The 56,578-nt window shown below is 77.1% G+C and carries 44 protein-coding genes (2 of these 44 only partly in view); 14 read left to right on the top strand and 30 right to left on the bottom strand.

The genetic code is table 11. The features are described from left to right. The 3 genes from ANAEK_RS19455 to dacB form a co-directional block, all read right to left on the bottom strand. Window positions 1-121, bottom strand: the 5' end (the start) of a protein-coding gene (locus tag ANAEK_RS19455) for a DUF4253 domain-containing protein (RefSeq protein WP_041454118.1). The gene continues 659 nt to the left of window position 1, outside the view; only the first 121 of its 780 coding nucleotides appear in the window; the start codon lies at window positions 119-121; its stop codon lies beyond the left edge, outside the window. 149 nt (window positions 122-270) lie between these two features. Then, entirely contained in the window at window positions 271-756 is a 486-nt protein-coding gene (locus ANAEK_RS19450) for a single-stranded DNA-binding protein (protein ID WP_012527836.1), read from the bottom strand. Between the two features lie 105 nt (window positions 757-861). After that, window positions 862-3,117, bottom strand: coding sequence for a D-alanyl-D-alanine carboxypeptidase/D-alanyl-D-alanine-endopeptidase (gene dacB / locus ANAEK_RS19445; RefSeq protein WP_232288283.1), 2,256 nt, complete (start codon window positions 3,115-3,117; stop codon window positions 862-864). 157 nt (window positions 3,118-3,274) lie between these two features. Here dacB and ANAEK_RS19440 point away from each other — a divergent pair, with 157 nt between their 5' ends. Further along, on the top strand, window positions 3,275-3,733 hold the full coding sequence (locus ANAEK_RS19440) for a Fur family transcriptional regulator (RefSeq protein ID WP_041454270.1): 459 nt from the start codon (window positions 3,275-3,277) through the stop codon (window positions 3,731-3,733). Between the two features lie 69 nt (window positions 3,734-3,802). On the opposite strand, the gene ANAEK_RS19435 is transcribed toward ANAEK_RS19440, so the two are convergent. Next, window positions 3,803-4,927: a Gfo/Idh/MocA family protein gene (locus ANAEK_RS19435; protein ID WP_012527833.1), complete on the bottom strand. Its 1,125-nt coding sequence runs from the start codon at window positions 4,925-4,927 to the stop codon at window positions 3,803-3,805. A 251-nt stretch (window positions 4,928-5,178) separates the two neighbouring features. Between ANAEK_RS19435 and ANAEK_RS19430 the strand changes: the two genes are divergently transcribed. After that, entirely contained in the window at window positions 5,179-5,799 is a 621-nt protein-coding gene (locus ANAEK_RS19430) for a sensor histidine kinase KdpD (protein ID WP_012527832.1), read from the top strand. On the opposite strand, the gene ANAEK_RS19425 is transcribed toward ANAEK_RS19430, so the two are convergent. Next, window positions 5,796-7,682: an N-6 DNA methylase gene (locus tag ANAEK_RS19425; protein WP_012527831.1), complete on the bottom strand. Its 1,887-nt coding sequence runs from the start codon at window positions 7,680-7,682 to the stop codon at window positions 5,796-5,798. The genes ANAEK_RS19430 and ANAEK_RS19425 overlap by 4 nt on opposite strands. 99 nt (window positions 7,683-7,781) lie before the next feature. Then, window positions 7,782-8,129 (bottom strand): hypothetical protein, encoded by a 348-nt coding sequence (locus ANAEK_RS19420; protein ID WP_012527830.1) that lies wholly within the window; start codon window positions 8,127-8,129, stop codon window positions 7,782-7,784. A 223-nt stretch (window positions 8,130-8,352) separates the two neighbouring features. On the opposite strand from ANAEK_RS19420, the gene ANAEK_RS19415 reads away from it, so the two are divergent. Beyond that, complete coding sequence (locus tag ANAEK_RS19415) at window positions 8,353-8,616, top strand: hypothetical protein (RefSeq protein ID WP_232287345.1); 264 nt, start codon at window positions 8,353-8,355, stop codon at window positions 8,614-8,616. A gap of 117 nt (window positions 8,617-8,733) precedes the next feature. Here ANAEK_RS19415 and ANAEK_RS19410 read toward each other — a convergent pair whose 3' ends face one another. From ANAEK_RS19410 to ANAEK_RS19385, 6 genes are all read right to left on the bottom strand, one after another. Next, window positions 8,734-9,015: a polyhydroxyalkanoic acid system family protein gene (locus ANAEK_RS19410; protein WP_012527828.1), complete on the bottom strand. Its 282-nt coding sequence runs from the start codon at window positions 9,013-9,015 to the stop codon at window positions 8,734-8,736. Window positions 9,016-9,048: 33 nt separating this feature from the next. Beyond that, window positions 9,049-9,753: a 7-cyano-7-deazaguanine synthase QueC gene (queC, locus tag ANAEK_RS19405; protein WP_012527827.1), complete on the bottom strand. Its 705-nt coding sequence runs from the start codon at window positions 9,751-9,753 to the stop codon at window positions 9,049-9,051. A 9-nt stretch (window positions 9,754-9,762) separates the two neighbouring features. Beyond that, window positions 9,763-10,344, bottom strand: a complete 582-nt coding sequence (locus tag ANAEK_RS19400; protein WP_012527826.1) for a hypothetical protein — start codon at window positions 10,342-10,344, stop codon at window positions 9,763-9,765. 8 nt (window positions 10,345-10,352) lie between these two features. Next, window positions 10,353-20,168, bottom strand: coding sequence for a hypothetical protein (locus ANAEK_RS19395; RefSeq protein WP_012527825.1), 9,816 nt, complete (start codon window positions 20,166-20,168; stop codon window positions 10,353-10,355). Between the two features lie 165 nt (window positions 20,169-20,333). Next, window positions 20,334-23,555 (bottom strand): MXAN_5808 family serine peptidase, encoded by a 3,222-nt coding sequence (locus ANAEK_RS19390; protein WP_012527824.1) that lies wholly within the window; start codon window positions 23,553-23,555, stop codon window positions 20,334-20,336. A 166-nt stretch (window positions 23,556-23,721) separates the two neighbouring features. Then, complete coding sequence (locus ANAEK_RS19385) at window positions 23,722-24,258, bottom strand: hypothetical protein (protein WP_012527823.1); 537 nt, start codon at window positions 24,256-24,258, stop codon at window positions 23,722-23,724. Window positions 24,259-24,339: 81 nt separating this feature from the next. Between ANAEK_RS19385 and ANAEK_RS19380 the strand changes: the two genes are divergently transcribed. Further along, window positions 24,340-24,960, top strand: a complete 621-nt coding sequence (locus ANAEK_RS19380) for a LuxR family transcriptional regulator (RefSeq protein ID WP_012527822.1) — start codon at window positions 24,340-24,342, stop codon at window positions 24,958-24,960. A 34-nt stretch (window positions 24,961-24,994) separates the two neighbouring features. After that, window positions 24,995-26,356 carry a glutamate--cysteine ligase gene (locus ANAEK_RS19375; RefSeq protein WP_012527821.1) on the top strand — a complete coding sequence of 454 codons (1,362 nt, stop codon included), beginning with the start codon at window positions 24,995-24,997 and terminating at the stop codon, window positions 26,354-26,356. A gap of 14 nt (window positions 26,357-26,370) precedes the next feature. Here the strand turns inward: ANAEK_RS19375 and ANAEK_RS19370 are convergent, their stop codons facing one another. From ANAEK_RS19370 to dusB, 3 genes are read right to left on the bottom strand one after another with little or no spacing between them, the layout of a single operon-like run. After that, complete coding sequence (locus ANAEK_RS19370) at window positions 26,371-27,246, bottom strand: ZIP family metal transporter (RefSeq protein ID WP_012527820.1); 876 nt, start codon at window positions 27,244-27,246, stop codon at window positions 26,371-26,373. Further along, entirely contained in the window at window positions 27,243-27,629 is a 387-nt protein-coding gene (locus ANAEK_RS19365) for a helix-turn-helix domain-containing protein (protein ID WP_012527819.1), read from the bottom strand. Before ANAEK_RS19365 ends, ANAEK_RS19370 begins: the two co-directional genes overlap by 4 nt. Window positions 27,630-27,669: 40 nt before the next feature. Beyond that, complete coding sequence (gene dusB, locus ANAEK_RS19360; protein ID WP_012527818.1) at window positions 27,670-28,716, bottom strand: tRNA dihydrouridine synthase DusB; 1,047 nt, start codon at window positions 28,714-28,716, stop codon at window positions 27,670-27,672. A 402-nt stretch (window positions 28,717-29,118) separates the two neighbouring features. Between dusB and ANAEK_RS19355 the strand changes: the two genes are divergently transcribed. Next, on the top strand, window positions 29,119-30,840 hold the full coding sequence (locus ANAEK_RS19355) for a lytic transglycosylase domain-containing protein (RefSeq protein ID WP_012527817.1): 1,722 nt from the start codon (window positions 29,119-29,121) through the stop codon (window positions 30,838-30,840). 30 nt (window positions 30,841-30,870) lie between these two features. Here the strand turns inward: ANAEK_RS19355 and ANAEK_RS19350 are convergent, their stop codons facing one another. Genes ANAEK_RS19350 through ANAEK_RS19340 form a run of 3 tightly spaced genes read right to left on the bottom strand, consistent with a single transcriptional unit; the run spans window position 30,871 to window position 34,438 of the window. Continuing rightward, complete coding sequence (locus tag ANAEK_RS19350; protein WP_012527816.1) at window positions 30,871-32,160, bottom strand: FtsX-like permease family protein; 1,290 nt, start codon at window positions 32,158-32,160, stop codon at window positions 30,871-30,873. Further along, the gene (locus ANAEK_RS19345; RefSeq protein ID WP_012527815.1) at window positions 32,157-32,825 is read right to left on the bottom strand and encodes an ABC transporter ATP-binding protein; all 669 of its coding nucleotides are present in this window, start codon (window positions 32,823-32,825) and stop codon (window positions 32,157-32,159) included. Before ANAEK_RS19345 ends, ANAEK_RS19350 begins: the two co-directional genes overlap by 4 nt. Next, entirely contained in the window at window positions 32,822-34,438 is a 1,617-nt protein-coding gene (locus tag ANAEK_RS19340; protein WP_012527814.1) for a hypothetical protein, read from the bottom strand. Before ANAEK_RS19340 ends, ANAEK_RS19345 begins: the two co-directional genes overlap by 4 nt. A 34-nt stretch (window positions 34,439-34,472) precedes the next feature. Here ANAEK_RS19340 and trmB point away from each other — a divergent pair, with 34 nt between their 5' ends. Continuing rightward, window positions 34,473-35,078 (top strand): tRNA (guanosine(46)-N7)-methyltransferase TrmB, encoded by a 606-nt coding sequence (trmB, locus tag ANAEK_RS19335; protein WP_012527813.1) that lies wholly within the window; start codon window positions 34,473-34,475, stop codon window positions 35,076-35,078. A gap of 70 nt (window positions 35,079-35,148) precedes the next feature. Here trmB and ANAEK_RS19330 read toward each other — a convergent pair whose 3' ends face one another. Next, on the bottom strand, window positions 35,149-35,742 hold the full coding sequence (locus ANAEK_RS19330) for a hypothetical protein (protein WP_012527812.1): 594 nt from the start codon (window positions 35,740-35,742) through the stop codon (window positions 35,149-35,151). Between the two features lie 142 nt (window positions 35,743-35,884). Here ANAEK_RS19330 and ANAEK_RS19325 point away from each other — a divergent pair, with 142 nt between their 5' ends. From ANAEK_RS19325 to ANAEK_RS19300, 6 genes are all read left to right on the top strand, one after another. After that, the gene (locus ANAEK_RS19325) at window positions 35,885-36,313 is read left to right on the top strand and encodes a hypothetical protein (RefSeq protein WP_012527811.1); all 429 of its coding nucleotides are present in this window, start codon (window positions 35,885-35,887) and stop codon (window positions 36,311-36,313) included. 74 nt (window positions 36,314-36,387) lie between these two features. Next, window positions 36,388-39,105, top strand: coding sequence for an alanine--tRNA ligase (gene alaS, locus ANAEK_RS19320; RefSeq protein WP_012527810.1), 2,718 nt, complete (start codon window positions 36,388-36,390; stop codon window positions 39,103-39,105). A 111-nt stretch (window positions 39,106-39,216) separates the two neighbouring features. After that, the gene (locus ANAEK_RS19315) at window positions 39,217-39,597 is read left to right on the top strand and encodes a hypothetical protein (protein ID WP_012527809.1); all 381 of its coding nucleotides are present in this window, start codon (window positions 39,217-39,219) and stop codon (window positions 39,595-39,597) included. Between the two features lie 158 nt (window positions 39,598-39,755). Beyond that, a complete protein-coding gene (locus ANAEK_RS19310; RefSeq protein WP_012527808.1) occupies window positions 39,756-40,403 on the top strand; it encodes an autotransporter domain-containing protein in 648 nt (215 codons plus the stop codon). 120 nt (window positions 40,404-40,523) lie between these two features. Next, on the top strand, window positions 40,524-41,522 hold the full coding sequence (locus tag ANAEK_RS19305; RefSeq protein WP_012527807.1) for an esterase family protein: 999 nt from the start codon (window positions 40,524-40,526) through the stop codon (window positions 41,520-41,522). 26 nt (window positions 41,523-41,548) lie between these two features. After that, window positions 41,549-42,199 carry an HD domain-containing protein gene (locus tag ANAEK_RS19300; RefSeq protein WP_012527806.1) on the top strand — a complete coding sequence of 217 codons (651 nt, stop codon included), beginning with the start codon at window positions 41,549-41,551 and terminating at the stop codon, window positions 42,197-42,199. A gap of 72 nt (window positions 42,200-42,271) precedes the next feature. On the opposite strand, the gene ftsZ is transcribed toward ANAEK_RS19300, so the two are convergent. The 3 genes from ftsZ to ANAEK_RS19285 all read right to left on the bottom strand — a co-directional run bounded on the left by ftsZ (window position 42,272) and on the right by ANAEK_RS19285 (window position 45,690). Next, complete coding sequence (gene ftsZ / locus ANAEK_RS19295) at window positions 42,272-43,489, bottom strand: cell division protein FtsZ (protein WP_012527805.1); 1,218 nt, start codon at window positions 43,487-43,489, stop codon at window positions 42,272-42,274. Between the two features lie 19 nt (window positions 43,490-43,508). Beyond that, window positions 43,509-44,741 (bottom strand): cell division protein FtsA, encoded by a 1,233-nt coding sequence (ftsA, locus tag ANAEK_RS19290; protein WP_012527804.1) that lies wholly within the window; start codon window positions 44,739-44,741, stop codon window positions 43,509-43,511. 64 nt (window positions 44,742-44,805) lie between these two features. Further along, entirely contained in the window at window positions 44,806-45,690 is an 885-nt protein-coding gene (locus ANAEK_RS19285; RefSeq protein WP_012527803.1) for a cell division protein FtsQ/DivIB, read from the bottom strand. 256 nt (window positions 45,691-45,946) lie between these two features. Here ANAEK_RS19285 and ANAEK_RS19280 point away from each other — a divergent pair, with 256 nt between their 5' ends. Continuing rightward, window positions 45,947-47,023: a cytochrome c3 family protein gene (locus ANAEK_RS19280; RefSeq protein WP_012527802.1), complete on the top strand. Its 1,077-nt coding sequence runs from the start codon at window positions 45,947-45,949 to the stop codon at window positions 47,021-47,023. 20 nt (window positions 47,024-47,043) lie between these two features. Here ANAEK_RS19280 and ANAEK_RS19275 read toward each other — a convergent pair whose 3' ends face one another. The 8 genes in view from ANAEK_RS19275 to murF are tightly spaced (at most 52 nt apart) and all read right to left on the bottom strand, a layout consistent with a single transcriptional unit that may run on beyond the window. Next, entirely contained in the window at window positions 47,044-47,970 is a 927-nt protein-coding gene (locus ANAEK_RS19275) for a D-alanine--D-alanine ligase (RefSeq protein WP_012527801.1), read from the bottom strand. Then, window positions 47,967-48,956 carry a UDP-N-acetylmuramate dehydrogenase gene (gene murB, locus ANAEK_RS19270; RefSeq protein ID WP_012527800.1) on the bottom strand — a complete coding sequence of 330 codons (990 nt, stop codon included), beginning with the start codon at window positions 48,954-48,956 and terminating at the stop codon, window positions 47,967-47,969. The genes ANAEK_RS19275 and murB overlap by 4 nt, the downstream gene beginning before the upstream one ends. 52 nt (window positions 48,957-49,008) lie before the next feature. Then, a complete protein-coding gene (gene murC / locus ANAEK_RS19265; RefSeq protein ID WP_012527799.1) occupies window positions 49,009-50,385 on the bottom strand; it encodes a UDP-N-acetylmuramate--L-alanine ligase in 1,377 nt (458 codons plus the stop codon). 22 nt (window positions 50,386-50,407) lie between these two features. Next, window positions 50,408-51,559 (bottom strand): undecaprenyldiphospho-muramoylpentapeptide beta-N-acetylglucosaminyltransferase, encoded by a 1,152-nt coding sequence (gene murG, locus ANAEK_RS19260; RefSeq protein WP_012527798.1) that lies wholly within the window; start codon window positions 51,557-51,559, stop codon window positions 50,408-50,410. Beyond that, window positions 51,556-52,785, bottom strand: coding sequence for a putative lipid II flippase FtsW (ftsW, locus tag ANAEK_RS19255; RefSeq protein ID WP_012527797.1), 1,230 nt, complete (start codon window positions 52,783-52,785; stop codon window positions 51,556-51,558). Before ftsW ends, murG begins: the two co-directional genes overlap by 4 nt. Then, a complete protein-coding gene (gene murD, locus ANAEK_RS19250) occupies window positions 52,782-54,170 on the bottom strand; it encodes a UDP-N-acetylmuramoyl-L-alanine--D-glutamate ligase (RefSeq protein WP_012527796.1) in 1,389 nt (462 codons plus the stop codon). Before murD ends, ftsW begins: the two co-directional genes overlap by 4 nt. A 2-nt stretch (window positions 54,171-54,172) precedes the next feature. After that, complete coding sequence (mraY, locus tag ANAEK_RS19245; RefSeq protein ID WP_011422816.1) at window positions 54,173-55,315, bottom strand: phospho-N-acetylmuramoyl-pentapeptide-transferase; 1,143 nt, start codon at window positions 55,313-55,315, stop codon at window positions 54,173-54,175. Continuing rightward, window positions 55,316-56,578, bottom strand: the 3' portion of a protein-coding gene (gene murF / locus ANAEK_RS19240; RefSeq protein WP_012527795.1) for a UDP-N-acetylmuramoyl-tripeptide--D-alanyl-D-alanine ligase. Its footprint extends 144 nt past the window's final position; the window shows 1,263 of its 1,407 coding nt (coding positions 145-1,407); the start codon falls outside the window, past its right edge; the stop codon is at window positions 55,316-55,318.

Here is a 56,578-nt window from a genome sequence, read left to right as displayed (position 1 = left end):
CGACGCGGCCCGGAACCGCGACCAGCGGGAAGGGGAACTCCGGCATCTCCGCCGCCGGCGCCTCGCCGGCAGGCTCCACCTCGGACGCGCCTCGGCCCAGCCATCGCCTCCAGAAGGACATGCCGCCTTATCGCACGGAGAGCGAACACCGGAAATGCGCGCCGCGCCGACAGGCGCGCACCTCCGGGCCCGCGGGGCGCCATGGCCTCGAACGGAAGACGGCGGAGGCCAGTGGCCCCCGCCGTCGGTGCTGCCCGCGATGCGCGCCGGCTAGAACGGGATGTCGTCCGGCCCACCGCCGCCGCCGCCCCCACCACCGCCGAAGCCGGGACCAGGCCCGGAATCCGGCTCCTCGAAGCCGCCCGGAGGACCGTCGTCGGGGCCGTGCTGGCGGCCGGGGCCGCCGGCGCCGCGGCCGGCGCCGCCGCCACCGCCCAGGAACCGGACGGTCTCGGCGACCACCTTCACCTTCGAGCGCTCCTGGCCGGACTGCTTGTCCTGCCACTTGTCGGTCTTGAGCCGGCCCTCGACGTAGACCTGGCGGCCCTTCGCGAGGTACTCACCGCACTGCTCGGCCTGCTTCCCCCAGACCTCGACGTCGTGCCACTCCGTCTCCTCCTTGCGCTGCCCGGACTGCTTGTCGGTCCAGGAGCGGGAGGTGGCGATGCGGAGGTTCGCGACCGCCTGGCCGCCGGACGTGTACCGGACCTCCGGATCCTTCCCGAGGTTCCCGACGAGGATGACCCTGTTCACCATGGCGTCGCTCTCCTTGCGTGGCCTGCGCTGGCCGCAGGCGTCGTGAGTGAAGGCTGGAGCCTAGCCCAGCCCTCTGACACCCGGGTCGACCGGCCCGGCGGGCGGCTACCGGCCGGAGGCCGGCACCACCGCACCGCCCACGGGCACCAGCGCCGGCGCGGTGCGGACCGCCTCGGCGGCGTGGCGGGCCTCCTCGAGCCGCGGGCCGAGCGTGCGGGCGTACGCGCCGAGCTCGTCCTGCCGGGCCGCGAGCGCGGCCAGCGCGGGCGGGAAGGGGTGCTCGCGCTCGTCGCTCCGCGCCAGCCCGGCGGCGAGCGCGCCGACCGCGGCGTCCGCGTCGGAGGCGCGCGCGGCCCGGAGCGCCTGGACCAGCTCGTCGGGCGCGGACGCAGCCACGCCGGCGAGCGCCTCGGCGAGGTGCCCCGCGAGCGCGCCGTCGAGCGCGGCGGCGGGCGCGAGCTCGACCAGCTTCGCGAGCGCCTCGGGCACGCCCTCGCCGGCGAGCTCGGCGAGGGAGGGGATCACCGGCGGCGGCTCCTCGGTGCCCATGGCCGACCAGAGCCGGCCGAGGACGCGCGCGTCGGGGGTGACCTGGTCGAGGAAGCTCCGCCGCGCCGCCTCGCCCTCGGGGTCGGACAGGTAGACCGCCTCGCCGATGGCGAGCCGGAGCGCGGGGTCGCTCTCGGCCCGCAGCGCGCCGCGCAGGAACGGCTCGTTGCGCGGGTCGCCGGTGCGGGCGAGCGCGTAGTACGGCTGCGCCGAGCGCGCGAGGTCCAGCGTCGCGGCGACCGGCACGACCGCCGCCGGCCCGGGCTCCTTGCCCTGCGCCACCGCCGCCGCGAGGCCCGCCGGCGGCCCGCCGCTCGCGGCCAGCGCAGCGCCGAGCGCGTCCACCGCGCGGCGCACGCCGGCGGAGCGGCCCGGGTAGTCGTTCACCAGCACCGCGAACGCGAGCGTCCGGTGCGCGCCGTCCTCCACGTAGCCGGACAGGCTGGTGACGTTCTCGAGCGTGCCGGTCTTGGCCCGGAGCCGGCCGGCGGCCTCGGTGCCCTCCATCCGCCAGCGGATGGTGCCGTCGCGGCCGGCCACCGGCAGCGAGGCCAGGTACTCGGGCTGGAGCGGGAACCGGCCGTACATGGCGCGGAGCAGCGTCACGAGCTGCCGGGCGCTGAAGCGGTTCGTGTCGTTCAGGCCGGAGCCGTTCTTCATCACGTACGTGCCGCGCGGCACGCCCGCCTCGGCCAGGAACTCCTCGACGACCTGCACGCCCTTCGGCCAGGTCCCCGGCGCGCCCTTCACCTCGGCGCCGAGCGTCTTCAGGAGCTGCTCCGCCACGAAGTTGTTCGACGTCTTGTTGAGCCGGCGCACGATCTCGCCGAGCGGATCCGACTGCGCCACCAGCACCAGCCGCGCGCCCTCGGGCGTGGCCCCGGCGCGCACCTTCCCGACCTTCACCCCGCGCAGCTCGAGCAGCCGCGCCAGCGTGTGGCCGAGGTAGAGCGCCGGGTCCTCGATGCGGCGCCACTGCGGCTGCACCCGGCTGCCGAGCGGCACGCGCCCCTTCACCACGATCCGCTGCTTGCCGCCGCGCGCGACCGACTCGATGATCACGCGCCGCGGCGAGCCCGCGCGCACCGTGGTGGTGCGGTTCTCGATCTCGAGGTAGTCGCTCGCCGGCTCGAGCTCCACCCGGCCGCGCGCGCCGCGCCGGTCGCCCGGCCCGACGTGCACCGCCACCGCGTTGAAGTTGAGCGACAGCGCGCCGGCGGGCGCGAGGTACGCGCGATCGCCCTCCTCCTGGTCGTAGCCGGGGCCGGTGCGCTCGCCGTCGAAGAAGCCCTCGTCCACCACCAGCTCGCCGACGCGCTTCACGCCGAGGTGCTGGAGGTCGCCCGCCATCGCCCAGAGCCGCTCGGTCACGATCGACGGATCGCCCTTGCCCCGCACGTAGAGCGCCCGCGCCGCGCCGGCCTTCGGCTCGACCAGGATCTCGGTCGCGAAGCGGTACTCGGGCCCGAGCCGCGCCAGCGCGGCGGCGCTCGTCACCAGCTTCACGTTGGAGGCCGGGTTGAGCAGGACGTCGGGGTCGCGCGCGTAGACCACCTCGCCCGTGTCGATCGCCGAGACCAGGATCCCGACCCGCGCGCCGGCGAGCGGCGAGCCGTCCACGATCGCGGCGAGCGCGCGGGCCGCCTCGCGGGAGGGCGCGTCGCGGGAGGGCGCGTCGGCGGCGGGCACGGCGCGCGGGGGCGTGGCGAGCGCGGCGGGTGGGTCCGCGGCGAGCGCGGCGGCGGGGAAGACGGCGGCGAGGGCCGCGGCGAGCAGGGCGGGCGGGAAGAGGGGACGGGAGGAGGAGGGCACGGTGGGCTGCATTATCGGATGGGCGGGCGGTGGACGCGCAGGCGAGCGCGCGCCCAGGTGAACGCCCGGGCGGGCGGGGGGTATTTCGGGGCCGCGTTGACGGGAGGGTCCCCCGCTCGCTAGGTATGGCGATGTGAGCGAGGGACGCGCGGAAGGCGTGGACGGTCGCACGCGCGAGGCGCTGGAGCGCTTCGAGCGGTTCCTGCACCAGCGGGACCTCCGCCTCACCGAGGCCCGCGCCGCCATCGTCGAGGCCGCCCTGGCGCGCCAGGGGCACTACCCCATCGACGAGCTCATCGCCGACCTGAAGCAGCGCGGGATCCGCGGGTCCAAGGCGACCGTGTACCGGACCCTGCCGCTGCTCGCCGAGGCGGGCATCCTCGAGCCGGCCATCGTGGCCGGCGACGCCCGCAGCTACGAGACCACCTTCGGGCGGCACCACCACGACCACCTGGTCTGCTCCCGCTGCGGGAGGGTGGTCGAGTTCGAGTTCGAGGCGTTCGAGATCCTGCAGCGCGAGGTGGCCTCGAGGTACGGGTTCCGGCTGGAGGCGCACCACCACGAGCTGGTGGGGACCTGCCCGGACTGCCAGGCGCGCGAGACGCCGCGCGGCTGAGGCGCTGGACGCCGCTCGCCCGCGAGCTGCCGGGCGGGTGGCCGCGTCGATCGCGCCCCGGCGACGCCCTCACTGCGACGGCGCCTGCGCGTGCACGACGTCGGGCTTCGCCACCGGCGGCCGGTGCATGGCCTGCTTCGCCCGCGGCCGGCGGCGGCGCTCGATCGGCTCGAGCCGCACCGGCTGGCGCTCCCGCGCGGAGCGAAGCGCGGCCTCGATGATCCGCACGTCGGCGAGCCCCTCCCAGCCGTCCGGCTCGGGCTCGCGGTCCTCGAGGACGCAGCGCGAGAAATGGACCAGCTCCGGCGCGAACTGGTCGGACGGCGGGTACTTCTTCGTCCTGGTGCGCTCGTCGAGGGTGAGGTGGCGGACGAGGCTCCCGACGTACTCGAACGCCGGCTCGAGGCGCACGTCGCCCTTCGTGCCGACCAGGCGGCAGGCGTCCACGGGGGCGGCGCCGAAGCTGCACGTCAGCGTCGCCAGCCGTTCGTCGGGGAAGCGCAGGATGACCGACCAGGCCTCGGGCACGCCGTGGAAGCGCCGGTCGCGCGCCAGCGCCTCCATCGCGAAGACCTCGATCGGCTCCGCGCCGAACAGGTAGCGCGCGGCGTTCACGCAGTACGGGCCGAGGTCCCAGATCGCGCCTCCGCCCAGGCGCGCGTCGGTGCGGATGTTGCCCGGCTCCACCTGGTAGGAGAAGTCGGACGAGAAGAAGCGCGGCTCGCCGAGCTTCCCGGACCGCACCAGCTCGACCGTCTCCAGCGTGGCCGGATCGAAGTGGAGGCGGTACGCCACCATCAGCTTCACGCCGCCCTCCTCGGCGGCGGCGATCATCGCGCGGCAGTCGTCCTCGGAGGTCGCCATCGGCTTCTCGGTGAGGACGTGCACGCCCGCGCGCGCCGCCCGGACCGCGCAGGCGGCGTGCTCGGTGTTCGGCAGCGCGATGTAGACGGCGTCCACGTCCTCGCGGGCGAACACGTCGTCGAGGTCCTCGTACCCGAACGTCGGCACGCCGTGGCGCTTGCCGATCGCCTTGCGCTTGGTGGCGTCGCCGGAGACGAGCGCCGCGAGGCGCGAGGTGCCCCGCGCGTGCTCGAAGGCCGGCAGCACCGCCGCCTGCGCGATGTGCCCGAGGCCGACCACCGCGTACCCGACCGTGCGCCGCCCGCGCTGCCTTCGCCGCTCGCGCGCCATGTGCGCTCCCTTCGCGCGCGAAAGATGGGCGCGCGGGGCGGATGGTGCAGGCAGCCGCCGGCGGGCGTGGGAGCGAGCGCCGCCTCGGAAGCCGTCCGCGCGCCGTGCTCGCGATCGCGCCCGAGTGGCCGCGGCGCGTGTGCTCGACGCTGCCCACCATCCGAAGGGGCGGCCGGAATTTCCTCACGTCGCCCGGCCTTTCCCTACACGAACGAGGTCCGCGGTGCGGGCCCCCAGCTCCGGAGCACGACATGACGATCGAGACCAGCGCGATGGACCGGGGGAGCGAGCTGCTCCTCGGCCGCCAGGCCCCGGCCGCCGACCGGAACCCGAACCGTGGGACCGAGCACGAGGAGTTCCCGCTCGACCTCCAGCCGACCACGCTCTCCGAGCTCTGCCGCAGCGCGATCGACGACGTCGCGGCGAGGTACCCGGACCGCGCGGTCGAGTACGCGCCGGACGCCGAGCGCGAGGGGGCGGGGGAGTGGGATCCGCGCCGGATCGCGTACGCGGTGACGATCCTGCTCGAGGACGCGCTGAAGCGGACCCGGGCGGAGGAGCGGGTCTCGCTGCGCTGGCGGGAGCACGAAGACATCGTGGTGGTGCGCGTCCAGTTCGCGCGCCCGCTCGACCGGGGCGACACGCTCGTGACCTTCTTCGAGCGCGGCGTGCGACCGGACGGCGCCGACGACGAGGTCGGCACGCTGCGGGTCGCGGCCGCGCGCAAGATCATGCTGCAGCATCGCGGGGAGCTCGCGCGCATCCGGACGCGCGCCGGCACGACCTACGTCGCGACCCTGCCGCGGCGCGCCGCGGACGTCCTGCCGGATCTCGACGCCTTCGATCCGGCGCGCGAGCCGCCTCGAGACTAGCCGGCCCGCAGCAGGAGGCGCCGCACCTCGGCCGCGTGCGCGAGGCGCGCCGCCACCCGCTCCGCGAGCGCGTCGCGCTGCCGCTCCACCCCCGCCGCCGTCTCGCCGAGCAGGCGACCGGCCAGCCGGTCGAGCGCCCGCTGGGCCGGCCGGTCCAGCGTGGCGCGCAGGTCGGTGGTGACCGGATCGCGGGCCAGCGCGGCGCGGAGCGTGGCGAGCTCCCCGGCCGCGGCGCGGATCGCGTCCGCCGGCGGGAACGGCGCGGCGGCGAGCACGCGGCAGTCCACGTCGGCGATGGCCTGCGCGCCGGTGAGCTGGCGCGCGCCCTCGTCCACCGCCAGCCGGATGGGCGTCGCGGCGAGCAGGAGCGCGAGCTGCCAGGCGGGCGGCGCCCCGGCGCGCGGGAACAGCGCGTGCCACTTCTTGTCCTCCCACAGCCCCGCCTCGTTCAGGAACGCGAACGCCCGCGCGCCCACCTTGGCCGGGTAGAGGAGCGGCGCCGGACCACGGCCCGGCGCGAGCCGCCACCAGGGCGCGCGGCCCGCGCAGCTCGGGCGGCGGTGCACCCCGGCCGCCTCGCCGAGCGCGAGGTAGCGGCGCGCCGCGGCGCCGGGCGCGGCCGGCGGGCGGAACAGGACGCCCTGTGGCTCGGCCAGCTCCGGCGCGCGCGCCTCCTTCAGCGAGGCGAGCAGCGGCACGACGTCGGCGGGCGCGAGCCGGACCTCGCCGGCGAGCGGCGACGCGTAGCGGCCGCCGCCGAGCGGGGCGAGGTGGAAGAACGCGTTGCACCCGCTCTTCGTGCCGAAGCGCACCTCGCAGAGCGCGCCCAGGGTCGTGGCGCCACGCGGGGCCGCCGCCCGCGGGCGGCGCAGCCGGACGCGCCGGCCGCCCGCGCCCCGGGCCAGCGCCGAGAGCTCCGCGTCGGAGAGCGCGGCGAGCGGCACCGAGGCCTCGGCGGCCGGTGCATCGGCGGCGCCCTCCGCCCACACCACCAGCGCGGTGTCCACCGACGCGGCGAAGCTGCCCGCCGCGCGCGAGCGCAGGCGCACCGCGAACCCGCCGCGCGCCCGCGCGTCGGCGAGCAGCGGCTCCGAGGAGCGCGACACGTCGAGCGCCCGCGGCCACACCAGCGCCGCGACGGGCGCGTGCCGCAGCGCCACCGCCGCGAAGTGCGCGGAGAGGTCGGCCTGCCGCCCCAGCCCGCTCGCCGCGGCGGCGCGGGCCTTCGCGGCGGCCGCGAGCCGCTCGTGGCGCAGGAACGGCGGGTTCGCGAGCACCAGGTCGGCGGAGGGCCACGGGGCGGCGAGCGCGTCGCCGCGGCGGATCGCGGCACGGGCCCCGAGGAGCGCGAGCCGCGCCTCCGCGGCCCGGGCGGCCAGCGGCGCGAGGTCGATCCCGGCGAGCCGCAGCCGCGCGCCCACGCCGCGCGCCAGGCGCTCGGCCGCGGCGAGCAGCGCGCCGCCGCCGCAGGCCGGGTCGAGCACCGCCAGGCCGTCGAGCGCGCGCGCCAGCGCCGGCAGCGGGCGCCCCGCGAGCAGCGCCGCCGCCGCGTCCGCCGGCGCCGGCCCGCCGCGCCGCGCGGCCGCGTGGGCGAGCCCCAGCGCCGCGAGCGCGCGCGCCTCGGCCGGCGGGGTGAACACCGCGCCGTCCGCGCCGGCCAGCGCGCGCGCGCAGAGCGCGTCCAGCAGGGTGCCGTCGAGCCGCTCCGGCGAGGGGTCGAGCTCGGAGCCGGCGCGGAGCCCGAGCGCGGCGAGGACGGCCTGCGGGGCGCCGCCCAGGTGCGCCGCGGCCACCGCGAGCTGATCCGCGGGCGGCAGCGGCGCGAGCGCGTCGATCGCGGTTCGCGTGGGATCGGCGGGAGCGCGAGTGCGCGGCGGGCTCACCGCGCGGGCGCTCCGGCGTGGGCGATCGCGACGGGGGCGGCGGCGGGCACGGGCGGATTGTACGCGATGCGGGATCCGGAGCGGGGGCGGAGCGCCGCGTCAGGCGCGGGCGTGATCCGGCCGATCTTCCCGCCCGACGCGCCCGAGCCGCGGGACCGCGCGGGCGCCGGGCACGAACGCGAGCACCAGCAGCGCCGCGCCGGCGGTCATCTCGGCCACGCCGGCGGCGGGCTCGGTGGCGCCGCGGCCGGTCCAGACCAGCCACGCGGCCGGCGCCGCGAGCGCGTACCGCGCCGGCGCCCACTCGATCGCCGCGACCGTGCCGATGCAGACGAGCAGCCCCACCGCCACGTCGTGCAGGATGGGCCCGACCTCGCCGTAGCCCAGCACGAGCGGCGCGAGCAGGAGCGCCAGCCCCACGGCGAAGCTCGTCCAGCGCGCGATCATGCACCCTGAACGTAGCCGTGCCGCGCGGGGGCGAGAAGCCGCCGGGGTGCCGGGCGGGCGGGGCCTGTTGGGGCCTGGCCGATCCGGCCGCACCCGACCGGCGGGGCCGGAAACTGGCGCTGTCAGGCACCCCCGCTAGGATGCGCAGCCGAACGCCGGATTCCGGGAGGATGGGGCCATGCCTCGCGGCCGGACCCGGCGGGATCGCACCACGGAACGCTCGATGACCTACGCCGACGAACGCGTCGCCGCAGAGATGGGACGTGTCCTGCTCGCGCTCTACCGCGCCGGCATGCAGGTCCGGGTCTGGCCGGACGCGCTGCACGGGCGCGCCGGCGCCCGCATCGTGGCCGGCCCGTCCGCGAAGCGGCGCCGGACCGCGCTCAAGTCCGCGAGCGGGTCCGGCGACTCGCCGCTGCAGGCGATCTACGCCGCGGTGGAGCGCATGAACGAGCGCGCCGGGGCGATCGTGGTGCCGCTGGACTAGCCCTTCGACTCCGCCCGCTCATCCCGACCCTTCGACTCCGGCGAGCCCCCGGCTCGCCCACGCTCAGGGCGAGCGCCATGTCCTGGCGGGAAGCGCGGAGTCGAGGGAGCGGGGGCGCTACCCGAACAGCCCGTCCAGCTTCCGCTCGATGTCGTCCTGGACCTTCTGGCGCATCGAGCCGGGGACCAGCATCGGGAACTTGAGGTCGATGACGACCTCCTCGTCCTTCACCGCGTAGGCGCCGCTGACGCCCATCTTCGAGACCTTGCCGGTCTTCGCGCCGCCGTCCTTCTGGTAGTCGAGTGACAGCTTCTGGGCGAGGCGGTCCATCACCTCGTCCACCTTCTCGTAGATCTCACCGGCCTTCTTGCCGGGGTACTTCCTCGTGATCTGCGGCATCCTTGCGGGTCTCCTCCGCCGGCCCTGGGCCGGTCACTTCGCGTATTGAGTTGGGTCCTGCACCCCCGCCTCGGCAAATCCCTTTCGGCGCAGGCGGCAGGCATCGCACCGGCCGCAGGCGCGGCCGCGGATCGGGTCGTAGCACGAGAGGGTCATGCGGTAGGGGACGCCGAGCTTCGTGCCCAGCCGGACGATCCCCGCCTTGGAGAGCCTGAGCAGGGGCGCGCGGATCCGGAGCGGCCGCCCCTCCACCCCGGCCCGGGTCGCGACCTTCGCCAGGCGCTCGAACGCCCGCAGGAAGGCCGGCCGGCAGTCCGGGTAGCCGGAGTAGTCGATGGCGTTCACGCCCACGAAGATCTGCTCCGCGCCGATCACCTCGGCGTGGGCGAGCGCGAGCGAGAGCATGACGGTGTTGCGGGCCGGCACGTAGGTGACCGGGATGTCCCGCGCCATCCGCGCCTCGCTGCGCCCCTTCGGCACCGCGATGGCCGCGTCGGTGAGCGCCGAGCCGCCGAACGCGGAGAGGTCCACCTTGACCACGCGGTGGCCGGCGGCGCCGAGCGCCCGCGCGATGCGCCGCGCCCGCGCCAGCTCGCCCTTGTGCCGCTGCCCGTAGTCCACCGAGAGGCAGTGCGCCTCCAGCCCCTCGGCGCGCGCCACCGCCAGGCAGGTGCTCGAGTCGAGCCCTCCCGACAGGAGCACCACCGCGCGCCGCGCCTCGCTCGTCGCCTTCGCCATTCCAGGATCCTAGCGGGCCACCGCGGTGAACGCGTAGCTCGCGGTGCAGGGGAGCGCGCAGGGCGCGCACGCGCCGCCGGTCGCCCCGTAGGTCTCCACCAGCGTCCCCGCCAGCGTGGGCGGCCCGCCCGCCGGGAACGCGAGGTCGCCCTCGATCGCGACGGTGAGCGCCGCGGTGCAGGTGGCGGCGCACGCGCTCAGCACGGCCTCGCCGGCCGCCGCCGCGGCCTGGACGTGGTCGCCGCTCCGGACCCCGCGCAGCACCGCCTCGTGGTCGCGGCCGGTGCAGAGCGCCACCGCCCCGGTGCGCGGGTCCTGCGCCAGCGTCACCGGGAACACGGCCGCCGGATCGCCGGCGAGCTCGGCCGGGATCGTCTCCGGCACCGTCGCGGCCCAGCCGCCCGCCGGCTCGACCGTGCAGGCGGTCGAGGCGTCCACGCGGCGCGCCTGCAGGCCGAACACGCCCACGACCTCGCCCGGGCAGTCCTCGGCGCCGTCGCTGCGGCACGCGGTGGGGCCGAGCGCGCCGAGCAGGACGGCTCCGGCGAGGGAGAGCGCGCGCGGCGCGCGGTGGGACGGAGGGCGAGGCACGGGGCCGGCTAGCCTAGCACCGCGACCCGGAGCTCGACGAACGGATCCGACAGGGCCAGGAGCGCCAGGTCGCGGAGGTCGGGGAGGGCGAGCGCCTCGACCGGATCGAGCGGCCCGCCGTCGAGGCGCCGGTCTAGGAACGCGAGCGTGCGGAGCGCGTGGCCCGGGTCGCCGGCGTGGAGCAGGCCCACCCGGTTCGCGGTCCGGCGCACCGCCGCCGCGAGCGCGCGCGGGTCGAGCGTGCGGAGCTCCGCCGCGGCCGGGCCGGCCAGCGCGGCCGCGGTGGCGCTCACCTCGCCGGGCACGGTCCGCTCCAGCGCGGCGAGGAACGCGCCCGCGTGCGCGGCGGGGAGGCCCATGGCGGGCGGCGCGCCACCGCCGAAGCGGCAGGCCAGCTCGAGCAGGATGGCGACGTCGCGCGGCGCGAACTTCCCGAGCAGCGCCCACCCGTGCTCGACGAGGTCGAGCGTGCGGGCGGCCAGGAACGCGAGCGCCCCCTCCGGCAGGCCGGCGAGGCCGGCCGGCAGCACCACCGAGGGCGGCCGGGTGTTCTCGATGACCACCTCGCGCCCGGGGCGGGCGCCGAGGAGCGCCGCGTGCGGGCGGGCCTCGAGCGCCCGCGCGGCCCGCTCCAGCGCGGCGTGCAGCGCCGGCGCGGCGGCGGGCGCGAGCCGGTCGGCGGGCCCGGCGCCGCGCGCGGCGAGGTCGGCCGGGAACAGCGGCTCGAGCCACGGCGCGAGCAGCGAGACCAGGCGCGCGCAGGGGCCGTTCGCGCCCGGCGCCGCGACGCGCTCGCGGAGCGCCGCGGGCAGGTGCGCGGCGACCGGCGCCCCCGCGGGCGCGCTCCGCGACGGATCGGCGAACGCGGCGAGCGAGGCGGCCAGGCGCGCGCGCTCGGCGAGGCGGGCGGAGTCCTCCGCGCCGGTCCGCTCGGCGGCCGCGAGGGCCGCGCACAGCGCGCTCGCCTCGGCGAGCGCGGTCGCGTCGGAGGGATCGCGCCGCGCCAGCTCCAGCCAGCCGTCCGCCGCGCGGGCCTGCGTCTCCGGGCGCGCCGCCCGGGCCACGAGCAGCTCGCGCTGGGCCTCGAAGTCGTCCGGCACGAGCGAGAGCGCCTTCTCCAGCATCACCGCGGCGCGCTCCGGGTCGCCGAGCCGGGTGCGGAGCAGCTCGGCGAAGTGGCGCAGCCGCGCCGCGGCGGCGAGCGGGTCGTAGGCGGCGATGGCGTCGGCGCAGGCCTCGCCCAGGCGCACGTAGTCGTCGAAGCGGCCCAGCTTCTCGGCGGCGCGCGAGAGGTCGCGGGCGAGCGTCAGATCCGAGGGGTCGCGGGCCAGCGCCTCCGCGAGCCAGGCGCGCGCCGGCTCCCACTCCGCGGCCTGCAGGCAGGCGCGCCCGCGGGCCGCCAGCTCCGCGACCGGCAGCGGGTGGTCCGGCCCGAGCTCGGCGCCCACCGCGGGCGTGGCGGGCAGCGCGCCCGGCCCCTCGGCCGCGAGCGCGATCTCCTCGTCCGACCACCCGGCGGGCGGCGGCAGCTCGGCGGGGGCGGGCTCGGCGCTCCGGGCGCGGATGGCCTCGGCGCGGGCGAGCCGCGTCACGTCGCCGGAGGCCACCGACAGGAGCCAGGACCAGGTGAGGTCGCGCTCGGGGTCGGCCTCGAGCGCCTCGATCAGCGCGTCCGCGGCGCCCGGCGCGTCGCCGGCGCGCTCGAGGTGGCCGGCGAGGCGCTCCAGCAGCTCGGCCCGGGCCACGCCCTCGGCCGCGGCCGCCTGCGCCCGCAGCACCTCGGCGACCGGGTCGGCGGCGGGCGCGCGCGGGGCGATCGGGTCCGGCTCCGCCGCGGGCGGCGCCGCCGGGCGGCCCATCCCGGCGAGCAGCGCCTCCGCCTCCTCGGCGCCGCGCAGCGCGGCGGCGGTGCCGCTGGCGCGCGCCGCCGCGAGCGCGTCGTGGAGCGTCGCGGCCGCGGCGTCCTCGTCGCCGAGCCGGTCGAGCAGGATGCGGGCGCGCCGCAGGTGCAGCGCGGCGGCCTCGGCGGGGTCTCCGGCGGCGCCGGCCTCGGCCGCGAGGCCCGCGGCGGCCTCGGCCCACCCGTCGCGCCGGCCGTCGAGCGCCGCCAGCGCGTCCAGCGCGGGCGGGTGCACCGGATCCAGCTCCAGCACCGACAGGAACGCGCCGCGCGCCGCCTCGAGGTGCCCGGCCGCGGCGAAGCGCTCGCCGCGGGCCTGGCGCAGGTCGCGCCGCCGCGCGGTCTGGCCCCAGGCCGCGAGCGCCTGCTCGTGGAGCTGGGCCAGGTCGAGCCACGCGTCGAGGGCGCCGCGCGCGAGCGCCAGCGCGGCCGCGCGCTCGAACGCCTCGGGGTCGCCCGGATCGGCCGCGAGCAGCTCGGCGTAGAGCGCCTCGGCCTCGCCGGCGCGGCCGGCCGCGTCCAGCGCGCGGGCGAGGCGCCGGCGGTGCGCGGTGCGGGCGTCGGGGGCGAGCCCGGCCTCGGGGATGGCCCGGAGGTGCTCGACCGCCGCGCCGGGATCGCCCGCGGCGAGCGCCTCCTCCGCGAGCACGGTGCGGGCGGGCACGCAGCCGGGCCGCGCCAGCACCGCGGCCCGGTACGCGCGCGCGGCGTCGCCGTGGGCGCCGGCGTCCTCGAACAGCCGCGCGGCCTCGAGCGCGCTGCGCGACGCCTCGTCGCCGTCGCTGCGGATGGAGGCCGACAGGAGCGCGCGGGCCGCGGCCAGCGGCTCGCCCCAGGCGGCCTCCAGGCGCGCCCGCGCGCGCCACGGGCCGGGCGCGTCCGGGTCGGCGCCGGCGGCGAGCTCGAGCGCGCCGCGCACCTCGTCGTCGGGCGCGCCGGCGCGGGCCAGCGCCTCGGCCGCGGCGGTGAACGCCTCGGCGCGCTCGGCGGGATCCTCGGAGGAGAGCGCGCGCTCCGCGGCCGCGCGGGCCGCCTCGCGCGCGCCGGCCGGCGGCGCCGCGGGCGGCGGCGCGGCGTCCGGCGCGGCCGGCTCCAGGCCGCCGAGCGCGCGCGCCTCGCGGGCCCGCGCCGGCTCGCCGGCCGCGTCCAGCGCCGCGGCGGCGCGCCCGGCCAGCGCCGCGAGCGCCTCCGGCCCCTCGCCGTCGCGGGCGCGGAGCTGGAGCAGGGCCTCCAGCAGCTCGGCCGCGTCGCGGCCCGCGTCGCCGAGCCCCTCGGCCAGCTCCGCGGCGGCCTCCAGCGCCACCCGGCGCTCCTCGGCCAGGCCCAGCGCGAGCGCGCGCTCGGCGCGGCTGCGGGCGGCGGCGAGCGCCAGCGCCGGGTCGCCCAGCGCGGCGTGCCCGTGCGCCAGCGCCGCCCAGGCGATGCCGGCGCGCTCGTCGGCGGGCGCGAGCGCGAGCGCCCGCTCCAGGTGCGCGATCCCGTCGGAGGCGCGGCCCTCGGCCCAGGCGGCGAGGCCGAGCCGGTACCGCGCCGCCGCCTCGGCGGAGGCGGGCACGGCGCCGCGCGCCTCCCCGGCCCACGCCACCAGGCCGCGGTCCAGCTCGGCCGCGGCGGCCGGGCCGCGGGTCGCGGCCAGGCACGCGGCCAGGGCCGCGAGCGTCTCCACGTCCCCGGGCGCGGCCGCGAGCGCGGCCTCGTACGCGGCGGCGGCGCGCTCGCCCTCGCCGAACGCGAGCAGCGCGTCGGCGCGCGCGCGGTGGCAGCTCGCCGCCTCGGCCGGCACCGCCGCGGCGCGGGCGGAGAGCACGCCGTCGAGCCGCTCCGGGTCGGCGGCCGCCTCGCGCAGCGCCGCCACGAACGCGCCGTCGTCCGCGGGCCAGGCGTCGAACGCGTCGCGCAGCGCGGCCCGCGCCCGCCCGTCCTCGCCGGCCGCGTGCAGCGCCCGCGCCGCCTCGCGCAGGCGGCCGGCGCGCGCCGGCCCGCGCGCGTGCGCGGCGCGGCCGAGGAACAGCTCGGCGCGCTCCAGGTGGCGGTCGGCGTACGCGTGCGCCAGCTCGCGGGCGGCGTCCTCGTCGTCCGGGTCGGCGCGCACCAGCGCGGCGAGCAGCGGGATCGCCTCCTCGCGGCGGCCCAGGTCGCGGAGCAGCGCCGCGGCCGCGCGGAGCGCCACCGGATCGGCCGGCCCCTCGGTGGCCAGCGCGGCGCAGGCCTCGGCGGCGCGGGCGCGGTCGGCGGGATCCGGCGAGGCGGCCAGCCGGGTCACCGCGTCGCGCCGCATGCGGGCGCGCGCCGCCGGGTCGGCCTCGCGCTCGGCGCGCTCCAGCAGCATCCGCGCGACCTCCGGATCGCGGCCGGTCGCGCTCAGGATCGCGGTGAGCCGCTCGCGGGCGGCGGCGCTCCCGCGCTCGTGCGCGAGCGCTTCCCTCAGCGCGGCCTCGGCCGGCCCGGTGGCCCCGGCGGCCGCGTGCACGTCCGCGAGCGCCACCAGCGCCGCGGCGCGGGCGGGGCCGGGCGCGGCCGCGGCGGCCCGGGCGGCGAGCGCGCGGGCGAGGTGCGGCGTCCCCGCGCCGCCCAGCGCGTGCGCGGCGCGCTCCAGCAGCGCCACGCCCTCCGCCTCGCCCGGCGCGGCGGCCACCGCGCGCTCCAGCGCCTCGGCGGCGCCGGCCGGATCGCCGGCGTCGAGCAGCAGCGCGCCGGCGGCGCGGGCGTGCGCGGCCGCCGCGGCGAAGTCGCCGGCCGCGGCCGCGAGCGCGTCGAGCTGGAGCGAGAGCCGGGCGGCCTCCGCGGGGCGATCGAGGGCGCGGGCCAGCACCACCGCGTCGGCGAGCAGCCGCCGCGCGGCGTCCGGCTCGCCGGCGTCGAGCGCGAGGTCGGCGGCCTCGCCCAGCGCGTCGAGCCGCTCGGGCTCGGGCGCGCCGGCCCGCGCCAGCGCCCCGGCGCGCGCCTCGGACAGCGCGGCGCTGCGGGCCGGATCGGCCGCGGCGGCGGCGCGGGCCCGCCGGTAGAGGTCGCGGGCGAGGTCGGGCCGGCCGCCGGCGAGCAGCGCCGTCGCGGCGCGCCCGAGCGCGTCGGCCCGCGCCGCGCCGGACCGGGCCGCCTCCGCCGCCGCGAGCACGAGGCGGGCGCCGCGCTCCGGGTCGTCGTCCAGCGCCAGCCGCTGCACGGCGGCGTCGAGATCCTGCGGGCGCCGCGCCAGGACCTCGCCCAGGGCGGCCAGCGCGAGCGCGCGCTCCCCCCGGTCCTCGGCCAGCTCGGCGAGCTGGCGCGCCAGCGCGAGCGCGTCCTCGGGCGGGAGCGCGCCGAGGCCGGCCTCGAGCAGGCGCCGGTGCACCACCAGCGCCTCGCCGGACGCGCCGCCCAGGTAGAGGACGCGCGCCAGCAGCGGCGCCGCGAAGGCGAGGTCGTCCTGCGTGCGGGCGTAGGCGCGGCGCGCGGCGCGGATGGCGCCGGCGAGATCGCCCTGCGCGAGCGCCAGCGCCGCCGCGGCGCGGAGCGCCCGGGCCGCGTCGCGCGGCGCCGGCGCGCGGCGCGCGTACGCCTCGAGCGGCTCGCCGGCGGGGCGGGCGGGCAGGTGCGCGCGCCGGAACGCGGCGTGCTCCTCGGCGAGCCCGCGGTCGGGCGGGAGCGCCGCCAGCGCCGCCGCGTAGGCGCGGTCGGCCTCGGCGGCGCGCCCGAGGCGCGCCAGCAGGCCGGCGCGCTCGAGCCGCCGCCGCCCGGCCGAGGCCGGCTCCAGCGCGGCCAGGTCCTCCAGGCGGTCGGCCACCGCGCCCAGGTCCCCGGCGGCCTCCGCGGCCGCGCGCGCCGCCTCGACCGCGGCGGGATCCCGCGGGGCGAGCGCGCGGGCCTCCTCGGCGGCGGCGAGCGCGCCGGCGCGGTCGCCGAGCGCGGCCGCGAGCGCGGCCCGGCGCAGGAGCGCCGCGGGCTTCGCGCCGGTGGGGAGCAGCGGCACCAGCGCGGCGAGCGCGTCCCGCTCGGCGGCGGCGTCCCCGCGCGCCCGGGCGCGCTCGGCCAGGGCGGAGAGCGCGGCGCGGGCGCTCTCGCGGCCGGGCGCGAGCGCGAGCGCGTCGCGCAGCGCCGCCTCGGCGCCGGCCGCGTCCTCGGCCGCACCGGCGGCGAGCAGCGCCAGCCCGGCCTCGGCGAGCCGGTCGCCCGCGTCCGGCTCGGCGCGGTCGCGCGCCCGGAGCGCCCGGGCGAGCAGCGCGCGGGCCGCCTCGGCGGGCGCGCCGGCGCGGGCCGCCAGGTCCGCGCGGAGCTCCAGCGCGGCGTCGTCGTCGCCGGCTCCTGCGGCGGCGCGGGCGGCGTCGAGCGCGCCCGCGAGATCGCCGGCGGCGGCCAGCAGCCGCGCGCGCCCGGCCTGGGCGGCGGCGGCCTCGGCGGCGTCCGCGAGCGGGTGGGCGGCGAGCCGCCCGAGGAGGTCGAGCGCCTGCGCCGGGGCGAGCGCGCCGGCGCAGGGGGCCGCGCAGAGCACGCGGAGCGCCGGGAGGCAGGCCGGATCCCGATCGAGCGCCTCGCCCGCGAGCCGCGCGGCCTCGGCCGCCTCGCCGCGCCCGGCGAGGAGCCCGGCCAGCTCGGCCCGCACCGCGGCGGCGTCCGCGCCGCGCGCCGGCGGGAGCCGCCGGCGGAGCGCCGCCTCCAGCCCGGCCGGATCGCCGGCGCGCCGGTGCAGCCCGGCGAGGCGCGCCAGCGCCGCGTCGTCGCCGGGGACCGCCTCGCAGTAGGCGGCGAGGTGCCGGCGCGCCGCCCCGGCGTCGCCGCACGCCGCGGCGGCCCCGGCGGCGAGCGCGAGCAGGCCGGCGCGCTCCGCGGCAGGGAGCGCGTCGCCGGCCAGCGCCGCCTCCGCGTCGCCGAGCGCGCCGCGCGGATCCTCCGCCACGCGCCCGGCGGCGCGCCGGGCGCGGGCGGGCGCGAACGACGGGTCGAGCTGCGCGGCCAGGTCGAGCGCCTCGCCGGCCGGGTCGAGCCCGTGCGCGCGCAGCGCCAGGGTGGCGCCGTCGCGCCCGCCGGTGAGCCGCGCGAGCAGCAGCAGCGCCCGCGAGGCGCCCCGCGCGTCGCCCCCCGCCGCCCGCAGCTCGGCGAGGCGGGCCAGCGCGGCCTGGGTGGTGGCCGGATCGTCGGCGGCGCGCTCGCACGCGGCGAGCGCCCGCGGCAGGTCGCCGGCGCGCTCGTGCAGCTCGGCGGCCTCCAGCCAGCGGCCGAGCCGCTCGAGGAGCGCCGCCCGCGCCGCGTCGTCGCCGGTGGCCGCGAGCACCTCCGCGAGCAGCGCGCCCGCGCCGGGCGCCTCGAGCGCGTGCGCCCGCTCCGCGTGCTCGCGCGCCGCGGACGGCTCGCCCGCGTCCAGCGCCGCCCGCGCCGCGCGCAGCTCGAGCTCGGCGGCGTCGGCGGCGCCGCCCGCCAGCAGCGCGCGCAGCGCCCCGAGCGCGAGCCGCGGGTCGCCGGCGCGCCCGGCCGCGTCCGCCTGCACGCGCAGCACCGCCGGGTCGCCCGGCGCCGCCGCCCGCGCCTCCGCGAGCGCCGCCAGGGCGGCGGGCGGGTCCACCGGCACGAGCAGCCGCCCCCGCTCCAGCCAGGCCGCGGTCGCGGTGGGCGCGTCGCCGGCTGCCGCGGCCAGGCGCGCGGACTCCGCCAGCAGCTCCGCCACGGTGCTCGCGTCGGCCACCCGGCGCGCCAGCCGCAGCTCGGCGGCGAGCCGGGCCGGGTCGGGCCGGGCGGCGCGGGCCGAGGACGCGGCGGCGAGCGCCGCGGCGAGGTCGCCGGCGCGCTCCGCGGCCGCGGCGATGCGATCGTCGAGCGCGGCGGCGGCCTCCGCGTCCGGGGTCAGCGCGCGCAGCCGCTCCAGCGCCTCGCGCTCCGCGGCGGCGTCGCCCAGCGCCGCGGCGAGCTCGGCCTGGCCGGAGAGGGCCGGGGCGCAGGCCGGCTCGAGCGCCAGCGCCGCGGCGAAGCGGCGGGCCGCCTCGCCGTCCTGGCCGGCCGCGCGCAGCGCGGCGCCGGCCTCGGCCAGCAGCGCCGCCCGCGCGCCCGGGTCCGGCTCCAGCCCCGCGAGCCGGTCGAGCGCGGCGGCGAGCGCCGGCGGCCGGCCCAGCCCGCGGAGCCGCTCCGCCAGCCGCGCCAGCACCGCCGCGTCGCCGGGCGCGAGCGTCGCCGCCGCCTCGAGGTGCGCCGCCGCCGCGGCCGGATCGCCCAGCCGCCGCTCGGCCACCTCGGCGAGCGCGAGCCGCGTGCGGACCGCCAGCGCCGCGCCGTCCGGCGTGGCCGCGTCGATGCCGGCGAGCGCCAGCGCGTGGAAGTCGGACGCCTCGGCCCAGTGCCCGAGCGCCTCGGCGGCGCGGGCGGCGCGGGCGTGGACCTCCGGGCCCGGCGCCAGCTCGGCGGCGGCGCGGTAGCGCAGGAGCGCGTTCTCGGCGTGCGCGAGCGGTCCCTCCCAGGCGGCGCCCGCCTCCAGCGCCGCGGCCGCCGCCGCGGCGCGATCCCCGCGCGCGAGGTGGATCTCCTTCAGCCGGTCCAGCGCCCGGACCGCGCGGAGCGGCTCGCCCGCCGCGGCGCAGGCCCGCGCCAGCGCGGCGAGCGGGGCCGGGTCCTCCGGGGCGAGGCGGAGCGCCTGGTCGAGGTGGAGGCGGGCCGCGGCCGGATCGCTGTGCAGCAGCAGCTCGCCCAGCTCGGCGTGGGCGCGGGCCTTCTCCTGCGGATCCGGATCGTAGGCCACCAGCCGCCGGTCGGCGCGGACCAGCGCCTCGCGGTCGCCCGAGGCCGCCGAGAGCGCCCTCAGCGCCCGGAGCGCCGGGACGTGGTCGCGCCGGACCTCCAGCGCCACCTCGGCGGCGCGCAGCGCGTCGGCCGGATCCGCGCCCGGCACGTCGAACACCGCCTCGGCGGCGGCGAGCGCCGCGAACGCCTCGCCCCGGCCGCCGGCGGCGGCGGCGAGCGCCGTGAACGCGCGCGCCGCCCGGGCCGGCTCGCCGCGCGCCTGCCGCACCAGCGCCTCGGCGAGGAGCGCCGGCGCGAAGTCCGGGCGGCGCTGCAGCCACGCCGCGGCCAGGTCGAGCGCCTCGTCGTGGAAGCGATCCTCGAGGAGGAGGAGCGAGAGCAGCAGCTCGGCCGCGAACGGGTGGGCGGCCGCGGCGGCCCCCTGCGCCAGCAGCGCCTCGCGCGCGTGCTCGGGCTCGCCGCGCGCCAGCGCCTCGCAGGCCGGCGCGAACGCGCGCGCGCCCTCGTCGGCGGCGAGCAGCTCCGGCGCGCCGCCCGCCTCGGCCGGCCCGGCCGCCGCCTCCCAGGCGATCCGCGCGACGCCGGGCGCGAACGCGGCCTTCGCCAGGCGCGCGCCGTGCGGGCGCGGCAGCTTCCAGCCCCGCGGCGCGAGCGCGGCGCGCAGCAGCGGCGCGAGCGGGTCGCCCGGCAGGGCCGCGGCGCCGGCCGCCTCCAGCGCCCGCGCGGCCAGGTGCGGGAGCGCGGCGGCCGGGAGCGGCGCCGGCCCGTAGAGCCGGGGCGAGTGGAACACGAGCGCCAGGCCCCGGTCGCCGCGCGGCAGGAGCCCCGCCTGCAGCGTGAACGCCGGCCCCGCGGAGATGCGCCCGGCCAGCTCGGCGAAGCCCTCGCGGAACGCGATCCGGACGCCCTCCAGCCCCAGCGCGCCCAGGCCGGCGCGGGCCAGGGCGGCCTCGACCGGCGCGGGCGTGAGCGCCACGCGGAGCTCGAGCAGGTCGGTGAGCCGGCTGCGGAACTGCGCCGCGCCGGCGCCCGCGTCGAACGGGAAGTGGACGTCCGGGACGCGGAGCGTGAGCGACTCGAGCGTGAGCCCCGGCGCCAGCTCGCGATCCGCGAGCCGCACCGAGGCGCCGCCGCGCTCGAGCCGCAGCTCGAAGCCGGCCCCGGACCCCGCCCCGGGCTCCGAGGAGTGGGCGGGGGCGGGCTGCTGTCTCACCTCCGCCATGGGGGCGGAATTCTACCGGAGGGGGCCCCGCGGGGCGAATCGCGGGTCGCGCGGGTGGGACCCGGGAGCAGGTTCCCCGCGGCGCCGGTCCGGCCTCCGACGACGAGGGCCCCGGCCGCGGGGAGCGGTCCGGGGCCCTGGAGAGGCGGAGGCGGTGGCTCCTGCCTACTGCCCGCTGCTCCGCTGCGCCTGCCCGCGCCCGGCCTCGGCCGCGACCTCCGGCGGCGTGCGGCGGAACACCACCACGCTCCGGCGGCTCTGGAACTCGTCGTCCTCGCGGGCGAACACGGTGACGACGTTGTTGCCGGGCTTGAGCGGCAGGTCGGCGGTGAAGTCCATCTTCGAGGAGGTGGCCGTGTCCGGCTGGACCTTGAAGAAGACCTTCTGCTCGTTCACGAACACGAACACGTCGCGCAGGCGGGCCGTCGGATCCGCCGACGGCGGGACGCTGGCGGTGCCCTGGAGCTTGAAGGTGTTGCCGTCCACCACCGGCGCGCCCTTCAGCGGGTCGGGCGAGAACGCGATGCGCGGCGGCTCGCGCTGCCACACCTCGACCACGGCGCCGCTCCGCGCCGTCCCGGCCGCCTTCACCGGCTTCACCTCGCCCTCGGCGGCGAACGCGTAGCGCCCCTTCTGCCACTCGACCCGGTAGAACTCGCCGAAGCGGGCGTCCACCGGCAGCACCGCGCCCTTGCGCGCGGCCGCGATGACCGGGGCGGTGGCGCTCGCGCCGGTGCGGAGCTGGGCGTCCGCGACCTCCACGCGCACCGCGCCGTGCGCGGCGGTGCGGGCCGGCTCGTCCGTCGCCACCGGCAGGTCGAGCTTCTCGGAGACGTACTCGTCCATCTTCTCGTCCACGATGGTGACGCGGACCGGCGAGGTGTCGCTCTTCGAGCCGCGGCGGAGCTCGACCTCCATGGTGGCGGTCTTCACCTCGCCCGGCTTGAGCGCGCCGATCACCTCGCGCCCCTTCTTGATGAAGAGCTTCTCGTCCCCGAGGTTCTTCAGCAGCACGTAGGTCTTGTCGCCCGAGACGCCCGGGCCGGCGTTGCGCACGTCCACCCGGAGGTTGAACGTCTCGCCGCGCTGCGGGAGCCCGTCGCCGTTGCCGCCCCTGGCGTCGTCCACCTGGGCGCTGAACGCGAACACCGGCTTCTGCACCTCGGTGACCGCCACCGCCGTGGTGACGTCCGGCGGCGCCTTGCCGCCCTCGTCCTCGAAGTGGAGCGTCACCTCGTCGCGGCGGGTGTCCATGCCCTTCGGCAGCTTCACCGGGGCCGTCCAGGTGCGCTTCTCGCCCGGGCGCACCGCGCCGAACACGAACTCGCGGCGGTCGAGCAGCCCGTTCTTGTCGGCGGTGGTCCAGGCGCGGAGGCGCCGGAACGGCGCGTCGCCGCGGTTCTCGACCGTCACGGTCCAGGGCATCGTCTCGCCGGCGCGCAGCTCCTTGCCCGGCGGCGGCGACACCGTCACCACCGCGCGCGGGTTGCCGCGGCTGGCCTGGCCGTCGGCCCAGTCGACGCCCAGCTCGGCGAGGCGCTTCTGCAGCCGCGCCTCCTCCTGCTGGTGCCGCTCGGACACGAGCGCCTTGGCGGCCTCGAGCTGCCGGGCGCGATCCGGGTAGGGCGCGCGGCGCAGCAGGTCCTTCGCGAAGCGGATCTGGTAGTCCTCGACGAAGCGATCCGGATCGGCGTCGGCGTCCTCGTCCTCCTGCTGCTCCGGCGTCAGCTCGGTCACGTCGCCGTGCGGGGAGGCCTCGGCGGCCGCGTCCTTCTTCAGCTGCTTCGCGACCAGGTCCTCCTTCTCGTCGAGCAGGTAGCGCAGCTCGAGCGGCGGCTTGTCCTGGCGCTTCTTGCGCGCCTCGGCGCGGGCCGCCTCGGGGACGGTGCGGTCGGCCGGGTTGGTGAGGTGGCGGTCGAGGTCGGCCTCGCCCATCGAGCGCGGCGGGGCGAAGTAGTTGACCTGCTCCTTCAGCGCGCGGCCCGGCAGCAGCAGCACGTCCGGCGTGATGCCCACCTCCTGGATGGAGACGTCACCCGGGGTGAGGTACTGCGCGATGGTGAGCTTGAGCGCGGCCTCGTCGGCGGGGCGGCTCGGGTCGCTGAAGTCGTAGAGCACCTGCACCGAGCCCTTGCCGAAGCTCTGGCGGCCGATCACCAGCGCGCGCCCGTTGTTCTTGAGCGCGCCGGCGACGATCTCGCTGGCCGAGGCGGTGCTGTTGTTGACGATGACGACGATGGGCAGGCCGGTGAGGTCGGACGGCTCGGCGCTCGCCTCCTTCACCTCGTGGATCTGCTGCTTGTCGCCCTCGCCCACGGTCTTGACGATCACGCCCTCCGAGAGGAACAGGTCGGAGACCGAGATGGCCTGGTCGAGCAGGCCGCCCGGGTTGCCGCGCAGGTCGAGCACCAGGCCCTGCAGCTTGCCGCCGGCCTGCGCGCGCTGCTGCTGGAGCGCCTGCACCAGGTCGCGGGTGCTGTTGGTGGAGAACTGGGTGAGCTTGATGTAGCCGACGTTGCCGTCGAGGAGCTGCGCCTGCGGCACCGTCTCGATGCTGATCACCTCGCGGGTCAGCACCATCCGCCGCGGCTCCTGGGTCGGGCGCTGGATGGTGATGGCCACCTTGCTCTGCGGCCGGCCGCGGAGGCGGTCCACCGCGTCCTGCAGGTCCATGTTGACGGTGGACTGCTCCTCGATGCGCGCGATCACGTCCTTCGGCTTCACCCCGGCGCGCTGCGCCGGCGTGTTCCGGAGCACCCGGACCACGGTCAGGTTGCTGTCGCGCATCGCCACCACGAACCCGAGGCCGCCGAACTCGCCGCGGGTCTGCAGCTTCATCTCCTTGAACGACTTCGGGTCGAACAGGACGGTGTGCGGGTCGAGCGTCTGGAGCAGGCCGTTCACCGCGGCGTACTCGATCTCGCGCAGGTCCTTGTGGGCGACGAGGTGCTGCTGGATGAAGCCCATCGCCTCGCCGAGGACGGTGCGGATCTCCCAGATGCTCTTCACGCCGGAGATGTCCAGCTCGCGGGAGGCGCTGCCCACGGTGAGCGTGAGCCTGGGCGACTTCTCGTCGCCCTGCACCATCACCTCGGCGACGGTCTTCTCCACCGCCTCGAGCGCCGCGACCACCATGCCCTTCGGATCCACGCGGCCCGGGTCCACGTAGTTGTCCTTCACCTGGAGGATCACCCTCGACAGGATCGGCAGCCGCTCGAGCTGGTAGTCGCCGTTGCCGCCGGCGCGCGCCGGCACCGGCGCGGCGCCCTTGAACGCGACGGCCGGCGGAGGCGCCTCGGGCTGGGCGCGGACGAAGCGGGCCGTGACGCCGAGCGCGAGCGCGAGCGAGGCCGCCAGGGTGGCGAACAGCCGGAAGGGGCGGATCATGGGGCGCCTGGGCAGGGAGGGTAGGGCAGGCAAGCGGGAAAACCTACGTATCGTGGGAGGATAGGTTGCAGCAGGATCCCGCGCAAGCAGATCGGCCCGGCCCGGGTCCCACCGGGATCCAACCGGTGGGGCCGGGAATCATGCCCGGGGGCACAGCCCGGGCCCCTCAGCGGTCCTCGTCCTCGTGCTCGGCCTCGCGGTGAACGCGCGCCGCGTCCACGGCCGGGATCGCCCCGGCGGGCGCGCTGCGCAGGAGGTAGGCGCTCGCCGCCCCGTGGCGGTACACGAGCTCACCCCCCGCCTGGCCGGCCGACACCGCCAGCGCGGCGACCGCGACCGTGCCCGCGACCACGACCCCGGCCACCGCGGTCGCGGCGGCGGCCGGCACCACCAGCACCGCGGCGCTGACGGCGAGCACCGCGCCGGCGGCCCACACGAACACCTCCGCGCGCTCCTCGTGCGCCTCGATGAGCTTCTCGGAGATCACGGTCTCGGCCTGCTTCTCGTCGCGCTCGCCGAGCTGCATCGCCACCACGCCGCCCCCGACCAGGATCGCCTGGAGCGCCACCACGACCGCGAAGCTGCGCCGGGGCAGGGCGCCGCGCCAGAGCGCGACGGCGAGCCCGGCCGCGACGAGCGGCAGCACGAAGGCGAGACCGAGGGGGACGTGGACGATGGCGGGGTGCAGCGGTAGGGTCGGCATGGCGTGCGGGCTCCTGGGCCGGCGGGTTCGGGCCGGACGCGCCCAACCTGTCCGGTCCCCCGGCCGGCCGCCATCCGACGGATGACACACGTGCAAAAGCAGAGCGCATCCGCGGGGCTGGGCGGCGCACATGCGGCGGACGCCGACGTGCCCCGGCCGTGGGTGCTGGCCGTTCCCTCGGCGATCCTGGGCCTCGTGACGGTGCTGGTGGGGCTCGACGTCGCCTCGGACGCGCGCGCGGGCGGCTCCCCCGGGCACATCGCGCTCGAGGTCGCGATCATGGCGGTGGCGCTCGGCGGGGCGGTGGTGCTGTGGGCGCAGCTCGCCCTGGCCCGGCGCCGCACCCGCGCGCTGCAGCGCGACCTGGTGCGCGCCGAGGCGGACCTGGCCCGCTTCCGCGCCGAGTCGCAGGAGCACCTGCGCGGCCTGGCCGCCGCCATCGACCACCAGTTCGATCGGTGGGGCCTGTCGGCGGCGGAGCGCGAGGTGGCGCTGCTCCTGCTGAAGGGGCTCGCGCACAAGGACGTGGCGGACCTGCGGCGGACGAGCGAGCGCACCGTGCGGCAGCAGGCGCTCGCCGTGTACCGCAAGGCGGGCCTCGCCGGCCGGGCCGAGCTGTCCGCGTTCTTCCTGGAGGACCTGCTCCAGCCGGCGGCGCCGGCGCGCGCGGACGCACGCCCGGCGGGCGGCGAGACGAGGTAGCGCCACCGGCGGGGCGCGGGTAGATTCCGCCCGCATGTCGCTCGACGCCCGTGTCCAGGACAGCCCGCCGGTGCGCGGGATCGACGATCTCGCCGGCTGGTTCGCGGCGCGCGAGCGGCCCCGCGCCGGCTGGAAGGTCGGCCTCGAGCACGAGAAGTTCGCGCTCGTCGCGGGCACGCTCGAGCCCATCCCGTACGACGGGCCGCGCGGCGTCGCGGCGGTGCTGCGCGGGTTCTCGCGGTACGGCTACGAGCCGTTCGAGGAGGACGGGCGGATCATCGCCTCGCAGTGCCAGGGGCTCACCGTCTCCATCGAGCCGGGCGGGCAGATCGAGCTGTCCGGCCGGCCGTTCGCCGACGTGCACGTGGTGGCCGCCGAGCTGGACCGGCACCTCCAGAAGTGCCGCGAGCTCGCGGCCGACCTCGGGCTCGAGTTCCTCGCCGCCGGCTACCGGCCCTGGGGCACGCCCGCGACCTCCCCCTGGATGCCGAAGAACCGCTACGCGGTGATGCGGCCGTACCTGGCCGCCCGGGGCCGGCTCGGGCCGGACATGATGTCCATGACCGCCTCGGCCCAGGCCTCGTTCGACTTCTCCGGGCCGCGCGACATGGCCGAGAAGCTCCGCGTCGCGCTGGCGGTCCAGCCCGCGGTGGCGGCGCTGTTCGCGAACTCACCCATCGTGAACGGCCGGCCCGTCGGCTGGAAGTCGTATCGCGTGGCGGTGTGGGAGGAGACCGAGCCCGCCCGCGCCGGCCTGCTCGGCTTCGCGTTCGAGCCCGGGTTCGACGATGATCCCTACCGCCGTTACGCCGAGTGGGCGCTCGACGTGCCCATGATCTTCTTCCGTCGCGACGGCGCCTACGTCGATCCCGGCGGGCGGACGTTCCGGCAGTTCCTCGCCGACGGCATCGCCGGCGAGCGCCCCACGCTCATGGACTGGGAGGACCACCTCACCACCCTGTTCCCCGAGGTGCGGGTGAAGGGCGTGGTGGAGGTGCGCGCCGCCGACGCCTGCGACGCGGCCATGACGAAGGCGCTGGTCGCGTTCTGGAAGGGGCTGCTCTACGACCGCGAGGCGCGGGCCTGGGCCTGGGACGCGGTGCGCGGCCTGTCGGTGGCCGAGCGGCGGGCGCTCATGATCGGCGCCGGCCGCGAGGGGCTGGAGGCGCGGCTGCCCGACGGCCGGGTGCTGGCGGACGTGGCGGCGACGCTGCTCGACGCGGCCGGGAACGGCCTGTGCCGGCAGCACTGCTGCGGCCAGCGCGGCGAGGACGAGCGGGTGTGGCTCGCGCCGCTCCGGGAGCGCGCCGCCTCGCGCCGCTCCCCCGCGGACGACGCGCTCGACGCGTTCCGCCGCGGCGACCGCGCGCTGGCGGAGCACCTGCGGATCGCGTGAGGCGCCGCCGCGCGTCAGTGCGCGTGGTTCAGCGCGCGCAGCCCCCACATCACCGCGAGCCCGAACAGCAGCGCGCCGGAGAGGACCCACTTCGAGCCGCCGCGGCGGTGCAGGTCGGGGAGGATGTCCGAGAGCGACAGGTGCAGGAACGTGCCCGCGCTCGCGGCGAGCGCGGCGGCGGTGAACGTCTCGACCCGCACCACCTCGCGCAGCACCAGGTAGATCCCGGCGCCGACCGGCACCATCAGCGCGAACGCCGCGTTCATCGCGAGCGCCCGGCCGCGCGAGTAGCCCTCGGCGCGCAGGATGGCCGAGAGCGAGAACGAGTTCGGGATCTTGTGCGCGAGGATGGCGAGGAACACGAGCAGCCCGAGCTCGGCGTGGCCGCTCGCGGCGCCGAGCGCGAAGCCGTCCACGAGCGTGTGCGCGCTCATGCCCACGAACGCGGCGAGCCCGAGCGTGGTGTGGACGGCGCACCCGGTGCCGTCCTCCTCCAGCGCGACCGCGCCGTCCGCGCCGACGTGCGCGTGGGCGTGGTGATGGTGGTGGTGGTGATCGTGGCCGGCGGCCTCCACCCCGGCCGGAAGCGGGGCGGCCTGCGAGAGCCGCGCGTTCGGGCCGGGCTCGGCGCAGACGTGCACGAGCACGAAGCGCTCCAGCAGGAACAGGAGCAGGAAGCCGACCAGCACGAACGGCAGGATCCCCGCGCCGCTCTCCTCGACCGCCTCGGGCAGCATGTGGAAGAACGCGGCGCCGAGCATCACGCCCGCCGAGAACGACAGGCCGATGTCGGAGCGGCCCACGCGTCCGAGCAGCGGGAGCGAGCCGCCGGTGAGCGCGCCCACCAGGATGGCGGCGGTGTACAGGGCGAGGGACTGCGTCTGGGTCATGGTTCGTCCAGGCCGAGCGCGCGCATGCGGCGGGCCAGCGTACCGCGATCGATGCCGAGCGCCTCCGCGGCGGCGGAGCGCACGCCCCGGGCCCGGGCCAGCGCGCCCGAGATGAGGGGGCGCTCCACCTCGCGCATCACCGCGTCGTAGAGACCGCTCGCGGGCTGGCCCTCGAGCCGGTCGAAGAAGGCGTCCACCCGCTGGCGCAGCTCCTCGTCGAGGGCGCAGGGGCGCGTGATGCGGCCGTCCACCAGCGCGAAGGCCTCGCGCGCGAGCCGGGCGCGGCCGTCGGGGATCGAGCGCACCTCGACCACCTCCAGCCGCCCCGCCTCGCAGGCGCGCCGGAGCGCCTCGGGCGCGCCCTCGAGGAGCAGCGCCTTCACCGCGCCGATCCCCGCCGGCCGCCGTGCGGTCCGCGCGCGCTCACTCGCCGTCCTCCGAGGCGCGGAAGCCGGGATCGAGCTCGAAGCTGTCGCCGCCCGCCGGGAAGTGGCGCTCCAGCTGCGCCGCCACGTCGGCCGCGGTCACCAGCGCGGCCGCGTCGCGGCGGAAGTGCACGCCGCCGCGCCGGCCGCGCGTGTACCAGAGCAGGTGCTTGCGCAGCTCGCGGATGGCGTGGCGCTCCGAGGCCTCGGCGGGCTCGCCCGGCGCCATGCGGGCCCGGTGCTCCACCTGGAGGCGGACGTGCTCGAGCACCGTGGCCACCCACTCGTCGCGGCCGGGCGGCGGCGGCGGCGGGCGGCCGGCCTCGATGGCCCGCAGCTCGCGGAAGATCCACGGGTTGCCGCAGGCGCCGCGCGCCACCAGCACCGCGTCGCAGCCGGTCTCCTCGCGCATGCGCACGGCGTCGGCGGCGGTCCACACGTCCCCCGAGCCGAGCACCGGGATCGCGACCGCCTGCTTCACCGCCCGGACCAGCTCCCAGCGCGCCTTGCCGGAGTAGAGCTGGCTGCGCGTGCGCCCGTGCAGCGCCACCGCCGCGGCGCCGCCGGCCTCGGCCGCGCGCGCGACGTCCACGCAGTTCACCTCGCCCTCGTCCCAGCCGGCGCGGATCTTCACCGTGACCGGCACCGGGACGGCGGCGCGGATGGCGCGGACCGCCTCCTCGACCCTGCGCGGCTCGCGCCCCATGGCCGCCCCGGCGCCGCTGCCGCACACCTTCTTCACCGGGCAGGCCATGTTGACGTCGATCATGCCGGCGCCCGCCGCGACCGCGACCGCGGCCCCGCGCGCGAGCACCTCCGGCTCCGAGGCGAAGATCTGTACCGCGAACGGGTCCTCGTCCGGCTCGCGGTCGAGGTAGCTCGAGGTCTGCAGCGCGCCGTGCATCAGGCCGTGCGCCGAGACCATCTCGGTGTACGCGAAGCTCGCGCCCATGCGCCGGCAGATGGCGCGGAACGGGCGATCGGACACGCCGGCCAGCGGGGCGAGGAAGTAGCGGCCGGGGAACTGGTAGGGGCCGATCTGCATGGTCAGGTGTGCGGCTAGCGGGGTCGGGGGTGTAGCACGGACCGATTTCGGTGGGGAACGCCGGAATGCCCGGGGGTGCCGGCGGTTCCAGGGCCGTACCGGAGCGACCGTGGCGGGGTGCTTTAGCCGCGCGGCCCCCTGCGCGCACCCGCGCGGATGGCCGCCGAAGGGGCCTGACGTTGCCGCGAGGGCGGTGCACAGGCTTCCGGCGATCGGGGTGGTCGATCGGCGGCCAGGCGAGGCAGCGGTCCCCCGAAGCGAGGAGGAGGCGGTCCGCCGCAGTGAGAGCGGTCAGCAGATCCCCCGGGCGCCCGATTTGGCACGACCCGGTGGCCCCGGTACGATGTGTCATCCGAACGGCCGGCCGACGGACCGGCCCCCCGCAGCAGAAGCCGAGGAGCGATGAGGCAGATCCGCACGACCTTCCTAGCCGTTTGCGCGCTCGCCCTGGCCGGGCCGGCCAGCCCCCAGGGCCCCGCCTCGCGGGGCGTCACCGTCCAGGCCGCCGCCCAGGCCCTGCCCGCCGCCGAGGTGCCGGAGGCGCAGATCGTGGCGCCGCCGAAGCCGGCGCAGCGCCGCCAGGAGCCGTCGGTGCAGGACGCGATCGCGAACGCGGACGCGCCCGACGAGCCGGCCATCGCGGAGGAGATCGAGCAGGAGTCGGCGGAGCTGGAGGACCTGCGCCAGGCCGAGGAGGCGTCGCGGGTGCAGGACGGCGCCGAGGGCCGCCGGACGGTGGGCGCCGACGGGCTCGGGCTCGAGTCCCCCATCCGCGACCGCGTGGAGGGCGCGCTGGGCCGCGACGCCACGCCGCGGGGCGAGGGCGCCGGGCGGATCCCGCTGCTCCCCGAGATCGACCACGACCTCGCCACGCTCCAGGCCGAGTACGACATCCCCATCGACGTGAACGAGGCGGTGGTCGCCTACGTCCGCTTCTTCCAGTCGCCCAGCGTCCGCGCCCACTTCGTGAAGTGGCTCGGGCGCTCGCACCGGTACATGGAGCGGTACCGCAAGATCCTGAAGGAGGAGGGACTGCCGCAGGACACGGTCTTCCTCGCCATGATCGAGAGCGGCTTCGGCAACTTCGCCTACAGCCGCGCCAAGGCGTCCGGCCCGTGGCAGTTCATCGCCGCGACGGGCAAGAGCTACGGCCTGAAGCAGGACTTCTGGGTGGACGAGCGGCGCGATCCGGAGCGCTCCGCCCGCGCCGCCGCGCGCTTCCTGAAGCGGCTGCGCGAGCAGACCGGCGACTGGCGGCTGGCGTGGGCCGGCTACAACGCCGGCGCCGGCCGCGTCCTCGCCGCGCAGCGGATGGGGTACGACGACTTCTGGGAGATGGCGGACGTCCCGGGCAAGAAGGTGCTCCGCGCCGAGACCAAGGGCTACGTGCCGAAGCTGATGGCCGCCGCCATCATCACCAAGCACCCCGAGGCGTTCGGGTTCCGGCAGGACGAGATCGAGCGGCAGGCGTGGACGGAGTACGAGGAGGTGGACGTCCCGGACGCCACGCTGCTCACCGTCATCGCGCGCGCCGCCGGCGTCTCCGAGAAGGAGATCATCGACCTCAACCCCGAGCTGCGCCGCGCCTGCACGCCGCCCCGCCCGTACAAGATCAAGATCCCCGCCGAGCGCGCCGAGGCGTTCGCCGAGGCGTGGCCGGCGCTCCGCGCGAAGACCCGCCTGACGTTCGCCGGGCACGTGGTCCGCCGCGGCGACAGCATCGGCCGGATCGCGCAGCGCTACGGCGTGCCCGCCCAGGGCATCCTGGAGATGAACGGCCTGAAGAGCGCGCGGAAGCTGCGCGTCGGCACGGAGCTGATCATCCCGCGGCCCGCCGCCGGGGTGGCGGTGGCCGCGCGCGCGCCGGAGCCCGAGGCGCGCCGCCCGGCCGCCGCCGAGCGCGCCGCCGCCCAGGCGCCGGTGCGGACCGCCTCCGCCGCCGCGCCCGCCGCGAAGCCCGCGCACCAGAGGCTGCGGGTCCGCGCCGGCGACACGCTCTGGTCCATCGCGCAGCGCTTCGGCGTCGAGCTCCAGGACCTGTGCCGCTGGAACGGGATCAAGAACCCCCGCAGCCACAAGCTGATGGTGGGCGCGATGATCGTGGTGCGGCCCGGGCGCGGGTAGGCGGCCAGGGCGAGGGCGCAGCCCTCGTCATCAAGACAAGGTTCTTGCCGGATCGATCCGCGCGGCGAACGCCGCCGGCGCGAGCGCGCCGACGACGGCCGCCGCCGCCGGCACGGCGACGCCGAGCGCGACGAGCCAGGGCGGCAGCGCGAAGAACGTGTCCGGGCGGAACGGGAAGTCCGGGAGCGCGCGGGCCGCGGCCGCGTCGGCGACCCGCGCCGCGGCCACCGCCAGCGCGGTGCCGATCGCGCCGCCCACCAGCCCCACCAGCGCCGCCTCCGCGAGCACCACCGCGCGCACGTCGGCGGGCGCCGCGCCCACCGCCTCCAGGATCGCGATCTCCTTCGCCCGGCCGCGCACGCTCGCCGAGAGCGACTGCGCGATGGCGAGCGCCGCGAGCGCGCACAGGACGCCGGCGAGCAGCGCGAGCGCGCCGGTGGTCACCGCCACCACCGTGCCCACGCGCTCCGCCGCCGAGCGCTCCCCCTCGTCCACCGAGAAGCCCATGCGCCGCACCGCCGCCATGACCGCCGGCACGTCGTCGGGGCGCCGCGCGAGCAGCGTCACCTGCGTGTAGCCCGCGTCCGGCTTGCCGTACTCGCGGTGCAGGCGACGGACCGTGTCGAGCGGCATCGCCATCATGTAGAGCGGCACGCGATCCGAGAGCCCGGCCAGCTCCAGGCGCGCCTCGTACACCCGGTCCTCGGTCTTCTGCGGCACGATCGAGAAGCCGACCCGCACCGGGAGCTGGAGCCCCACGATGGACAGGCCCGGCGGCAGCCTCCGCACGTTCCAGGCCGGCGCGATGGTCTTGTCGTAGACCTCGAGCAGCCGCCGCGAGAGCAGCACCGGGATCGGGCCGCCGCCCGGGCCCGGGTCCGCGAAGGCGCGCCCCGCCCGCAGGTCGGCCTGCACCAGCCCGGGCGCCACGCCCACCACCGGGATCTGGAGGGTCATGCCGGGCGGCCAGTTGTAGTCGAGCCCGGTGGGCGGCCGGGACGCCGCCACCGGCACGCGCAGCGACAGCCGCGGCCAGGCCTGCTCGACGCCGGGGAGCCGCCCGAGCCGCGCCACCGCCGCGTCGTCGAGCCGCCCGCCGCCCAGGACCCCGCCCAGCGCCACGCCGGCCGGGACCACCTCCACCAGCCGCGCGTCCGCCGGGAACATGCGCCGGGCCGCGTGCGAGACGCCCATGCCGAGCGCCAGGATGAACACCAGCGCCGCCGCGCCCACGCAGGCCGCGGCCGCGTTCAGCAGCGCGCCCTTGCGGTCGGCGCGCAGGTTCGCCCGCGCGATCCAGAGGACGCCGCGCGCGCTCACCGGAGCCTCCCGTCCTCGAGGTGGAGCACCCGCGAGGCCGCCTCGGACACGCGCTCCTCGTGCGTCACCACCAGCACGGTCATGCCGCCGGCGGCCATGCGCTGGAACAGCCGGATGATGCCGTCGCCGCTCACCGCGTCGAGGTTGCCGGTCGGCTCGTCGGCGAGGAGCACCTGCGGGCGGGCCAGCAGCGCCCGCGCGATGGCCACGCGCTGGCGCTCGCCGCCGGAGAGGTGCGCCGGCGTGGCGCGCGCCTTCTCCCCGAGCCCGACCGACGCGAGCGCCTCGGCGGCGCGGGCGCGCACCGCGGCGGTGCCCTCCGCGCCGTCGCGGCGGAGCATCCCCGGCAGCATCACGTTCTCGAGGGCCGACATCCCCGCGAGCAGGTTGAACGACTGGAACACGAAGCCCACCGCGCGGTTCCGCAGCTCGGCCCGGGCGCGGGGCGAGAGCCCGGCGAGCCGCGTGCCGGCCACCTCGACCTCGCCGGCGAAGTCGCGGTCGAGCGCGCCGGCGACGTAGAGCAGGGTGGACTTGCCCGAGCCCGACGGGCCCACGATCGCGACCAGCTCGCCCGGCCGCACCTCCAGGTCGATCCCGCGCAGCACCGGCACCGGGCGGTCCCCGTCGCGGAACGCCTTGGTGACGCCGGCGAGCCGGATCACGGCCGCACCTGCGGCGCGGACGGCATCACCTCCACCTCCGCGGCGAGGACCAGCGCCCCCTCCGCGAGCTGCGCGCGGAGCGACACCGCCGAGAGGCGCGCGGCCGGCTCCAGGAACCGGTCCACGACCGACCGGACCACGAACCCGGACGGCCCGGTGCCGAACGCGTCCTCCGGCAGCGCGCGCACGCCGGCCACCAGCCGCTGCGCGTCGAGCACCGCGCCCCCGAGCCCGCCCTTCAGCGCCGCCCCGGCGGCGGGCGTGGGCGCGCGGAAGCCGTCGCCGCCGCCGTCGAGCCGCGCCACCAGCGCGTCGAGCGCGCCGGGCGCGCCGCCGGCGAGCGCCAGGCGATCGCCGTCGAGCCGCCAGGCCAGCTCGCCGCTCGGCGTGGCGATCCGCCAGGTGCCCGGGGCGGGCGACCCGGCGCCGGCGCGGGCGGCGCGCGGGCGCCGCGGGGGCGGGGCGATCCGGTCGAACGCGGCCCGGGCGCGCTCCGGGTCCTTCACGCGCGCCACCGCCTCGAGGCGCACGAGCCGCAGCGGATCGGCGCGGAGCGTCGCCTCGGTGAGCCCGGTCAGCTCCAGGCCCGGCGAGAGCGAGAGCGAGAGGGCCACCCCGGGCGCGAGCAGGTCGAACCCGTCGCGCTGCGGGTCGAGGCCGCGGGCGGCGAGGCGCGCGCGGTCGGCGCGCGAGAGCATGGGGACGAGCTTGCCGCCGAGCGGGCCGGGCTCGCCGTCCCAGCGCGCCGCGAGCTGCGCCTCGGGGTGGAGGCGCGCCAGCAGGGCCGCGGCCGCGCCGCCGCCGGCGAGCGCACGGAAGGACGGCTCGCGCGGGCCGAGCAGCACGGCCGCGCTGGCGCGCAGCCCGCCCGGCCCGGCCGAGAGGCCCAGGGCGACGCCGTCTCGCACCGGCCACGCGCGCGCGAGGAGCGGCGAGCCCGGCGGCGCGAACGCGATCGCGGCCGGCGCGTCGCCCAGCGCCCGCCGCGCGGCGCCGAACGCGGCGTCCCCCGCCAGCGCCCGCTCCGGCGCGAGCCCGGCCGCCTCGGCCACGAGGTCGGCCGCGCCCGGCCCCTGCGACACGAGCGCGGTGCGCTGGGTGACGAGGTAGGCGAGCGCGATGGGCTCGCCGGCGGCGCGCCGGAACGCGACGGTCGAGAACGTCCCGCGCGGCTCGGCGGTGCGGAGGTCCGCCCCGAGCCGCTCGCGGGCGAGCCGCGCCAGCAACGCGTCCATCCTGGCCGCGTCGCCCACCGGGAGCACCAGCAGCGCCCGCGGCGGCGCGCCGCCCGCGTCGAGCAGCGCGAGCGCCGCCCCGCGGCGCGCGTCCACGCCGGCCTCGGCGAGGCCCTTCGGGTCGAGCGGGTCGAAGCCGAGCTGGGCCGCGATGGTTCCGCGCGCCTCGGCGACGGCGGTCGCGCCGGGGAACGCCGACACGGCGGCGTGCAGGGCCGCCAGCTCGCGGCTGGCGCGCCCGGTCTCCGGGACGACCACCACCGCCCGCACCGCGGCGGGAACGAAGCGCTCGGGGGGCGGGCCGGGGCTGCGTCCGCGGCAGCCGCCGGCGCCGAGCGCCACGGCCAGGAGAGCCGGCAGGAGGAGGCGCCGGAGCACGGAGGTTTCTTACCATGCTAAGAGAGGCCCGCTCATGATCTTCTCCATCGAAGACGACGCACCCATCGTGCGCGACCTCCTGCCCGACTGGCGCGGCCGCTTCGGCGCGGCGGCCGGCCGGCTCGAGCTGGAGATCGGCTGCGGTCACGGCGGCTTCGCGCTCGGGTTCGCGCGCGCGTTCCCCGACCGGGCGCTGGTGGGGATCGAGCAGCGGCGGAAGTTCGCCGCGGTGCTGGCGGCGAAGGGCGCGCGGCACGGGCTCTCCAACCTGCTGGTGCTGAACGGCGACGCGCGGCTCCTCGCCCCGCGGCTGTTCGCCGCGGGCTCGCTCGCGGCGATCCACGTGCACTTCCCCGACCCGTGGTGGAAGCGGCGCCACCACCGCCGGCGCCTGGTGGACGATCGGATGTCCGCGCTGCTCCTCGGCCTGCTCGCGCCCGGCGGCGTGCTCGACTTCCGCACCGACGTGGAGCGCTACGCGCGCGAGGCGGTGATCCGCCTCGAGGAGGCCGGCTTCCGCAACGCCGTCGGCCCCGGCCGCTTCGCGGAGGCCGCGCCCGACGAGATCCCGTCCACGCGCGAGCGCCGCTACCTCGCGAGCGGCGAGCCGGTGTGGCGCCTCCGCCTCCTGAAGCCGTGATCGCGAGGGCCCCCGGGCCGATGCGCCCGGAGGCCCCCACGCCCCCGCCTCCCGCCTCGTCGTCCGGTCGCTAGTACCGCGTGCCGGGGCTCGAGCCCTGCGGCGTGGTGCTCTCCGGCGCGCCGGTGGTCCCGCCGCGGCCGGCGTCGTTGCGCGAGCCGTCCGGCGGGTGCGCCCCCGGCGGCGTGCCGGGCGTGTAGCCGCTGCTGCCGGTGCCGGTCGCGCCCATCGCCTCGACCTTCACGGCGATCTCGCGGCCGTCCACCTCGTTGAAGCTGGCGCGCACGTCCTGGCCGGGCGCCAGGTCGGAGATCCGCGCGTCGTGGCCGTCCACGGTGACGACGGTCTGGGCCGCCACGTGGAGCGAGCGCTGCGTCCCGTCCGCCGACTGGATGGTCAGCGTGCTGCCGTCGGACTGCGCCACCCGGCCGGAGATCACCTGGTCGCTGGCGTGGCCCTTCACGTCCGAGGAGGCGCCGGCCTGCGCGCCCTCCTCGGCCCGCGCGGCGGGGTTGGTCGCCGCCGGCGCGCTGGCGGCGGCGTCGGTGCTGGCCCGCTGGCTGGTGCGCGCGCTCGACGTGTGCGCACTGGAGCGGGAGCTCGGGGTGCTGCAGGCGAGCCCGATCGCGGCCGGGACGCCCAGAAGCAAGGCATGGATCCTCATCGTGGTTCCTCCCGGACGACAAGCTGGGCGCCCGGCGCGCGGTGGGCCAGCCCCGGGCAGCACGCCGGCGGGCGAGCCGGGCCCCGCAGGGCCGGCGCCTGCCGGGGAGGCGGGAGGCCGGCCGCGAGGCTACACTCGCGCCATGCGACGCCTCCGCTCCCCTGCGCTCCTCGCCGTCCTCGTCACCGGCGCCCTCGCCCTCGCCGCCTGCCGCGCCCCGGCCAGCCCCGCCGACCAGTACCGCCGCTTCGCCTCCGCCGCGCGCGCCGGCGACGCCGCCACCGTCTGGTCGATGCTCTCGGCGCGCTCGCGCGAGGCGCTCGACGCCGAGGCGAAGGCGCTGGCAGGCCGGGCGCCCGGGGTGGTGCCGGCGAGCGGGCGCGAGCTCGTGCTGGGCGACTTCGCGGCCCGGGCCGCGCGGATCCGCAGCGCGGTGGTGGTGCGCGAGTCGTCCGGGACCGCGATCGTGGCGGTGGAGGACGAGGCCGGCGCGAAGGGCGAGGTGACGCTGGTGCGCGAGGACGGCGCCTGGCGGGTGGTCCTGCCCGGCGTGGACGCCGGCGGTCGCTGACGCGCGGGACGCGGGCGGGGCCGCGCGGCGGTGGCTCCCGGCGCAAACCTCTGTTATTGATGCCGATCCCATCTATGAAGACCCTGACCGCCGCCGAGATCCGCGAGCTGTTCCAGCGCTACTTCGAGGAGCACGGCCACCGCCGGGTGGCGAGCGCCTCGCTCGTCCCGCAGAACGACCCGACGCTGCTCTTCACGAACGCCGGGATGGTCCAGTTCAAGGACGTGTTCACCGGGCGCGAGCGCCGCGACTACTCGCGCGCCACCACCGCGCAGAAGTGCGTGCGCGCCGGCGGCAAGCACAACGACCTCGAGAACGTCGGGTTCACCGCCCGTCACCACACGTTCTTCGAGATGATGGGGAACTTCTCCTTCGGCGACTACTTCAAGCGCGACGCGATCGCGTGGGCGTGGGAGCTCGTCACCGGCCCGGCGTGGCTCGGCATCGCGAAGGACCGGCTCGCGGCCACCGTCTTCGCGGGCGAGGGGACGCTGCCCTGGGACGAGGAGGCGTTCGAGCTGTGGAAGGCGCAGGGCGTGCCGGTGGAGCGCATCCACAAGCTGGGCGCCAAGGACAACTTCTGGGCCATGGGCGACACCGGCCCGTGCGGCCCGTGCTCCGAGCTGCACTACTTCCAGGGCAACGACATCCCCTGCGCCGAGGAGCTGGCCGGGCGCAGGTGCCAGGGCGTCGCCTGCGACTGCGACCGCTGGCTCGAGATCTGGAACCTCGTGTTCATGCAGTTCGAGCGCGGCCAGGACGGCGGGCTCACGCCGCTGCCCAAGCCCTCCATCGACACCGGCGCCGGCCTGGAGCGGCTCGCGTCGGTCGTGCAGGGCAAGCGCTCGAACTACGACACCGACCTGTTCCGCAGCATCATCCAGGCGGTGGAGCGGCTCTCCGGGAAGCGCTACGACGCCGCCTCGGACGACGGCGTCTCGATGCGCGTCATCGCCGACCACGCCCGCGCCACCACGTTCCTGGTGGGCGACGGCGTGCTCCCGTCGAACGAGGGGCGCGGCTACGTGCTCCGCCGGATCATGCGGCGCGCCATCCGCCACGGGAGGCGGCTCGGGCTGGAGAAGCCGTTCCTGGCGGCGGTGTGCGGGGCCGTCATCGACGAGATGGGCGGGGCCTATCCGGAGACCCGGGAGAACCGCGCGTTCATCGAGAAGGTGGCGCAGCAGGAGGAGGAGTCCTTCCGCCGCACGCTCGACAAGGGGCTCGCCATCCTCGAGGGCGAGATGCGCAAGCTCGTCCCCGACGCGATCCACGACGGCAAGCCCGCCACCCCGGCGCCGGGCCGCGCGCGGCCGATCATCGACGGCAAGGTGGCGTTCCAGCTCTACGACACGTTCGGCTTCCCGCTCGACCTCACCCGCGTCATCGCGGCGGAGCGCGGGTTCGACGTGGACGAGCAGGGCTTCGACCGCCACATGGCGGAGCAGCGCGCGCGCTCCGAGTGGAAGGGCTCGGGCGAGCAGGGCGTGGACGACCTGCACAAGCAGATCGCGGGCGAGCTCGGCGAGGTGAAGTTCCTCGGCTACGAGCAGCCGGCGGCTCGCGCGCAGGTGAAGGCGATCCTCGCGAACGGCGCCCGCGTGGCGCGCGCCGGCAAGGGCGACAAGGTCGAGCTCGTCACCGACGCGACGCCGTTCTACGGCGAGTCCGGCGGCCAGGTGGGCGACGTGGGCCGCATCACCGGCCCGGGGCTGGAGATCCGGGTGGACGACGCGCAGCGCCCGGTGCCGGGGCTGGTCACGCACGTGGGCGAGGTGCTGCGCGGCGAGGTGGCGGTGGGCGACGCGGTGGAGCTCGCGGTGGACGACCGCCGGCGCGACCTCGTGCGCGCGAACCACTCCGCCACGCACCTGCTGCAGTTCGCGCTCCGCGAGGTGCTGGGCGAGCACGTGAAGCAGGCCGGCTCGGTGGTGGCGCCGGACTACCTGCGCTTCGACTTCTCGCACTTCCAGCCGGTCACCGAGGAGGAGCTGGCCGCGGTGGAGCGGCGGGTGAACGACCTCGTCCGGGAGAACGCCGAGACCGAGACCGCGGTGCTGAAGCTGGAGGAGGCGCGCCACGCCGGCGCCATGATGATCTTCGGCGAGAAGTACGGCGACGTGGTGCGCGTGGTCCGCATCGGCCCCTCCAAGGAGCTGTGCGGCGGCACGCACGTGCGCCGGTCCGGCGACATCGCGTTCTTCAAGATCGGCTCGGAGGAGTCGATCGCCTCGGGCGTGCGGCGCCTGGTGGCGTACACCGGCGCGCGCGCGGTCGAGGTCCAGCAGCGCGAGGCGGAGGAGCTGCGGCGCGCCGCGGCGCTGCTCAAGGCCGGCGCGCTCGAGGTCGCGCAGAAGATCGACCAGACGCAGCGGCGCGTGAAGGACCTGGAGCGCGCGCTGGAGGAGGCGCGCTCCAAGGCCGCCGCGGCGCAGTCCGGCGACCTCGCCGCGCTGGCGAAGGACGTGGGCGGCGCGAAGGTGCTGGCCGCGCGCGTGGACGGCGACGGCAAGGCGCTGCGCGAGCTCGCCGACAAGCTGCGCGATCGCCTGGGCAAGGGCGTGGTGGCGCTCGGCGCCGAGCAGGACGGCAAGGCGATCCTGCTGGTGGCGGTGACCCGCGATCTCACCGCGCGCCTGAAGGCCGGCGACCTGGTGAAGGAGGCCGCGAAGCTGGTGGGCGGCTCCGGCGGCGGCAAGCCGGACATGGCGCAGGCGGGCGGCTCGGATCCCGCCGGCCTGGAGAAGGCGCTCGAGAAGGTGGCCGAGCTCGCCACGCGCGCGCTCGCGTGACGCGCGGCGCGCGCCCCCGCGGGAGCGCGCGCGGCCTCCACCTCCGGCGCGAACTGTCAAGCGCCGGGGCCCGTTGACCGTGGTGGCGCGGGGTGCCTACGATTCCCCGCGATGCCGTCCCCGCTCCCCCGATCGCGCCGCGCCGCCGCGAGCCCGTCCACGGTGGTGGACCTCGCGCAGGCGCGCGAGTCGCGCCGGCTGCGCGAGCTGCAGGCGCGCTGCCGCGGCGTGGACGAGGTGAACCGGCGCGGCCTCTCGCGGCTGTTCCAGAGCGGCCTCATCTTCACGCGCCAGGGCGCGCGGCTCGGGCGCGACCTCCTGCTCGCGCACCAGCACCTGCTCCGCGTGGCCGACCTGCTCGCGCGCATCGGCGAGCTCCCGGCCGAGGAGGCGGGCGACGCCGATCCGCTGTACGCGGAGGCGCAGTCGCTCCTCGCCCGCACCACCGAGCTGACCGCCCGCACCGGCCTGGTGCTCGCGCGCGGCCGCTGAGCGCCGCGGCCGCCGCCGCGGCGGCGTGTCGCAGCGCCGGGTCGGGTGCCCGCCGCGAAGTTGCCGGCGCACACCCGCCACGTATCATCTCGCGGCAGCGGGGCTCGCGGCGCGACTTCCGCGCCGGCGGCGACCCCGATCTCGTGAGGGGGAACGCCATGCGCAGGATCGTGACGCTGGGCGCGGTGCTCGCCGCGCTGCTCTTGCCGACCGCCTCGAGCGCGCAGGTCAGCCTGGGTCTCCGGCTCGGCTACGCCTGGGGGCTCGGGGACGTGGGCGGCGGCGGCGGCGACAAGCTGAAGATGTCCGACTGGGTGGACGGGCAGGTGCCGATCCAGGTGGACGCGCTGTTCCGGGTGACGCCGGACCTCGCGGTCGGTCCCTACTTCTCCTACGGCTTCGCCCGCGCCGGCGGCGACCTGAAGTCGACGTGCGACGTGTCCGGGGTGGACTGCTCCGCGTACGTGATGCGGCTCGGGGTCGAGGGGATCTACACGCTGCCGCGCGCCGGCACCCTCGCGCCGTGGCTCGGCCTCGGCATCGGGTACGAGTGGAACCGGCTGAAGGCGGAGGGCGGCGGCGAGAACCTGACCATGAAGTGGAAGGGCGTGGAGTGGCTGAACCTGCAGGCCGGCATGGACTTCTTCGTCGCGCCGCAGCTCCGCACCGGGCCGTTCCTGATGCTGAGCCTCGGCCGCTACGACAAGGGCGACGCCTCCGGCGTGATCTCCGGCGGCGGCAGCATCAACGACAAGAAGTTCCACGAGTGGCTGCAGGTCGGCTGGCGCGGCCAGTTCGACCTGTAGCGCGCGGACCCCAGCGTGCAGCGCCGGAGGCCGCCCCCCGGGGCGGCCTTCGTGCGTCCCGGGGGGCTGCGCTTGCCCCCGGCGCGCCGCCGCGCTACCGCTCGACCACGCGGAGGCGACATGCACGGATCGGTGGTGGAGCTGGAGATCGACTCGCAGGCGCTGGCCGGGAACCCGCTGGGCGATCCGGCGCGGCGGCCGCTCCTCTGCTGGATCCCGCCGGGCGGCGCGGCCGGGCTGCCCGCGGTCTACTTCCTCCACGGCTTCGCCGGCTCGGCGCGCGGCTGGCTGAACGTGAGCGCGTTCCAGCCCACCGTGCCGGAGCGGCTCGACGCGCTGGTCGCGGCCGGCGAGGTCCCGCCGTTCGTGGCGGTGTTCCCGGACGGCTTCACCGCGCTGGGCGGGACGCAGTGGATCGACGCGCCCGCGGTGGGCCGCTACCAGGCCTACGTGGCGGACGACGTGGTGCGCCTGGTGGAGGCGCGGCTCGGGACCGTGCCGCGGCGCGAGGCGCGCGCCGTGGTGGGGAAGAGCTCGGGCGGCTACGGCGCGCTGCGCATGGGGCGGGACCGGCCCGACGTCTTCGCGCACCTCGGCTGCCACGCCGGCGACGCCTACTTCGAGTACTGCTACCTGCACGATCTCCCGCAGGCGGCGGCGGCGCTGCTCGGCGCGCCCGACGCGGCCGCGTGGCTGGACGACGCGAAGCGGCGGGCGCGCGAGACGAGGCTCGCGGGCGCCGACCACCCGGTGCTGAACGTGCTCGCGATGGCCGCGCACTACGCCGCCGATCCCGCCGCGCCGCTCGGCCTGGCGCTCCCGTTCGAGCTGCCCAGCGGCCGGATCCGCGAGGACGTGTGGGCGCGCTGGCTGGAGGCCGATCCGGTCCGCTTCGTGCCGCGCGCGCTCGACGCCTACCGGCGCCTCGCGAGCGTGTTCCTCGACTGCGGCACCCGCGACGAGTTCCACCTGCGCTGGGGCGCCCGCATGGTGGCGGAGGCGCTGCGCGCGGGCGGCGTGCCGGTGGTGCACGAGGAGTTCGAGGGCGGGCACATGGGCACGAGCTGGCGCTACGACGCGTCGGTGAAGCACCTCGTCCCGCGCCTGGCCCGGCGCTGAGCGGGGCCTGCGGATACGATGAGGGCATGACCGCCCCCGTCCCGTCCCGCGCCGCCGCCTGGTCGCTCCTCTGCGAGCACACCGCGTCCCAGCCGCTCCGCCGCCACGCGCTGGCGGTGGAGGCGTCGATGCGCGCCCTGGCGCTGCGCGCCGGCGTGGCCGATCCGGCCGGGCTGGAGACCTGGGGCCTGGTGGGCCTGCTCCACGACTTCGACTACGAGCGCTTCCCCACCGAGCAGGACCACGTGTTCCGCGGCATGGAGATCCTGCGCGCCCGCGGCTGGCCGGAGCCGATCGTGAAGGCGGTGGGCGGCCACGCGTTCTACACCGGCGTCGCGCGCGAGACGCCCATGGAGAGGGCGATCGTGGCGGCCGACGAGCTGACCGGCTTCGTGGGCGCCTGCGCGCTGGTCCGCCCGTCGAGGCGGATCGCCGACGTGCCGGTGGAGTCGGTGGTGAAGCGGATGAAGGACAAGGCGTTCGCGCGCTCGGTGGACCGCGAGTACATCCGGCGCGGCGCGGAGGAGGTGGGGCTGCCGCTCCCGGAGCTGGTCGCGCTGGTGCTGCGGGCGCAGGTGCCGATCGCGGCGCGGCTCGGGCTGGACGGCGCGCCGGCGGCGGACCTGCCCGACGCCCCGGTCCCGCCGGAGCCGCCGCCGCCCGCACCCGCGCCGTAGCGCAGGCCCCGGAACGAAGCGCGGCGCGCCCGGCGACCGGGCGCGCCGCGGGGCGCGAGGTTCCGGGGAGGACTACTCGCGCGGCGGGTTGCCCCGGCGCAGGAACGCCGGGATGTCGTACTGGTCCTCGTCGGCCGGGCGGTACACCGGCGCCTCGCGGCGGAACGACACCTTCGCGGGCGCGGTGGCGTGGGCCGGCGCCGCCGGGGTCTGCAGCCGGATGGGCGCCTTGGCGGTGGCCTCGACCGGCAGCGGGGGCGGCACCTGCCGGACCGTCGCCGGCGCCCGTGCCTCCACCGGCTCGACCTTGCGGGCGATGGCGCGGCTGCGCTCCTCGCGCGCCTGGAAGCCGGTGGCGATGACGGTGATCTTCACCTCGTCGCCCAGCCGCTCGTCGATGACCGAGCCGAAGATGATGTTCGCGTCGGCGTCGGCGGCGGACTGCGCCATCGACACCGCCTCGTTCACCTCGTGCAGCGTCAGGTTCGGACCGCCGGTGATGTTCACCAGCAGGCCGGTGGCGCCGTCGAGCGTGACGTCCTCGAGCAGCGGCGAGCTGATGGCGGCCTGCATCGCCTCGACCGTGCGCTGCTCGCCGGAGGACCGGCCGGTGCCCATGAGCGCCATGCCCTGGCCGCCCATGATGGTGCGCACGTCGGCGAAGTCCACGTTGACGATGCCGTGCACGGTGATGAGGTCGGAGATGCCCTGCACCGCGTTCAGCAGCACCTCGTCGGCGCGCTTGAACGCGTCGGCGAGCGACATGTTCTCGCCCGCCACCGAGAGCAGCCGCTGGTTCGGGATCACGATGAGCGTGTCCACCGCCGCGGCCAGCTCGGCGATGCCGGCCTCGGCCTGCTTGCGCCGCTTGTTCCCCTCGAACAGGAACGGCTTCGTCACCACGCCCACGGTGAGCGCCCCGGTGGCCTTCGCGATGTCGGCCACCACCGGCGCGCCGCCGGTGCCGGTGCCGCCGCCCATGCCGGCGGTCACGAACACCATGTCGGCGCCCTCGAGCGCCGCGGCGATCTGCTCGCGCTCCTCCAGCGCCGCGGTGCGCCCCACCTCGGGGTTCGCGCCGGCGCCCAGCCCGCGCGAGGCGGACTTGCCGAGCTGGATCTTCACCCCCGCCTTGTTCGCGGCCAGCGCCTGCACGTCGGTGTTCGCGGCGATGAACTCCACGCCCTCGAGGCGCCCCGCCACCATGGTGTTGATGGCGTTGCCGCCACCGCCGCCGACGCCGATCACCTTGATCTTCGCCGCGTCCTGCCTGTCGGTGTACTCGATCATTGGTCGGTTCCCCCCGCGGCTAGAAGATCTGCCCGAGCCACTCCTTCATGCGGACCTTCACCTTCCGGTACACGTTCTCGTCGCGGATCTTGAAGTACGGGCTGTCGTCCTGCTGGTGCGCGCCGTAGATCACCAGGCCGACCGCGGTGGCGTACATGGGGCTCTTCACCACGTCCACCAGGCCGCCGATCCCCCGCGGCAGCCCGCGCCGCACCGGCACGCCCAGGACCTCCTCGGCCATCTCGGGCATCCCGGCGAGCAGCGTCGAGCCGCCGGTGATCACCACGCCCGAGGCGAGGATCTCCTCCATCCCGCACTTCTGGATCTCGTGCTGCACCAGCATGAAGATCTCCTCGACGCGCGGCTCCACGATCTCGGCGAGGATGTGGCGCGAGAGGACCCGCGGCTGGCCGCCGCCCACGCTGGGCACCTCGATGGTCTCGGTCTTGTCCACCATCGAGGCCATGGCGCAGCCGTACTGCTTCTTGATCCGCTCCGCCTCGTGGGTGGGCGTGCGCAGCCCCACCGCCACGTCGTTGGTGAGGTGGTTGCCGCCGAGCGAGATCACCGCGGTGTGCTGGATCGAGCCGTTGTGGAAGATGGCGATGTCGGTGGTGCCGCCGCCGACGTCCACCAGGCACACGCCCAGCTCCTTCTCGTCCTCGGAGAGCGTCGCGAGCGAGGAGGCCAGCGGCTGCAGCACGATGTCGGCCACGTTCAGGCCGGTGCGCTGCGCGCACTTCACGATGTTCTGCGCCGAGGAGACCGCGCCGGTGACGATGAGCGCCTTCGCCTCCAGGCGCACGCCGCTCATCCCGACCGGCTCCTTCACGCCGTCCTGGTCGTCCACCACGAACTCCTGCGGGAGCACGTGGATGACCTCGCGGTCCAGCGGGATGGCGACCGCCTTGGCCTGGTCGATGACGCGGTCCACGTCCTGCTGGCGGACCTCCTTGTCCTTCACCGCCACCACGCCGTGCGACGGGAACGCCTTGATGTGGCCGCCGGCGATGCCGGTGTAGACGGTGGTGATCTCGCACCCCGCCATGTGCTCGGCCTCCTCGATCGCGCGCTTGATCGAGGCGACGGTGGCGTCGATGTTGACCACCACGCCCTTCCGCAGCCCCTTCGACGGGTGCGAGCCGATGCCGATGATGTCGATCGAGCCGTCGTCGGTGACCTCGCCGACGATGGCGCAGATCTTCGTCGTGCCGATGTCCAGGCCGACGAGGATGTCCCCGCTCTTCGCCATGTGAACCTCCGGGCGTGACCGCGCCGTCGCGCTTTCGCCCACCTAGGGCCCTCTCGGACCCGTCCTACCGCAGCGACGACGAGCGTCCCTGCGGACCACCACCACCACCCGCTGCGTACGACGACCGTCCGTCCGGCTCACCGCGCCGGCCGGCCACCCGGACCGCCACCCAGTCCGGGCGGCGGCGGTTGTCCAGGTGCAGCACCTCCGCTCGCTCCCCCTCGGCGTCGAGCGCCGAGAGGACGCGGTGGAGGCGCGTCAGCTTCTCCTCCAGATCTCCCTGTCCGAGGCGGATCTCCGTCCCCTCGTCCGACCAGAGCGTGGTCCCGTACTCCGGGTCCACGTGGATCTCCGAGATCGTCGAGCGCGCGTCGAGGCCGCGCGCCGACCAGCGGCCGAGCAGCGCCAGGGCGCCGCCCAGCAGCGGCGCGAGCTCGCCGCGCCCCTCCGCCCACGCCTCGCGCTCGATGCCGGTGATGACCGGCAGGTCCAGCCCGTCGCCCGGGACCGCGCGCTTGAACACCTCGCCGCGGTCGTCCACCAGGTACAGGCCGCCCAGGTCCACCAGCGCGGCCGGCCGCCGCTCCGCGAGCTGCACCTCGAGCGCGGGCGGGAAGGTGCGGCGGACCTGGGCCGAGGCGATCCAGGGGTGGCGCCGCAGCGCCGCCGCCATCGCGTCGGTGTCGAGGAACAGGAGGTGGTCGCCCGGCTGCACCGGCGAGAGATCGAGCAGCTCCTGCGGCGTCGCGCGCGAGAGCCCCTCGAACCGGATCTCGCGGACGCGCAGCAGGTCGCTCTTCCAGCCGACGCGCCAGCCCAGGGTCGCGGCGCCGCCCAGGGCCGCGAGCGCGAGGATCGAGGGCAGGGCGAGCGCCATCGCGCGGGCCAGCCGCCGCCGCCGCTCCCCCGGAACCCTGTCCACGCGCCGCCGGTTCGGACCCCGCGCCACCGCCGCTCCCGCCACCCGGATACATCCGCCCACCGCAGCCCACGTGCATGAAACCAGAGGGCGCTTCCGGGCGCTATCACCCGACGGTGCAGGATGCCGCAGCACCGGCCGCTGGCAAGTTTTCCGCCCGCGAATCCCGGATCGCCCGGCTTCTCGTCTTCCGGTGAGGATGCGCTAGCATCTCGGGGAGCACGCAGCGCTCCGAGCCGGGCGGGAGGAGTCGCCCGCGCCGGCCGGCCACCGGGAGCGAACGCACATGCACCACGGGCGCGCCAAGGTGGCGGGATTCCTCGCCGCGGCCAGCATCGCCGCCGGGGCGGCCGGGCCGGCCCGCGCCACGCCCGCGGGGACCGCCGCGCCGGCGGCGCCCGTGCCGGCGGTGCGGCGTGCCGCCGCGGGGACGGCGCCGCTCCCGCCCGGCCAGGCCCGCTCGACCCACGCGCCGTACGCGGCCGGCGACTGCGCCGCCTGCCACCGCTCGGCCGACCGCGCCAGCCCCGGCCCCCTGCGCCACGCCAGCGTGAACGCCGGGTGCCTCGAGTGCCACGAGGAGATGCGCGAGGTGATGGCGCGCAAGCTCAAGCACGCGCCGGCCGTCCGCTCCTGCACCACCTGCCACAACCCGCACGACGGCGCCGGCCCGTCGCTGCTCGCGGCCCCGGTGGCCGAGCTGTGCGCCCGCTGCCACCCCGGCGTCGCGGCCCAGGCCGCCGCGGCGCCGGTGAAGCACGCCCCGGTGACCGAGGGGCGGGCCTGCGCGAGCTGCCACGATCCCCACGCCGCCCGCCACGAGGCGCTGCTCACCGCGCCGGCGTTCGAGCTGTGCGTCGGCTGCCACTCGAAGGACGGCATGACCGCGGCGGACGGGCGGACGCTGCTCAACATGCGCCGCTGGCTGGAGGAGAACCCGGTCTGGCACGAGCCGGTCCGCGAGCGCGACTGCGCCGCCTGCCACCGCACCCACGGCGGCGACCACCCGCGGCTGCTGGTGGCGGACCTGCCCGACAAGCTGTACGCGCCCTACGACCGGCGAAGCTACGCGCTCTGCTTCGGCTGCCACAACGACCGGCTGGTCTCGGAGGCCGAGACCACCGCGTTCACCCGCTTCCGGGACGGCGCCCGGAACCTGCACGCGGTGCACGTGAACCGGGAGCGGGGCCTCGCCTGCCGGGCCTGCCACGACGCGCACGCGTCCAGGCAGGAGCGGCACGTCCGCGACAGCGTGGCCTACGGGAGCGGCGGCTACGTGCTGAAGCTCGGCTTCACCCGCACCGCCACCGGCGGGAGCTGCGCGAAGGCCTGCCACGAGGCGAAGGCGTACGTCGCCCGCTGACGGGCGGCGCGGACCGTCGCTCAGGCCTTCAACGCAGCGCCGTCCAGGATCCGCTCGCACAGGTCGGGGAACGACAGGCCCAGGCCGGCGGCGATCTTCGGGACGAGCGACGTCGCGGTCATCCCGGGCAGCGTGTTCACCTCGAGGATGTACGGCGTCCCGTCGCCGGCCACGATGAAGTCCACGCGGGTCACGCCGCTGCAGCCGATCCCGCGGTGCGCGGCCTCGGCCGCCTCCATCACCGCGCGGACGTGCGCCTCGGGGAGGCGCGCCGGGTAGAAGTACTTCGTGGTGCCGGCGGTGTACTTCGCGGCGTAGTCGTAGAACGCGTTCGCGGGGACGATCTCGATCGCCCCGAGCGCCTTCCCGTCCAGCACCGCCACGTCCACCTCGGTGCCCTTGACGTACCGCTCGACGATCACGTCGCCCGCGTGGGAGGCGGCGTCGCGGCAGGCGGGGCCGAGCTCCGCGGCCTCGTTCACGAGGTGCACGCCCACGGACGAGCCCTCGCCGGCGGGCTTCACCACGCACGGGAGGCCGAACGGGAGATCGCCGACGCCGATCGAGCCGGCCGAGGCGCGCGGGAACACGCGGTAGTCGGCGACGGCCAGGCCGAGCGAGCGGAAGATCGCCTTCGACACGGTCTTGTCCATGCCCATGGCCGAGGCGAGCACGCCGGAGCCGGTGTACGGGATGGCCATCGACTCGAGCAGCCCCTGGATGCTGCCGTCCTCGCCGAAGCGGCCGTGCAGCGCGACGAACGCGACCTCGACCCGCTCCGCGCGGAGCCGCGCCGCCACCTCGAGGTCCACGTCCAGCAGCACCACGTCGTGCCCCTTCTGCCGGAGCGCGTCGGCGCAGGCGGCGCCGGTCCTGAGCGACACCTCGCGCTCGCTGGAGCGTCCGCCGTACAGCACCGCCACCCGCTTGCCCGTCCACGTGCTCATGTCGCCTCCGGGGGGCGCACGCCCCCGCTCGCCGCGCCGGGGCCACCGCCCGCGGCGGCGTGCCCGTCCAGCCCTTCCAGATCCTCGTCGAGGAACTCGCCCATGAGCCGGACCTCGGTCTCGAGCGCGATCCCGAACCGCTCCTTCACCCGCGCCCGCGCCAGCCGGACGAGCGCGAGCACGTCGCGGGCGGTGGCGCCGCCCAGGTTCGTCACGAAGTTCGCGTGCACCGGCGACCAGATCGCGTTGCCGACGCGGTGCCCCTTCAGCCCGACCGCCTCCACCAGGCGCCCGGCGTACTCGCCCGGCGGGTTCGTGAAGGTGGAGCCGAAGGTGGGCCGGTCGAGCGGCTGGGTGGCGCGGCGGCGCTCGCGATCCTCGCGCATGAGCGCCTCGCTCGCGGCCACGTCGCCGGCGTGGAGCCGCACCTCGACGCGCGCGATGACCGCGCCGGGCGGGAGCCGGCAGGTCCGGTAGGCGTAGCCCAGCGCCGAGGCCGGCACGAAGCCGGTGCCGTCGGGGGTGGCGAGCTCGAGCCGGGTGACGACGTCCTTCATCTCGCCCAGGCGCGTGCCGGCGTTCATGGCGGCCGCGCCGCCCAGCGTCCCCGGGATGCCGCCCAGGAACTCCATGCCGACGAGGCCGTGCGCGTGCGCCCGCGCCGGCAGCCGCGAGATGGGCGCCCCGGCGGAGAGGACCAGCGTGCCACCGTCGGTGGACTCGCCCGGGAACTCCTGCGGCAGCCGCAGCACCACCCCGCGCACGCCGGCGTCCGCCACCAGCGTGTTCGCGCCGCCGCCCAGCACCGAGAGCGGCACCCCCAGCTCGCGCACCGCGCGGAGCAGCGCCGAGAGCGCGTCGCCGTCGGCGGGGCGGCAGAGCAGGTCGGCCGGACCGCCCACCCGCACCGCGGTGCGCGGGGCGAGCGGCGCGTCGCGCAGGTGCTCGCCGCGGACGCGGCGGGCGATCTCGTCGCGCCAGGTCATGCGCGGGGGGCCGGGCGGGCCGGGCCGCGCCGCGGGCAGGGGGAGGGAGCGCTCATCGCTCGAGCAGCGCCAGCAGCTCCGGGCCGGCGGCGGTCACGTCGCCGGCGCCGAGCGTGAGGACCAGGTCGCCCGGGCGGACCCGCTCCCTGGCGGCGCGGGCCAGCTCGGCGCGGGGGACGAGCGTCACGTCGCGGTGGCCCCAGGCGCGGATCGCGTCGGCGAGGTTCGCGGCGGTGGCGCCGGGGATGGGCTCCTCGCCGGCGGCGTAGATGTCGGTGAGCAGCAGCACGTCCGCGTCGTTGAACGCGGTGGCGAACTCGGCCATGAGGTCGCGGGTGCGGGTGTAGCGGTGCGGCTGGAACAGGCACACCACGCGCCGCTTGAACGCCTCGCGGGCGCCCTGCAGCGTGGCCTTCACCTCGGCCGGGTGGTGGCCGTAGTCGTCCACCACCGTCACGCCCGCCGCCTCGCCGCGGACCGTGAAGCGCCGCTGCACGCCCTGGAAGCTGCGGAGCGCCTCGCGGGTCACGAGCGGCGGGATGCCCATCTCGTCGCCGAGCGCGATCACCGCGAGCGCGTTGAGCGCGTTGTGGCGGCCCACCATGGCCACCTCGAACCGCCCCAGCGCCTCGTCGCGCCGGAACGCGTCGAAGCGGACCGCGTGGCCGGACAGCTCGATGGCCTCGGCCCGGTAGTCGGCCTGGTGGCTCTCGCCGTAGGTGACGGCCCGCTTCTCCACGTCGGGCAGGATCGACTGCACGGTGGGGTGGTCGATGCAGAGGATGGCGAGCCCGTAGAACGGCACCCGGTTCACGAAGTCCACGAAGCCGCGGCGCAGCGCGTCCGGGGTCTTCCAGTGATCGAGGTGCTCCGGGTCGATGTTCGTGACGATGGCGATGGTGGGCGGGATGCGCAGGAACGAGCCGTCGGACTCGTCCGCCTCCACCACCATGTAGTCGCCCTTGCCCAGCTTGGCGTTCGAGCCGAACGCGTTCACCTTGCCGCCCACCACCGCGGTGGGGTCGAGGCCGGCGTGCGCGAGCAGGTGCGCCGCCATCGAGGTGGTGGTGGTCTTCCCGTGCGAGCCGGCGATGGCGACGCCGTACTTGAGGCGCATCAGCTCGGCGAGCATCTCGGCGCGCGGGATGACCGGGATCTTGCGGCGCCGCGCCTCCAGCACCTCCGGGTTGTCGCGCTTCACCGCGGACGAGATCACCACCACGTCCACCTGCAGCACGTTCTCGGCGGCGTGGCCGTAGGAGATGCGCCCGCCCAGCCCGGCCAGCCGCCGGGTGGTCTCGGACTCGCGCAGGTCGGAGCCGGAGACGGTGTAGCCGAGGTTCAGCAGCACCTCGGCGATGCCGCTCATGCCGATGCCGCCCACGCCCACGAAGTGGATCTTGGCCTGCCTGGAACGGAAGAGGCTCATGTCTCGGGACGCTCCTCGGGCGCTACGACGCGAGATCCGGCGGGCGCGCGGGCTTCTGCCCGGGCTCGCGCGCCTGGCCGAAGGGTGAGCCCCAGCGGCGGCGGACCAGCTCCATGCACACGTCCGCGATCTCCTTGGCGGCCTGCGGGCTGCCCAGCCGGCCCGCGGCCCGCGCCATCCGCTCGCGGCGCTCCGGCGCGTCCAGGATCTCGCGGATCTCGCGCGCCAGCACCTCGCCGGTGAGGTCGCGCTCCTCGATCATCACCGCGGCGCCCGCGTCCACCAGGCTGCGCGCGTTCTTCACCTGGTGGTTGTCGGCGGCGGCGGGGAAGGGGACCAGGATCGACGGCTTCTTGCAGACGGTCAGCTCGGCGAGCGTGGTCGCGCCGGCCCGGCACACCACCAGGTCGCAGCCCGCGTACGCCGCGCTCATGTCGTCGATGAACTCGCGCACGTCCGGGGTGAACCCGCAGGCGCGGTAGCCCTTCTCGACGTACTCCCGGTCGCGCGCGCCGGTCTGGTGCGTGATCTGGATCCGCTCGCGCAGGTCGGCGAGGTGCGGCAGCGCCTCGATGACGCGCATGTTGAGCGCGTGCGCGCCCTGCGAGCCGCCGAACACGAGCAGCCGCGGCTGGCCGTGCGCCGACTCGGGCCGCATGTAGTTCTCCATCAGCCGCCGGCGGATGGGGTTGCCGAGCTGGTAGACCTTGCGGGCCGCGAAGTGCCGGGCCGCCTCGGGGAACGCGGTGAACGCCGCCTTCACGACGCGCCCGAGGAGCCGGTTGGTGAGGCCGGCGATCGCGTTCTGCTCCTGCACCGCGGTGGGGATGCGCATGGCCCAGGCGGTGAGCACCACCGGGCCGCTGGCGTAGCCGCCCACGCCCACCACCACGTCCGGCCGCCAGCGCTTGAGGATCCGCCAGGACTGCAGGAACGCGCGGGGCAGCAGCAGCAGGTTGAGCAGCGCCCCCGCGATGCCCTTCCCCTTCAGCCCCTTCACCTCGATGAGCTCGATGGGGAAGCCGGCGGCCGGGACCACCGAGGCCTCCAGGCCGCGGGCGGTGCCCACGAAGACCACGTCGTTGGCGGGGTGGCGCGTCACCACCTCCTCCGCCAGCGCGATGCCGGGGAACACGTGGCCGCCGGTGCCGCCGCCCGCCACCATCATCCTCATGACGCGTCCTCCGCGCGGGCCGCGGACAGCCGCGGCGCGCCGCCGATGGGCGCGCCCACCCGCACCGCCGCGGGCGCCCGGGTCAGGAAGCCGCCGCGCTCGCCGCTCACCGACAGGAGCAGGCCGGTCGCGGCGAGCAGCGTCATGATGGAGCTGCCTCCGTACGACACGAAGGGCAGGGTGAGCCCCTTGGTCGGCGCGAGGCCGAACACCACCGCCAGGTTGACGAGCGCCTGCGTGCCGACGAGCGCGGTGACGCCCAGGGCGGCGTAGCAGCCGAACGCGTCCGGAGCGCGCAGCGCGGCGCGGGTGCCGCGCCAGAGCACGACGCCGTACAGCACGAGCAGGAGCGCCATCCCGATGAGCCCGGTCTCCTCCGCCAGCACCGCGGCGATGAAGTCGGTGTGCGCGGCGGGCAGGAAGTACAGCTTGCCCTTGCCCTGGCCCAGCCCCTGCCCCAGCCAGCCGCCGTTCGCGGTGCCGAGCAGCGACTCCCAGAGCTGGAAGCCGAAGGTGGTCTTGTACTGCTCGGGGTTCATGAACGCGAGCCACCGCTGGTACCGGTACTCGGTGGACTTGATGAAGTGCCAGGCGATGGGCGCGGCCACCAGCCCCGCCGCCACCAGGTACGAGACCCGCGCGCCGGCCGCGAACAGCATCGAGAACAGCACCATGAACAGGATGAAGCCGGTGCCGAGGTCCTTCTGCCACAGGCACAGGCCCACCATGAGCAGGGTGACGAGCAGGTGCGGCAGCAGGCCGATGGAGAACATCCGCATCTTGGACTGCTTCCGCGAGAGCGAGTGCGCGAGGTAGAGCACGAGCGCGACCTTGGCGAGCTCGGCGGGCTGCAGGTTCACCGGGCCGAGCGGGATCCAGCGCTGCGCGCCGCCGGCGGTGCGGCCCACCAGCTTCACCAGCACGAGCGCCGCCAGCGTGGCCGCGAGCAGCGGGTACGCCAGCGCGGCCAGCCGGCGGTAGCCCACCCGCAGCACCGCGGCCATGCCGGCCAGGCCGATGGCGACCGCCACCAGCTGCCGCTTCAGGTAGTAGAACTCGTCGCCCAGGCGGCGGCCCGCCTCCACCGCGCTCGCCGAGTACACCATCACCAGGCCGAGCGCGACGAGCAGCAGCACCGCCGAGATCAGGAGCGGGTCGAAGCCGGGCGCGCCCGCCCGCGGCGCCTCGGGCGCGCGTTCCTCCCGGGCGTGGCGGAAGAGCCTCATCGCGCCTGCTCCGTCGCGAGCCGGCGGAAGGCCTCGCCGCGCTCCTCGTAGTTCGCGAACTGATCGTAGCTGGCGCAGGCGGGGGAGAGCAGCACCACGTCGCCCGGCCCCGAGAGGACCGCCGCCCGGCGCACCGCGCCGGCCAGGTCGCCGCACGGCTCGGTGGGCGCGAGGTCGCCCAGCTCCCGCTCGATGGCGGGCGCGTCCTCCCCGATGGTGAGCAGCGCCTTGACGCGCCCGCCGAACAGCGGGCGCAGCGGCGCGTAGGGCGCCTTCTTGCCGCGGCCGCCCATGATGAGGACCACGCGCGGGGCGCCGGACGGGAACGCGGCCAGGCCGACGAACGTGGAGTCCACGTTGGTGGCCTTGGAGTCGTTCACCCACTCCACCCCGCGCCCCTCCGCCACCAGCTCGAGCCGGTGGTGCAGGCCGGGGAACGCGTCGAGCCCGGCCTGGACCGCCTCGCCGGGCACGCCCATGAGCCGCGCGCAGAGCACGGCGGCCATGGCGTTCTCGCGGTTGTGCCGCCCGCGCAGCGCGCGGTTGCGGAGCTGGTAGCGCTCGGGCGCGCGCCCGCGCGGCGTGAACCAGATGGCGGTGCCCTCGGGCCCGGGCTCGCCGCCCTCGTCGCGGGCGGAGGCGGGCGCGGGCGCGCCGAAGCCGAAGGTGTGCAGGTCGGCGCGCGACGCGCCGGCCATGGCGAGCGCCCGCGGGTCGCGCGCGTTCGCGACGGCCACGTCGTCCGGCTGCTGCGTGGCGAACAGCCGCGCCTTGGCGGCCGCGTACGCGTCCACGTCGGGGTAGCGGTCGAGGTGGTCCGGGGTGACGTTCAGGACCGCCGCCACCCGGGCGCGGAAGCGCTCGATCCCCTCCAGCTGGAACGAGGACAGCTCGACCACCGCGGCGTCGGCGGGCTCGCCGGACAGGACCAGCTCGGACAGCGGCGTGCCCAGGTTGCCGCCCACGAACGTCCGCCGGTCGCGCGCGAGCAGCGCGCCGGTGAGCGCGGTGGTGGTGGACTTGCCGTTCGTCCCGGTGATCCCGACGATCGGCAGGCCGTCCAGGAAGCGCGCGGCCAGCTCGACCTCGCCCCACACCGCCACGCCGCGCCGCCGCGCCGCCTGGATCTCCGGGTTCGCGAGCGGCACGCCCGGCGACGCCACCACCAGGTCGGCGCCGGTGAAGTCGGCGGGGTCGTGGCCGCCCAGGCGGCGGGTCACCGAGGCCGGGAGCGCGGCGAGCGCGCCGCCCAGCTCGGCCTCGCCGCGGCGGTCGGTGACGGTGACGCGCGCGCCCTCGCGGGCGCAGAGCCGCGCGGCGGCGACGCCGCTCTTCGCGAGCCCCACCACCGTCACCCTCGTGCCCTTCAGGTCCGGTGCGGCCACGGCTACCTCAGCTTGATGGAGAGCAGCGCCACCAGCGCCAGCATCACCGAGATGATCCAGAAGCGGACGATGATCTTCGGCTCCGCCCACCCCTTCAGCTCGTAGTGGTGGTGGATGGGCGCCATCCGGAAGATGCGCTTGCCGGTGGTCTTGAACGACCAGACCTGGAGGATGACGCTCACCGTCTCGGTCAGGAAGACGCCGTGCAGGATGGCGCTCGCGAACTCGTTCTTGGTGAGCACCGCCATCATGCCGAGGCCGCCCCCCAGGGCGAGCGAGCCCACGTCGCCCATGAACACCGACGCCGGATAGGTGTTGTACCAGAGGAACGCCACGCCCGCGCCGAAGATGGCCGAGCAGAACACGCCCAGCTCCTCCGCGCCGGGGATGTACGGCACCCGCAGGTACTCGGCCAGGCTGAACCCGGCGATGGTGGCGCCCGCCACGTAGGACAGCGCCAGGAACGTCATGGCCGACACGACGGTGGGGCCGATGGCGAGGCCGTCCAGGCCGTCGGTCAGGTTCACCGCGTTCGAGGTGGCGATCACCACGAACACCATGAACGGCAGGTAGAGGAAGCCGAGGTCCGGGTTGAAGAGCCGCGAGGGCACGAACGGCAGGGTGACGTGGAGGTCCACGTAGCTGCCCACGAACACCCACGGGAAGCGGTGCTCGACGTGGAAGCGCCAGTCGGTGAGGCAGGCGTAGTAGACCACCACCACCACCAGCACCTGCAGCACGAGCTTCTTCTTGCCGGCCAGGCCCTTCGAGTTCTTCTTCGAGATCTTGAGCCAGTCGTCGGTGAAGCCGATCGCGCCGTAGCCCAGCGTCACGAGCAGCGCCGCCCACACGAAGCGGTTCGCGAGGTCCGCGAACAGCAGGGTGGCGATCGCGACCGACGCGAGGATCAGCGCGCCGCCCATCGACGGCGTGCCGGCCTTCTTCTTGTGCGTGTCCGGCGTGTCCTCGCGGACGTTGGTCGAGCCGTACTGGAGCACCCGCATCCGCTCGATGAAGATCGGCCCGAGCAGCAGGCCCAGCACCATGGCGGTGAGCCCCGCCGCCACGATGCGGAACGACGGGTAGCGGAGGACGTTGAGGAGGCTGAGCTTGTAGGCCAGCGGGTAGAGGAGGTGGTAGAGCATCTAGCGCAGGGCCTCGACGAGCCGCTCGAGCTTCATGCCGCGGCTCCCCTTCACGAGCAGGACGTCGGTGGGACGGAGCCGCTCGCGCACGAACGCGACGAGGCGGTCCAGGTCCTCGGTGTGGAAGGTCTCGGCGAGGCCGGCCGCGCCGGCCGCCTCGGCGGTGGCGCGGGCGCGCGGCCCGAACGCGGCCAGCACCGCCACGCCGGCGGCGGCCGCCTCGGCGCCCAGCGCGCGGTGCGCCTCCGCCTCGAACGCGCCCAGCTCGAGCATGTCCCCGAGCACCGCGAACGCGCGGGCGCCGGGCGCGGCGGCGAGGTCGCGCAGGACGTCCAGCGCCGCCGACATCGAGGCCGGGTTCGCGTTGTAGCAGTCGTCCACCAGCTGGACGCCGGAGGGCAGGCGCTCCAGGCGCAGGCGGCGGCCCACCGGGCGCACCGCGGCGAGGCCCTGCGCGATCTCGCGGTCGGTGCAGCCCACCGCGATGGCCGCGCAGGCGGCGGCCGCGGCGTTGCGGGCGTTGTGCGCGCCGACCAGGCCGGGGATGTGGACCGGGACCTCGCGGTTGCCCACGCCGAGGACGAAGCGGAGCCCCTCCACCGACTGCGAGACGACCTCGAGCACCACCACGTCGCCGCGGCGGCCGCGGCCGGAGGCGAAGGTGAGCATGCGCCGCCCCGAGGCGACGCCGCGCTTCAGCATGCGCGCGTCGTCCGCGTTCACCACCGCGATCCCGCCGGCGGGCAGCCCCTCGTACAGCTCGGCCTTCGCGTCGGCCACCGCGTCCACCGTGCCGAGCCCCTCCAGGTGGGCGGGGGCCGCCAGCGTCACCACGCCCACCTGCGGCTGGGCGATGGCGGCGAGGCGCGCGATCTCGCCGGGGTGGTTCATCCCCATCTCGATGACCGCGGTCGCGTGCGCGTCCTCCAGGCCGAACAGCGTGAGCGGGACGCCCACCTCGTTGTTCAGGTTGCCCTCGGTCTTCAGCACCGGGCCGCGGGTGGCCAGGATGGCCGCGATCATCTCGCGCGTGGTGGTCTTGCCGTTCGAGCCGGTGACCCCGATCACCGGGATGCCGAAGCGGCAGCGGTGGTGGCGGGCGATGGCGCCGAGCGCGGCGAGCGGGTCGGCCACCGCCAGCGCGGGGCGGGGCGGGGCGGGGTGCGCGGCGGCCCAGGCCTCCGACACCACCAGCGCGGCGGCGCCGGCGGCGGCCGCGGCCTCCAGGTGATCGTGCGCGTCGAAGCGCTCGCCCTTCAGCGC

Origin of the sequence: Anaeromyxobacter sp. K (assembly GCF_000020805.1) — a bacterium.
Classification (GTDB): domain Bacteria; phylum Myxococcota; class Myxococcia; order Myxococcales; family Anaeromyxobacteraceae; genus Anaeromyxobacter; species Anaeromyxobacter dehalogenans.
Note: the sequence above shows the minus strand (reverse complement) of the source record. Positions and strands in the feature narration are given on the sequence as shown.

Coding starts and splice junctions, on each gene's coding strand:
- ANAEK_RS19435 (WP_012527833.1), bottom strand. CDS start 4,927: ATGGCGCGCGAGCGGCGAAGGCAGCGCGGGCGGCGCACGGTCGGGTAC.
- ANAEK_RS19355 (WP_012527817.1), top strand. CDS start 29,119: ATGAGGCAGATCCGCACGACCTTCCTAGCCGTTTGCGCGCTCGCCCTG.
- ANAEK_RS19410 (WP_012527828.1), bottom strand. CDS start 9,015: ATGCCGCAGATCACGAGGAAGTACCCCGGCAAGAAGGCCGGTGAGATC.
- murG (WP_012527798.1), bottom strand. CDS start 51,559: ATGAGGATGATGGTGGCGGGCGGCGGCACCGGCGGCCACGTGTTCCCC.
- mraY (WP_011422816.1), bottom strand. CDS start 55,315: ATGCTCTACCACCTCCTCTACCCGCTGGCCTACAAGCTCAGCCTCCTC.
- ANAEK_RS19275 (WP_012527801.1), bottom strand. CDS start 47,970: ATGAGCACGTGGACGGGCAAGCGGGTGGCGGTGCTGTACGGCGGACGC.
- ANAEK_RS19330 (WP_012527812.1), bottom strand. CDS start 35,742: ATGAGGATCCATGCCTTGCTTCTGGGCGTCCCGGCCGCGATCGGGCTC.
- ANAEK_RS19315 (WP_012527809.1), top strand. CDS start 39,217: ATGCCGTCCCCGCTCCCCCGATCGCGCCGCGCCGCCGCGAGCCCGTCC.
- queC (WP_012527827.1), bottom strand. CDS start 9,753: ATGGCGAAGGCGACGAGCGAGGCGCGGCGCGCGGTGGTGCTCCTGTCG.
- ftsA (WP_012527804.1), bottom strand. CDS start 44,741: ATGGCGAAGAGCGGGGACATCCTCGTCGGCCTGGACATCGGCACGACG.
- ANAEK_RS19280 (WP_012527802.1), top strand. CDS start 45,947: ATGCACCACGGGCGCGCCAAGGTGGCGGGATTCCTCGCCGCGGCCAGC.
- ANAEK_RS19300 (WP_012527806.1), top strand. CDS start 41,549: ATGACCGCCCCCGTCCCGTCCCGCGCCGCCGCCTGGTCGCTCCTCTGC.
- alaS (WP_012527810.1), top strand. CDS start 36,388: ATGAAGACCCTGACCGCCGCCGAGATCCGCGAGCTGTTCCAGCGCTAC.
- ANAEK_RS19375 (WP_012527821.1), top strand. CDS start 24,995: ATGTCGCTCGACGCCCGTGTCCAGGACAGCCCGCCGGTGCGCGGGATC.
- ANAEK_RS19325 (WP_012527811.1), top strand. CDS start 35,885: ATGCGACGCCTCCGCTCCCCTGCGCTCCTCGCCGTCCTCGTCACCGGC.
- ftsZ (WP_012527805.1), bottom strand. CDS start 43,489: ATGATCGAGTACACCGACAGGCAGGACGCGGCGAAGATCAAGGTGATC.
- ANAEK_RS19385 (WP_012527823.1), bottom strand. CDS start 24,258: ATGCCGACCCTACCGCTGCACCCCGCCATCGTCCACGTCCCCCTCGGT.
- ANAEK_RS19420 (WP_012527830.1), bottom strand. CDS start 8,129: ATGATCGCGCGCTGGACGAGCTTCGCCGTGGGGCTGGCGCTCCTGCTC.
- ANAEK_RS19430 (WP_012527832.1), top strand. CDS start 5,179: ATGACGATCGAGACCAGCGCGATGGACCGGGGGAGCGAGCTGCTCCTC.
- ANAEK_RS19370 (WP_012527820.1), bottom strand. CDS start 27,246: ATGACCCAGACGCAGTCCCTCGCCCTGTACACCGCCGCCATCCTGGTG.
- ANAEK_RS19450 (WP_012527836.1), bottom strand. CDS start 756: ATGGTGAACAGGGTCATCCTCGTCGGGAACCTCGGGAAGGATCCGGAG.
- ANAEK_RS19310 (WP_012527808.1), top strand. CDS start 39,756: ATGCGCAGGATCGTGACGCTGGGCGCGGTGCTCGCCGCGCTGCTCTTG.
- dusB (WP_012527818.1), bottom strand. CDS start 28,716: ATGCAGATCGGCCCCTACCAGTTCCCCGGCCGCTACTTCCTCGCCCCG.
- trmB (WP_012527813.1), top strand. CDS start 34,473: ATGATCTTCTCCATCGAAGACGACGCACCCATCGTGCGCGACCTCCTG.
- ANAEK_RS19390 (WP_012527824.1), bottom strand. CDS start 23,555: ATGATCCGCCCCTTCCGGCTGTTCGCCACCCTGGCGGCCTCGCTCGCG.
- ANAEK_RS19380 (WP_012527822.1), top strand. CDS start 24,340: ATGACACACGTGCAAAAGCAGAGCGCATCCGCGGGGCTGGGCGGCGCA.
- ANAEK_RS19395 (WP_012527825.1), bottom strand. CDS start 20,168: ATGGCGGAGGTGAGACAGCAGCCCGCCCCCGCCCACTCCTCGGAGCCC.
- ANAEK_RS19415 (WP_232287345.1), top strand. CDS start 8,353: ATGACCTACGCCGACGAACGCGTCGCCGCAGAGATGGGACGTGTCCTG.
- murC (WP_012527799.1), bottom strand. CDS start 50,385: ATGAGCCTCTTCCGTTCCAGGCAGGCCAAGATCCACTTCGTGGGCGTG.
- murB (WP_012527800.1), bottom strand. CDS start 48,956: ATGACCTGGCGCGACGAGATCGCCCGCCGCGTCCGCGGCGAGCACCTG.
- ANAEK_RS19305 (WP_012527807.1), top strand. CDS start 40,524: ATGCACGGATCGGTGGTGGAGCTGGAGATCGACTCGCAGGCGCTGGCC.
- ftsW (WP_012527797.1), bottom strand. CDS start 52,785: ATGAGGCTCTTCCGCCACGCCCGGGAGGAACGCGCGCCCGAGGCGCCG.